The following is a 55636-nucleotide window of genomic DNA, read 5'->3' on the forward strand; positions in this document are numbered from 1 at the left end:
CGCCACCACATACCCCGATCCAGCCAGGGTGTTGCACTAGCTCCCTGAGACCACCCTCGGGGAATGCGTTCGGAACGCTCTTCGCGTTGGGCGGGTGGGTCGACGGGCGGGTGAGTCGATGGTCGGGTGGGGCCGGCGGCGGTCCGGCCCGTGCCTACTCGGCGTTGGCGATCTTCTCCATCTGCGCCACGTAGATCGCGTCGAGCGCGCCGGCGGCGGTCGGCAGCACCGGGTCGGCCGCCGGGTCGTTGCCGCGGGCCGCGTACTCGACGCTCACGGTGGTGTCGCGGGCGAAACCGTGCAACGCGATGGCCCGGCTGATCTGCTGCGTGCCGTCCGGCTGGGTGGTGATGAAGTCGCTGATCACGCGGAAGCCCTCGGTGCCCTCGATGACCGGCGCGTCCTGCACCGTCATGACGAGCTCCACGTTCGGGTTGGCCACGCTCCGCGAGGTGTGGCAGGCCTCGTACAGCGAGCGGTCGAGGAACTCGTCGAGCCGCCAGCCCACCATGCCGATGCCGAAGCGGTGCTCCGTCTCGTCCGCCTCCGACTGCTTGTAGCGCACCATCGTGGTGACACCGTCGCCGGTGGCGTGGTTGGAGACGGTCTCCAGTCGCGAGACCTTGTCGCAGGCCGGATCCTCCATGAGCTGCCGGCCCTGGTCGGCGACCAGCTTGTCGACCGACTCCTGCAGCATGGGCTTGTCGATCACCTGCACGACACCGCCGCCCGGCGCCTCGCCCTCCGTCAGCACGCGCCCCTCGACCGGGGTCTGGGGCGCGGAACCCTGGTCTGTCGACTCCGACGACGGGGTGTCGGCGCCGGCGGCGTCCTCGTTGCTTTCCGAGTCGGACGAACAGGCCGCGAGGCCGGCCGCCGTGACCAAGGCGAGGCCGGCGATCGCAACGCGTCGGGGGGTGCGGGTGCGGAGTCGCATCTCTCTCCTTTAATTCAGGGTTGCTCACATAGTGCCACCGGAGTCCCGGTTGGCGGGTGACCCGCCCCGGGTTACGAGGCGCCCCGCGACCACGGTCCACCCGGCCCGGGCCTCGGCAGGGGGCGGCCGTCGCGCCCGATCAGGGGGGATCGGCGTTGCCGGGTTATCGGTGAAACCGGGTGGGTGTGGCTACCCTTGGTGCGGCACCGGCTGACCGGCGAGCCGAACCTGAACCGCACCCGAATCCGACCCCGATCCCGGAAGCAGGACAGCGAGATGGACCACGACGGTATCGAGGCAGTGCTCCTCGACCTCGACGGCGTGATCACCCCGACCGCCGAAAAGCACATGCAGGCCTGGAATCGCATGTTCACCGGCTACTTCGCCGAGCGCGGCCTCGAGCCCTATTCGGACGAGGACTACTTCCGATACATCGACGGCAAGCCGCGCGCCGAGGGCATCGTGTCGATGCTCGCCGCGCGGGACCTCACCCTGCCGATGGGCGAGGAGAAGAAGGACGACGACGACAACGCCGCCGCCGACCTCGCGCTCACCGACACCGTCACCGGTCTCGGTGAGCGCAAGAACGCGGTCTTCCGCCAGCTGCTGGACGAGGGCATCGAGGCCTACCCGGGGTCCGTGGCCTACCTCGACGCACTGGATGCGGCGGGGATCGCCAAGTGCGTCGTGTCCAGTTCCAAGAACGCGGTGGCCGTCCTGACCGCCGCGGGCCTGCGGGATCGCTTCGAGGTCATCGTCGACGGCGAGGTCGCCGCAGCCGAGGGCATCCCCGGCAAGCCCCGGCCCGACACGTACCTGCGGGGCGCGGAGCTCCTCGGCGTACCGGCCGACCGCTGTGTCGTGGTCGAGGACGCCGTCTCCGGTGTGCAGGCCGGCGCCGCCGGCGGGTTCGCCCGTGTGGTCGGCGTGGACCGCGGGGCCGGGAAACAGGTCCTGCTGGACGCCGGTGCCGACGTCGTCGTCGTCGACCTCGTCGAACTCATCCCCGATCCCACGGAGGCGCGCGCGTGACCCGCTCCCATATCGCCCGCGGACCTGTCCACGACACCGTCGGGCAGTCGGTCCCCGGCAACATCCGCACCACCTACGGCGTGAACCTGCGCAGTCACCTCGAGGTGCCGGAGATCAACCGGACCAGCCACCCCGCGGACCCGTGGCGCTGGGTCGAGACCAACCCCAAGGCGTCCCCGCTGGGGGTCTCCGAGACGCAGTTCGCCGTGGCCAACGGGTACCTGGGCATGCGCGGCAACCCCGACGAGGGGCGCGATTCCGCCCAGCACGGCACCTTCGTCAACGGCTTCCACGAGACGTGGCACATCCAGCACGCCGAGGACGCCTACGGTCTCGCCCGCGAGGGCCAGACCATGGTCCAGGTCCCCGACACCAAGACCATCCGCATCTACGTCGACGACGAACCGCTGCGGGTGGGCGTGTCCGACCTCGAACACTACGAACGCAGCATCGACTTCCGTGACGGCATCATGCGCCGCGAGCTCGTGTGGCGCACGCCCGCCGGCAAGAAGGTGATCATCCGCACCAGCCGCATGGTGTCGATGGTCGAGAAGCACCTCGCCGTGATGACCTATGAGATCGAACTGCCCGACGAGCCCGCTCCCGTCGTGATCTCCTCCCAGGTGATCAACCGGCAGGACGGCGAGGACGAGTACCGCTCGCCCCGGGCCGAACCCGAGGAGGGCTTCGACCCGCGCCGCGCCGACGGTCTCGACCACCGCGTGCTCGAGCCGCAGCTCACGGAGGGGCAGCGCGGCTACCAGGTGCACGGCTACCGCTGCGCCAACTCGGGAATGACGATCGCCGTGGGGGTGGACCACCAGCTCGAGTGTGAGGACGACGTGGCCATGAGCCACGAGATCGGCGACGACTCCTCCAAGATCGTCTACCACGCCCACGTCACCCCGGGTCGCAAGCTCACCCTCACCAAACTCGCGGCCTATCACACCTCCGAGATCGTCCCCGCCCACGAGCTGGCCGACCGCTGCTCGCGCACCCTCGCCCGGGCCCGCGTCCGCGGCGTCGAGGACCTGCACCGCACCCAGCGCGACTGGTACGACCACTTCTGGACCCGCGCTGACGTCGAGGTCGACGGGCCGGTCGAGACCCAGCAGGCCGTCCGGTTCAACCTCTTCCAGCTGGCCCAGGCCTCCGCGCGCGCGGAGTACAACGGCATCGCCGCCAAGGGCGTCACCGGCAGCGGCTACTCCGGCCACTACTTCTGGGACACCGAGACCTACGTCCTGCCGTTCCTCACGTACACGATGCCCCAGTTCGCGCGGAACGCCCTGCGCTTCCGCTACTCGATGCTGGACAAGGCGCGTGCGCGGGCCAAGTTCCTGTCCGTCAAGGGCGCGCTCTACCCGTGGCGCACCATCAACGGCGAGGAGGCCTCCGCCTACTACGAGGCCGGCACCGCGCAGTACCACATCAACGCCGACATCGCGCACGCCATGGTCAAGTACCTGTGGGCCACCGAGGACCAGGACTTCATGATCCGCGAGGGCGTGGACGTGCTGGTCGAGACCGCCCGGATGTGGGTCTCGCTCGGGTTCTTCGATGGCGACGGCATGTTCCACATCCACGGCGTCACCGGGCCCGACGAGTACACCACCGTGGTGGACAACAACCTGTTCACCAACGCCATGGCCCGGTTCAACCTGCTGGCCGCCGCGGTCGCGTGCAAGCGCATCGCCGAACTGCGGGACGGCCGGTGGGGCGCGATCTGTCAGCGCCTGAAGCTCGACGACGACGAGATCAGCGAATGGAAGCGCGCCGCCCGCAACATGGTGATCGCGTACGACGAGGTGCTGGGGGTGCACCCGCAGGACCAGGACTTCCTGGCCAAGGAGGTGTGGGACCAGGATCTCGAGGACCCGCGCCGGCCCCTGCTGCTGCACTTCCACCCGCTGGTCATCTACCGGCACCAGGTGCTCAAGCAGGCCGACGTGGTGCTGGCGATGTTCCTGCGCGGAGACGAGTTCACCGAGGAGCAGAAGCGCGCCAACTTCGAGTACTACGACCCGTTGACCACCGGTGACTCGACCCTGTCGGCGGTCGTGCAGTCGATCATCGCCGCGGAGATCGGCTACTGCGACGAGGCGTTCGAGCATTTCCAGAAGGCGCTCGTGGTGGACTTGGCGGACGTGCACGGCAACGCCGCCGACGGCATCCACGTGGCCTCCACCGGCGGCGTGTGGTCCGCGCTGGTGAGCGGGTTCGGCGGCATGCGCGACTACGGTGGCGACATCTCGTTCGACCCGCGCGTGCCCGCCGAGTGGGGCGCGCTGACGTTCCGGCTGACCGTGCGCGGGACGCTCGTGAAGGTCCGCGTGACGCACACCGAGATCACGATCACCAACCTCGACGGCGTCGACTTCGACTGCACCGTGCAGGGACGCCAGGTGTGGGTGCCGGCGGGGGAGACGATGGTCATGGAGCTGGATGACCGGGCCCGCGTGTGCCTGTCCCACGCAGAGTCGGCGGGCGAGCAGGCGCCGCTGCCCTGACCCTGCCCGGGCCCTGCCCCGGCCCCGGCCCCCGCCGGCTCGCTCGGTCCGGCTCGAACACGGTCCGGCTCGCTCGGTCTGGCTCGCTCGGTCCGGCTCGAACACGGCCCCGGCCTGCCGCTTTCCCGGAGTCGGCGCGGGCGCGGCCCGGCCTGCCGCTTCCCGGAGTCGGCACGGCCGCGGCCCGGCCTGCCGCTTCCCGGAGTCGGCACGGCCGCGGCCCGCGTTGTGGGCGCGCTGCTGTCGCGATCCGACGCTTGTGCGCGTGGCCAGCGCATCTGACCTCGTTTGCGCTGGCTCCGTGACCTGCGCTGACTTGTTGTACGGATTCCGGGGACTTGCGCTGGTGGCTGGGACCAACCAGCCAGCCTAAGGCGAGTAGCCAGCGCCAGTAGGGGCACTTGCGCTGCTGTCGTGCTCATTCGGCGTCCGGAGCGTCTCGATGAGGGCGCTTTTCCTCACGGCCGCGAACACAGAGCCAGCGCACATGCCGGAGCTGGGCACAGAGCCAGCACATGCAGCCTCGCTTGCGCTGGGTGTCCGCTCATTTGTCACCGAGCCAGCGCATCCGGCGGCCGTCGCGCTGCGCGGTTGCGCGGTGCGCGGTTTGGCGAGTGGGCGCCGAACTCACGTCGAACGTCCTATGCCGCCGCTGCTCTCCGTAGAAGGTATGCCGCGCGGACCTGCTCGAGAACGTCGTCTTGCTGATGGCGGAAGATCCTGCGGTCGACCACGATGACGATCCACCCCGCTGCTTGCAGGCGGTTTCGTCGGTGGCGGTCCTTGGACTGTTGGACCGGGTCGTCGTGGTGGGGGCCGTCGTACTCGACGGCGATCTTGTGTTCCGGGTCCGCCAGGTCGAGGCGATAGCGGAGTTCGGGTACCTCGACCTGGGGAACGAAATCAGTGAACCCTGCCTCTTTGAGGAACAGGCGCGTCTCGGTTTCCCGCGGGGACTCACTACGGGGATCCGCATCCTCGAGAACCTTCCGGGCACGGGCGACGCCCCAGGTGCCAGCCATGTACGTCACGGTTTCGGCAAAAGCGGCCCGGGACAAGCCATGACGGTACAGCTCCTCGATCGCCTGTACGCCCTGCACGTGATCGCTGAATCTCGCCAGATCGAAAGCTGTCCAGCGGTGCGCGGTCACGCGGACCCCACGTAGCGTGATCACCGCCTGTTCCGAAACCGAATACCGCCTGATCCGAAGGCCTCGTCGTTCCCGGCCATGAGGCCCGACGGACAGTTCCGGCACCGTGTCATGGCGCAGAGGGGCGACTCCGTGGATGACGGCTGCCGACCAGCCGGTCAACACGGCGCCCGGGTAGAGGCGGGAGTACGCGACCGAGAGGGTTTCGAGATCGCGGGTGACGCCGGATGGGAGCCACAGCCCGTCGACCACCTTGACGAAGGCCCGCTCACGGCGGCGTCGCGGAATGTGTGAGATCTCGTGAGTCAGACGAGCGAGAGACAGTGCGGGATGTTCGTCATGAGTGCTGTTGGTCATGGCCGTGATGATGCCCGGCACTGAGCACGACACCGTCCGAATGGCGACGTGATGATCGGTCTGCTGTGGAGCGGCTGGAGGCTGTGGAAACAGCCCATAACGGAGCGCGGACTGCGGCGCCGGACCCTCTCCGGGCAGCTGGCCAGCGGGCCAGCTGGTCAGCGGGCTCGGCGGGTCAGCGGGGCTCGTCGGGCTGGATGCGCAGGACGTGCAGGGAGGTGGCGAGCCCGTCGTACTGCGCCACCAACTGCACCAGCGCCACCAGCTCCGACGAGTTCAGATGCGAGGACAGACGGGCCCACGTGTCGTCGGCGATGTCCTTGGTCCGCACCAGCTCGTCGACGGCGATCAACACGGTCCGGAGGCGGTCGGTCCACGGGGCGGTGGACGGATCCTCGGTGGTACGGGCGATCTCGTCGTCGTCGAGTCCTACACCCGCCCCGATCCGCTCGTGGTGAGCCCGCTCGTACACGCTGCCCCGCAGATGCGCGATGCGCAGGATCACCAGTTCGGTGGTGCGGCGGTCGAGGATCCCGAACGGCATCATCATCCCCGAGTACGCGAGCCAGGCGGGGAAGAGGCGGCGCGCGTGGCCGAGCGTGGCGAACAGGTGGACGTCGCGCTTGCCCGTGACGAGCGCGCCCAGGCGGTTGACCGCCCAGCCGATCGGGCCGAGTTCGCGGAAGCCCCCGGGGCGGATGCGCGGGGCCGTGCCAGCGCCGCCTGACGCACCGGGGGCGCTGGGTGCCGATACGCTGGGTTCGCCGGGCGCGCCGGATGCGGAGACGCCGGCGGCGCCGGACGCGCCGTTGGGGCGGGGCGTGGCGGCGCTGGTGTCAGGGGTGTCGCTCGGCTGGCTCATGGCCGCAAGGGTAGGGCAGTCGACGGTGCGGGGGAGCCGGGTTCGTCGAGGAGGTACGGCGACAGCGCCGAGCGGTGGGCGTCCACGGACAGCGTGCGGTTGAGCGGCGGGAAGGCGCGCTGGGGGCAGGCCGGGCGCTCGCACATCCGGCAGCCGGCACCGATCTTGGTGGCCGCGTCGGCGTCGTTCAGGTCCAGACCCTGCGCATACACCGTCCGGTGCGCGTGGCGCGCTTCGCAGCCCAGGCCGATCGCGAACGTCTTGCGCGACTGGCCGAAGCGCATCGGCCGGGTGGTGACCGTGCGCGACACCCACAGGTGCATGCGGCCGTCGGTGGTCTCGGCGACCTGCCGCATGATCTTGCCCGGGAACGAGAACGTCTCGTAGATGTTCCACAGCGGGCACGTGCCGCCCGACGTGGTGAAGTGGACGCCGGACGCGGACTGGCGCTTCGACATGTTCCCCGCGCGGTCCACGCGGACGAAACTGAACGGCACGCCCGATGCCCCAGGCCGCTGGAGCGTGGACAGGCGGTGGCAGACCGTCTCGTACCCGGTGGCGTGGAAGGTCATGAGGCGCTCGACGTCGTAGCGGAAGTCCTCGGCCGTATCGAGAAAGCGCTCGTACGGCATGAGGACGGCGGCGGCGAAATAGTTGGCCAGGCCGCGGAGGCCCATGGCGTGCGCGGCCGGGGAGCTGAACGCGCCGTCGGCGACCAGCTGGTCGAGCAGATCCCCGTGCTCCAGGAACGCCAGCTCCGAGGCCACGCGGAACGCCTGCTGGCCGGCGGTCAGATGCGCTGACAGGTCGAGGCGCCGCTCCTCGGCGGAGTACCGATGCCACAGGCCGTCCGGCAGATCGACGCGACGGACCACCCGCACGCCGTGCGTTTCCGACAGGCGGTTCTCGAGTTCGGTACGCACATCGCCGCGGTTCATGCGGATCCGGTTGGTGAGCTCCTCGGCCGCGGTGTCGAGGGAGTCGATGTAGTTCTGCCGCTGGTAGAAGTAGTCGCGCACCTCCTCGTGCGGCATCGCCAGCGCCGAGTTGTCCAGCTCGCCGGCGGGCAGGTTCCGGGCCTCGGTCAGGGCCGCGAGGAGATCCGCCGAGTTGCGGTAGCGCTGGTTGAGGACGGCGAAGGCCCGCGCCAGGGAGGGGTGCGCCTGGACGAGATCGATCACCTCCGAGGTGGGGATGCCCGAGGAGACCTGGGGGTCGGTGAGCGCCTCGGTCAGCTCGGCGATCAGGCGCGTGTCGGCGTCCGAGGCGAAGAAGGTCGAATCGACGCCGTAGACCTCCGAGAGGGTGGTGAGGACGCGGGAGGTGACGGGACGGGTGTCCCTCTCGAGTTGATTGAGGTACGACGACGACAAGCCGAGCGACGTGGCGAAGGCGGCCTGCGTCAGGCCCTTCTCCTCTCGCAGACGCCGCAGTCGCGCGCCCATATGTGAGGCCGTCATCGGCTTTCCCCTTCCAGTTCGTGGTGCACCCCACATTCTTCGCAAAGTTTGCAAAAGAGGCAAGGAAACTCGCGGAATTTGCACAAGTCGCAGGTAGACGGGGTGCGGTGGGTGTGGCACTCTTGTGTCGTACAGGATCTCGCAACTCGCAGATATGCGAACTCGAGTCCGCCCCCGAGACAGAAAAGAGTCGCGATGTCGAACATCGGCAAGGCACGTACCGCTGAAGAGATCCAGAAGGATTGGGACACCAACCCCCGCTGGAAGGGCATCACCCGCAACTACACCGCTCAGCAGGTCGCCGATCTGCAGGGCACCGTCGTCGAGGAGCACACCCTCGCCCGCCGCGGCGCGGAGATCCTCTGGGACAAGGTCAACAACAAGGACTTCGTCAACTCCCTCGGCGCGCTGACCGGCAACCAGGCCGTGCAGCAGATCCGTGCGGGCCTCGAGGCCGTGTACCTCTCGGGCTGGCAGGTCGCCGGCGACGCCAACCTCTCGGGCCACACCTACCCGGACCAGTCGCTGTACCCGGCCAACTCGGTCCCGACCGTCGTCCGCCGCATCAACAACGCGCTGCTGCGTGCCGACGAGATCGCCCGCATCGAGGGTGACACCTCGGTCGAGAACTGGCTCGCCCCGATCGTGGCCGACGCCGAGGCCGGCTTCGGTGGCGCCCTGAACGCCTACGAGCTGCAGAAGGCCATGATCGCCGCCGGCGCCGCCGGTGTGCACTGGGAGGACCAGCTCGCGTCGGAGAAGAAGTGCGGCCACCTCGGTGGCAAGGTGCTCATCCCGACCAACCAGCACATCCGGACCCTGACCTCGGCCCGTCTCGCGGCCGACGTCGCCAACGTCCCGTCGGTCATCATCGCGCGCACCGACGCCGAGGCCGCCACGCTCATCACCTCCGATGTGGACGAGCGTGACCGTCCCTTCATCACCGGTGAGCGCACCGCCGAGGGCTTCTACAACGTCAAGAACGGCATCGAGCCCTGCATCGCGCGTGCCAAGGCCTACGCGCCGTTCGCCGACCTCATCTGGATGGAGACCGGTACCCCGGATCTCGAGTACGCCAAGCAGTTCGCGGAGGCCGTCAAGTCCGAGTACCCGGACCAGCTCCTGGCCTACAACTGCTCGCCCTCCTTCAACTGGAAGGCGAACCTGGACGACGAGACCATCGCCAAGTTCCAGAAGGAGCTCGGCGCGATGGGCTTCAAGTTCCAGTTCATCACCCTGGCCGGCTTCCACTCGCTCAACTACGGCATGTTCGATCTGGCCTACGGCTACGCCCGCAACCAGATGACCTCGTTCGTCGAGCTGCAGCAGCGCGAGTTCAAGGCCGCCGAGGAGCGTGGCTTCACCGCCGTCAAGCACCAGCGCGAGGTCGGCGCCGGCTACTTCGACCGCATCGCCACCACGGTCGACCCCAACACGTCCACCGCGGCGCTGAAGGGCTCCACCGAGGAGGGTCAGTTCCACTGACCCCTGGTCGACCCGCACGGGTCGGCGAGCGCCCGACCGCAGCAGGTCGACGCTCACCATGATGTAGATATCACCGGGGGCCGTGGCCGTCTCGACGAGGCGACCGCGGCCCCCGGTGGCGTCAGCGCACCATCCGTTCTCCGCCGCACGCCCGGAGGCCGGCCACACGCCCTCGAGAAGGACGCAGAACCGATGAGCAGCCCCCGCGACGCGACCACCGACAACGGGCGGATCACCCGCGTCGGGGTGGTGGGCGCCGGGCTCATGGGGGCCGGCATCGCCGAGGTGTGCGCGCGGGCGCACGTCGACGTCCTGGTGTGGGAGTCGACCAGGGAGCTGGCCGCGGAGGGCCGCGCGCGGATCCTGGACTCGCTGGACCGCGGTGTCTCGTCGGGCAAGATCACCGAGCGCGAACGCGACCGCGCCGTGCTGCGGCTGCGCCTCACCACCGACCTCGGTGACTTCGAGGACCGCCAGTTGGTGATCGAGGCCGTCGTCGAGGACGAGGCCGTCAAGGCCACCGTGTTCCGCGAACTCGACCGCGTCGTCACGGACCCGCGGGCCGTCCTGGCCTCCAACACCTCCTCCATCCCCATCATGAAGCTCGGGACGTGCACTTCCCGCCCCGAGCGCGTGATCGGCATGCACTTCTTCAACCCGGTGCCCGTGCTCCCGCTCGTCGAGCTGGTGAGCACCCTCGAGACCGGGGACGCGGTCCGCGCCCGCGCCGAGGTGTTCGCCCAGCAGGTCCTGGGTAAGCAGGTCGTCCACTCCGCCGACCGCTCCGGGGCCGTGGTCAACGCGCTGCTCGTGCCGTACCTGCTCTCCGCCATCCGCATGGCCGAGTCGGGATTCGCGACGCCCGAGGACATCGATCGCGCCATGGTCCTGGGCTGCGCGCACCCGATGGGTCCGCTCTCCCTGGCCGACCACGTGGGTCTGGACACCGTCAAGGCGATCGCCGACTCGATGTACGCCGAGTTCAAGGAGCCCCTGTACTCGCCGCCGTCGCTGCTGCTGCGGATGGTCGAGGCGGGCAGGCTCGGCAAGAAGGCCGGACACGGCTTCTACCGCTACGACTCCTCGCGGGCGACCGCAGCCGTGGCGCGCTGAGCTGGTGTCGTCGTCGTCATCGTTCTCGCGGCACCTCGAGCCGACCCGCGCCTCGAGCGTCCCGGGTTACCCGCGCATCGGTCGTCGCCGGGAGCTCAAGCGCGCTCTCGAGCGGTACTGGCACGGTGACGACACCCGTTCCGAGCTGCTCGCCGTGGGGCGCCGGATCCGCGACACCACCTGGCACGACCTGCACGACGCGGGCCTCACCCAACTGCCCGGCAACACCTTCTCCTTCTACGACCACGTCCTCGACGACGCGCTGCTGTTCGGCGCGGTCCCGGCGCGGTTCCGGGACCTGATCGACGGACTGGCCCCGGTCGACACGGTGTTCGCGCTCGCCCGCGGTCGCGCCGACGTCCCGCCGCTCGAGCTGGTGGCGCTGCAGGGCACCGGCTACCACTACCGCCAGCCCGAGTTCTCCGCTGACATCGCGCTCGGGCTGCGGCCCGACGAGTTGCTCGCGGAGATCGGCCGCGCGCGCGAGCTGGGCTATGAGATCCGTCCCGTGGTGACCGGGCCGGTGTCGTTGTTGCTGCTCAGCAAGGTCGAGCCGGGCGCCGCCCCGGGGTTCGAGCCGCTCGACGTGCTGGACCGGCTGCTGGAGCAGTACGAGACGCTGCTGGCGGTGCTGGCCGGCGCGGGCGTGACGTGCGTGCAGTTCGACGAGCCGTGCATGACGATGGAGCGCACCGACGCCGAGATCGACCGTCTACGCCGCGCCTACGACCGGCTCGCCGCGGTGGCCACGCGCCCGCGGATCCTGGTGACCGGCGCCTACGGCGACCTGGGGGACGCGCTGCCGGCACTGGCCTCCACCGGTGTAGAGGCGATCGGGCTGGACCTGGTCCACGGACGGCGGTCGACCGCCGAGCTCGCGGCGATCCCCGGACTGCGCGACAAGCGCCTCTACGCCGGGGTCGTCGACGGTCAGAACGTGTGGCGCACAGACAAGTTCGCGACGCTCGACTACCTGCGCGAGCTCAAGACCGTGTTCACCGACCTGGTGGTGACGGCCTCGTGCACCCTCCTTCACGTGCCGTACGACGTGGGCGCGGAGTCGGACCTGCCGGCCGAGTTGGCCGATTCGCTGGCCTTCGCCGACCAGAAGGTCGCCGAGGTGGTCTCGCTCGCCGCCGCGCTCGAGGACGGCCCCACGCCTCGCTGGCGCCCGCTTCCGGTGCTGCCCAGCGCGCGCCGCGAGGATGTGCGCGCGAGAACCTCCGGGGTCGACGACGACGACAAGGCCCGCCTCCCGTATGCGGAACGGGCGGCCCGACAGGCGCAGCGGCTGCAGCTGCCGACACTCCCGACAGCAACGTTGGGCTCGTTTCCCCAGACGGTCCAGATCCGGCGGGCGCGGCTCGATCTGGCGGAGGGGCGCATCGATTTCGAGCGCTACCGCGAGTACCTGCGCGAGGAGATCGCCTCGGTCATCCGACTGCAGGAGGACATCGGGCTCGACGTGCTGGTGCACGGTGAGGTCGAGCGCAACGACATGGTGCAGTACTTCGCCGAACTCCTCGACGGGTTCGCGGCGACCCGGAACGGCTGGGTGCAGTCGTACGGGTCGCGCTGCGTGCGCCCGCCCGTGCTGTACGGGGACGTGGCCCGGCCCGCCCCGATGACGGTCGAGTGGACCGGCTACGCACAGTCGCTCACCGAGCGCCCGGTCAAGGGCGTCCTGACGGGCCCGGTGACGATGCTGGCGCGGTCGTTCTGCCGCACCGACCTGGCGCTGCCGGAGGTGGCCACGCAGCTCGCGCTGGTGATCCGTGACGAGGTGGCGGACCTGGAGGCGGCGGGGACGGCGATCATCCAGGTGGACGAGCCGGCGATCCGCGAGTTGCTGCCGCGGCGCGGCGCGGACCGCCGGGCCTATCTCGACTGGGCGGTGGGCACGTTCCGGCTGGCGACCGCCGGGGCGCGGCCGGAGACGCAGATCCACACGCACCTGAGCTACTCGTCGTTGCGCGTGATGACCGAGGCGATCGAGGAGCTGGACGCCGATGTGACCAACATCGTGGCGACCCGGTCGATCGACTGGGTGCTCGACGCCCTGCAGGACCACACCCTGACGCGACAGGTGGCGCCGGGCGTCTACGAGTCGCGCTCGGGCTTCGTGCCGGACATCGACCTGCTGCACGAGCGGCTCCACGAGGGGGTGGCCGCGGTGGGGCTGGAGCGACTGTGGGCGGTGCCCGACGGGGGCCTGAAGAGCCGGTACACCTGGCAGCTGGAGCCGAGTCTGCGGAATCTGGTGGCCGCCGCGAGGCGAATCCGGCGGGCGGTTGCCCGGGATACCCGAGGTTCTAATAGGATCACTGTTACAAGTCCCGCGCCTGACGTGCGTGGGATCGGTAGTTGACGAAAGAGGACGACATCATGGCCGGTCAGACCCTCGAGCACACTGGTGCCGCCATCGTCGAGGAGTACTACCCGGAGTACGCGACGACCGTCGCCCCCACCTTCCCGCTGTACTCCACCGAGATCTACCTCGGATCGACCATCCTCCTGCTGAGCATGTGCATGCTGGGCCTGCCGCTCACCGCGTTCGGGTACTACCAGGACAACATGGGTGTCGGGCTCGGCCTGGTGATCGCCGCGGTCGTGGCCACCACCGTCGTGTTCCTCATCGGGCTCGGTACCTGCATGGTCGGCTTCCGTAAGTACGGGCGCGAGGACGCGCACTGACGCTCGAGAAGTCCGTCGCCGCCGGATCGTCCGCCTTCAAGGCGGGTGACCCGGAGGCTGACGCCGAGCGGAGGTCCGCCCTCCGCCGGATGAAGACGGTCGCGACGGGCTTCCTCGTCGTGGCCGGGATCGTCTATCTGGTCGCCGAGTACGCGCTGCACAACGGCGCCGACCCCTGGGTGGGCTATGTGCGCGCGGCCGCCGAGGCCGGAATGGTCGGCGGGTTGGCCGACTGGTTCGCCGTCACCGCGCTGTTCCGCCACCCGCTGCGCATCCCCATCCCGCACACCGCGCTGATCCGCAGGAAGAAGGATCAGCTCGGCAGCTCGCTGGGAGAGTTCGTCGGCGAGAACTTCCTCGATCCCGAGATGGTGAGCGAGAAGGTCCGCAGCGCCCACATCCCCGAGCGGGCCGGCGAATGGCTACAGGAACCCGAGCACCGCGCCATGGCCTCCGACCAGGCCGCCAAGGCCATCCGTTCGGTGCTGGCGGTGCTGCGTGACGAGGACGCGGTGGCGATCATCGAGCGCACGATCGTCGCGCGTATCGCGGAGCCGGAGTGGGGCCCGCCCGCCGGCAGGATCCTCGCCGAACTCCTCGATGAGGGGCGGCACCTACCGCTCATGGATCTCATGGCGGATCGGGCGCACGGCTGGGTGGAGGCCCACCCCGAGACGATCGACCGCTGGGTGCGCGAGAAGGCACCCACGTGGGCTCCCCAGTTCGTCAACGAGCTGCTCTCGGACCGCGCCTACCGCGAGCTCAGCGAGTGGACCTGGCAGATCAAGGTCGACAAGCAGCACCCCGTGCGGGTGGCGCTGATCGGGTTCGTGGAGGAGTTCGCCCGCGACCTGCAGCACGACCCGGCCACCATGGCCAAGCTCGAGACCTTCAAGCAGGAGGTCATGAACCGCGACGAGGTCCGCCGCGCCGCGGGATCCGCGTGGGCGGCCGCCAAGCGGATGATCATCGAGGCCACCGAGGACGCCGACTCCACCCTGCGCCTCAAGATCGACGACCTACTGGGCCGCCTCGCCGACATGCTGGTCAACGACGTCAAGGTGCGCGACCGTCTCGACGACTACATGACCCGCACCGCCCGCTACGTGGCGGAGAACTACGCCGGCGAGGTCACTTCGATCATCTCCGAGACGGTCGAGCGCTGGGATGCCGACGAGGCCTCCGACAAGATCGAACTGCTCGCCGGTAAGGACCTGCAGTTCATCCGTATCAACGGCACCGTTGTGGGAGCGCTGGCAGGGCTGGCGATCCACACTGCTACCGAACTCCTCTTCTAGAGATACGGCTTTTCACTTTCGGGCCCACCCCCGCCCGGCTCCGCGGTGCTCGAGCTTTTCGCTGTCGCGACCTGTGCGTACCGGTTCGTCGCTGTGTGGCCCCGCCCGTGACGTGGAGTTTCATAGGTCTCGGGGGCCTCGGCACCGGGCCCGCCGGGGGTGGTCTGATGTGAGCAAGCGCACGGTTTCCCCGATCACATAGCGCTTGCTGCAGTTAGCACCCGTTGTTAGCGTTGGCTCTAGTCGATGACAGACGACGCGCATGAAGGGGGTGTATCCGATGGCTGCACAGCGTGGTCGTAAGCACGAGAAGGTGATTGGATCCGCTCCCGGACAGGCGGAGAACGCCCTCACCGGCGCCCTGGCCCGCAGGTCCGCCAAGCCCACGGGGGAGTTGCCGCGTGACGGCGCCGGCCCCAGGGGCGAGGGGGGAAAGCGCACGTCCGATTCGCAGGACATCGGGTCGTTCATCCGTGCACAGCGGGAGGCCGCTCAGGTGTCCATTCGGCAGCTCGCCGAGCGTGCCGGCGTCTCAAACCCGTATCTGAGTCAGATCGAACGTGGGCTGCGCAAGCCGTCCGCCGAGGTGCTGGGACAGATCGCCCGAGGGCTGAGGTTGTCCGCCGAGGTGCTGTACGCACAGGCGGGGATCCTCGAACTCAAGCAGGGGAGCCCGGTGAGGGACGCGATCCTCACCGCCCCGGACCTCACCGAACGCCAGAGGGAGGTGCTCGTGGAGATCTACGAGTCGTTCCGAGCGAACAACGCGACCGCAGCCGACCAGGTCGTCGACCTCCCCTGAGGAACGTCGCACGGCGGCCCGCGGGCCACGAGAACACCGCAGACGAGAACACCCGAACGAGACCACAACCTGTAAGGAGTCGACATGACCGACAAGAAGCCCGCCAAGAAGACCACTGCCGCCAAGAAGACGTCCGGCACCGCCAAGACCGCCCCGGCCAAGTCCGTGGAGAAGGACCCGGCCTTCGACGGCCCGCTCGGCCAGGCCTTCGCCGCCGTGCGTACCCCGGTCTACGCCTACGTCGGCGCCAACGATCTGGCGATCCAGGCCGTGTCCGGTCTGGTCTCCGACCTGCGTCGTCGTGCCGAGGAGGCCGTCGCCGACGCCCAGGCCAAGGTCACCGACGCCCAGTCGCAGATCACCGAGCGTGTCACTGGTGCCCAGACCAGGGCCACCGAGCGCTTCAATGAGGTGCAGAGCCGCGTCAGCGAGGTCCCCGAGCGCGTCCAGACGCTGCCGACCGAGGTCGAGGAGCTCGTCAATCGCTTCCGTCCGGAGGAGCTGCGCAAGGTCGCGGACGCCTACGTGCAGGTCGCGGCGGGCATCTACGGCGGTCTCGCCGCCCGCGGTGAGGACGTCGTCTCCCGCCTCCGCGAGGAGAACCCGCAGCTCGAGGCCGGTCTCGCGCGCGTCAACGAGCAGGTTTCCCGCGCCGCCGGCGCCGTGGAGGACCAGGTCGAGCTCGGCGAGGAGGCCCTCGGCACCGTGGCCCGGCAGACCCGCTCGATCGGCGTGAAGGCCGCCGGCCGCGTCTCCAAGTCGGCCCGCCAGGCCGCCGAGACCGCCGGTGACGCCGCCGACAAGGCCGCGGACAGGGTCGATGCCGCCGCCTACGCCGCCTCGGACGAGATCCAGAGCGGTGCTGGCAAGGTCGAGGCCCGTACCGCCCCGGCCAAGAAGGCGCCCGCAAAGAAGGCCCCGGCCAAGAAGGCGCCCGCAAAGAAGGCCCCGGCCAAGAAGGCTGCCGCGAATTCGACCGCCGCCAAGCCGGCTGCCACCAAGTCGACCCCGGCCGCCGCCAAGCCGGCTGCCACCAAGTCGACCCAGGCCGCCGCCAAGCCGGCCGCCACCAAGTCGACCTCGGCGGCCGACAAGCCCGCCGCCGCGAAGCCGGCCGCGTCGACCGACAAGGCGTCGGACAAGGCGAACGACGACAAGTGATGCGGCGCGGCTGATCCCGCACGCACCACCCGCCGCCCCGGCCCGCTCCACCCGAGCGGGCCGGGGCGGCGTCGTCGTCTCGCGGGCCCGCCCGTGGCCGCTGTCTAGAATGGTCCCGTGATTGACGATCTCTCAGGTACTTGGGGCATGGTCCAGATGGGGATACAGGCGGCGTTGGTCGTCTGGGCCCTGGCGGGACTGCTGCTCGCCGCGCTGCCGCCGGCCTCCGCCTATTCGATCGAGGGCAAGTGGCCGAAGCCTGCCTGGATCGCCATCTGCGCGGTGGCGGCGATCCTGTTTGCGATCCGGCCCCTCGGATTCTTCAGCCTCATCGCGATGGTCGCGGTCGGGGTGTTCTTCGCCGATGTGCGGCCGGCAGTGGGTGGGCGCCGGCGATGACGCCCGCCGGGAGCGGGAGCGAGCTCCGCATCGAGGAGCTCGCCGATCTGGCGGGCACCACGGTCCGTAACATCCGCGTCTACCAGGAACGCGGCCTGCTCCCGCCGCCCGAGAGGCGTGGCCGGGCCGGCTACTACGGTCCCGAGCACCAGCGCCGGCTCGCTCTCATCCTGCGGCTGCTCGACCGCGGATACACCTTTGCGACCATCGAGGAGCTGCTCATCGCGCAGCGGCACGGCTTCACGCTCACCGAACTGCTCGAGGTGGAGAGCGTGCGTGCCGAGCGGCGTACCACCGGCTCTCGTCGTCGTCGCCTCCCGCGCGGCGGAGTAGGGGCGGTGGCCGGCTTCGAACTTCGCGAAGAGCTCGTGGACCAGGGCTCGGCGATCGGACTGGTCAGCGAGACCACGTCTGCGGACCACTTCCTGGCCGACGACTACATGTACAAGCTCTTCCGCGAACTGCTCGTGCTGGGGGTCGACGAGGGAGCCCTCGACGGCATCGGTCGATGCTTCATGGAGGGGCAGAGCACGGCCGCGGAGGCCATCGAGGTGCTGGTCCAGACCCTGCAGAGATCGGGGATGGACCAATCGGTCATCGAGAAGCGGGTCACCGGCATCCTGCCCGGCGCCGGTGCGGCAGCCCGCCTGATCTTCCTGTCGGCAGCGCAGACACTGCTCACCGAGCGCTATGGCTTCCCCAAGGGCTAGCTGTACTCACCACGGACGTTGTGTCGCCCGCCCCGGCCGCGACTAGGTGAACACCACCGTGCGGCCGTCGTGGACCAGCACGCGGTCCTCCAGGTGCCAGCGCAGGCCGCGGGCCAGGACCAGCTTCTCGGCGTCGCGACCCTGGCGGACCATGTCTTTGACCGTCGCCGTGTGATCGACGCGGATGACGTCTTGCTCGATGATCGGGCCCTCGTCGAGGTCCGCGGTGACGTAGTGGCAGGTAGCACCGATCAGCTTCACGCCGCGCGTATGCGCCTGGTGGTACGGGCGGGCCCCCACGAAGCTCGGCAGGAAGCTGTGGTGGATGTTGATCGCGCGGCCGGCCCAGCGGGTGCACAGCTCGTCGGGCAGCACCTGCATGAAGCGGGCGAGCACGATGGCCTGGGGGTCGATGTCGTCGACGAGCCTGGCGACCTCGTCGAACGAGGGGCCCCGCTCGGACGGGTCGGCCGCGAACGGCACGTGGTGGAACGGCGCACCGTGGGCCTCGGCCATGCCGCGCAGGTTGTCGTGGTTGCCGATCACGGCGCGGACGCGGGCCGGGTAATCGCCGCTCTCGACGCGCCCCAACAGGTCGTGGAGGCAGTGGCCGTCCTTGGAGACCAGGATCACGACGTCCTTGGGCTCGTCCGAGTCGGCGATCTTCCAGTCGGTCTCTGGTCCGAGCTCGCTGGCCACCCGCGCGAAACGCCGGCGCAGCTCGTCCAGCTCCATCCCGATCGAGTCGGCGTCCACCGACTGCCGGGTGAAGAACCAGCCCGAGTCCTCGTCCGCGTGGTACGCCGCTTCGACGATCGTGCCGCACAGTTCGGCGAGGAACGTGGCGATCCGGGCGACGATGCCGATGCGGTCAGGACAGCCCAGGGTGAGGACGAAGCGACGTGACATGAGTGGTCATTGTGCCAGCAGGGCGTGTCGGACCACCCGGCTAGGCTGGTCCACATGGACGACGCCCCCCACAGCAGCCCCCCCAGCAGCCCCCCCAGCGGCCCCCACACTCCGCCGCAGGGCGGCCTGACACGCGCTCGGGTCGCCGCGATGATCGATCACACGTTGCTCTCGCCCGACGCCTCTCGCGAGGACGTGCAAGCCTGTGTCGCCGAGGCTCGCGAGCTGGGCGTCAAGGCGGTCTGCGTCAGTCCGGCCATGCTCCCGGTGCGGGCCGGGGAGCTGACCGTGGCGACGGTCGCGGGGTTCCCGTCCGGCAAGCATCACTCGCTGGTCAAGGCCATGGAGGGCCGGCTGGCCGTGGACCAGGGGGCGCGCGAGGTCGACATGGTGATCGACGTGGGCGCGGCGATCGCCGGACTCGTCGACGAGGTGATGGCGGACGTGGTGACCATGCGCGACGCGGTGCCGCCGCCGGTGGTCATCAAGGTGATCCTCGAGACGGCGGCCATTCACAAGGCGCTCGGCGAGGAGGCGGGGGACGAGCGGATCGAGGCGCTGTGCCACGCAGTGGCCAGGGCCGGGGCGGACTTCGTCAAGACCTCGACGGGTTTCCACCCCGCGGGTGGTGCGAGCGTCCGGGCGATCGAGGCCATGCACCGGGCGGTCGGCGGAACGCTCGGTATCAAGGCCTCGGGCGGTATCCGTGACGCGGACTCCGCCCGGGCCATGATCGCCGCGGGTGCCACGAGACTCGGTCTCAGCGGCAGCCGGGCCGTCCTGGCAGGTTTCGAGAGCTGACAGGCGCGGGCGTGGCTCAGGACCCGAGCGCCGCGGGGAGGTAGCTGGAGCCTGCCACGAAGGGCATGGCCAGGAAGCTCAGCGGCACGGCGGACTGCTCGAAGGAGATCCCGACGGATTCCAACATGCCGGCGAACGCACCGAAGGCGGCATTGATCGCATCGTATGCCGGCCCGCTGATGGGGCCGTCGGGGCGGAAGATCATCGGGTGGCTCCTCGGTCTCGGTGGGCCAGAGCCGCCTCGTCGCCGGGGGCCGACCACGGTGCTGTCGCAGTGCTCTGGTTCACAATGCTTCGTACACTGCCGATATCGGCACCCGGCCGGCGGGTGTTACTCGCCGCAGGTCAGGACGATCCCGCCCGGGGATCAAATCCGAGGGAGTCAGTCCATGGTGAGGACGAGCTTGCCCGTGGTGCGATTGGTCTCGCCCCGCCGATGCGCTTCCGCGGCCTGCGCGAGCGGGAAGACCTCGGCGATCGTCGCCCGGATCGCGCCCTGCTCGACCAGTTCGGTAATCGACACCAGGTCGTGGCGGGAGGAGTCGACGAGCATGCGGACCGCGCGCACGCCCAGCTGCTCCGCCTCGCGGAACAGATCGTCCGACCCCACCGGCAGGATGGAGACCACGATCCCGCCCGGCCGCAGCGTGCGCAGCGACGCCAGTGAGGTCTCGCCGCCGATCGTGTCGAGCACCGCGTCCACGTCGGAGAGGGCCTCGGCGATGTTCACCTCGTGGTAGTCGATCGGCTCGTCCACCCCGGTCTCGCGCAGGAAGTCGTGCTTGCCGGCGCTGGCGGTGCCGATCACGTAGGCGCCGCGGGCCTTGGCTATCTGCACCGCCACGTGCCCGACCCCGCCGGCCGCGGCATGGACCAGCACGCGCTGGCCGGGCTGGATCCGCGCGTTCTCGACCAGTGCCTGCCACGCGGTGAGCGACACCAGCGGGAGTGCGGCGGCCTGTACGTGGTCGAGCGACTCCGGCGTGGGGGCGAACCAGGCGGCGGGCGCCGTCACGTACTCGGCGTGGGCGCCGTGCCCGAACGGGTAGGAGAGCATCCCGAACACCCTGTCGCCGGGTGCGAAGCGGGACACCCCGATGCCCACCTCCTCCACGACCCCGGACAAGTCCCAGCCCAGCACGAACGGGGGCTCACCGAGGAAGCCGCCGTTTCGGCGGTGCTTCCAGTCGGTGGGGTTGACGCTCGCGGCGGCGACGCGCACCAGTACCTCGTTGGTGCGGGGAGAGGGCCGGGGGAGGTCGACGACGACGAGCACGTCCGGCTCCCCGAGCGAATCCTGGGACACGGCGCGCATTACTTCGTGAGTGGTCATGGCCTCAAGGGTGGCAGAGCCCGTGGCCGCACGCCCGGCACCGGCGGGCCGGGCGGATTCACAACCGGTGCAGCTCCACCTCGCCGAGCTGCCCGCCGGAGATGATGGCGGTCATGTATGTGCAGTGCGGCTGACGCCGCCGGTCGGTGGGCGAGCCCGGGTTGAGCAAGCGCAGGTCGCTCCCCCCGAACGCCCTCGTCGCGGTGGTGTCCCAGGGGATGTGCGAGTGACCGAACACCAGGACGTCGGTGTCCGGGAAAGCGGCGGCCGTGCGCTTCTCCCGCCCCGCCGACGCGCCGGTCTCGTGCACCACCGCCAGCCGTACGCCGTCGAGGGTCGCGCGCGCCACCTCGGGCAGTCGCTCGCGCAGCTCGGGGCCGTCGTTGTTGCCCCAGCACGCGATGAGCCGCGGTGCCCGTTGCTCCAGGGCGTCGAGCAGTCCCGGGTCCATCCAGTCGCCGGCGTGGATCACCACGTCCGCACGCTCCACCTCGTCCCACAGGCGCACCGGGAGATCGCGGGCCCTGGTGGGCACGTGCGTGTCGGCGGTGATGAGCAGGCGCATGCCCCCAGTGTGCCGGGTCGGGCGGGAGCGCCGAGCCGGGTCAGGGAGTCGACTCGAGCGTCACGTCGGTGCCGGCGAGATCGACGGTCATCCCGCCGTCGACCACGTGGACGCCCGTCAGCTCCACACCCTCGGGGAGATCGGCGAGGGCCGAGTCCATCATCGAGATGGTCCCGCCCAGCAGTTCGGCGGGCAGGGTGAAGCCGAAGATCGACGCCTGCTCGGGCGCCAGCTCGAGGTTGCCGCCGGTCAGGCGAGGGGTCACCACCGCTTCGGCCAGACCGCTGATCGACACGCGGAGGGCGCCGGCAGCCGGGTCGGACGTGACGTCCTGGACCTGGATGAGCCCGCCGAGCAGGGAGTCACCGGTGCCCTGACCGTCGGCGGCGGCCGCGGTCATGGTCTCGTCCGAGACGAACGCGGTGCCGGTCAGGGAGTCGACGTGGGTGACGTCGCCCTCGGAGCTGACCCCTTCGGCCCGGATGTCGATCGCGGGGGCGGGGCCCGTCGCGCCCGCGGCCGGGGATCCGTCGGTGGTGATGCGAACAGAGCCGAGAGTCCCGCTGACATAGGACAGCAACACCGGCCGGGCACCCAGCTCGACCTCGGCCGGAGAGCCGAGGGCGGTGGTGACCTCCTCGGACATCTGCTGCTTGATGGAGTTACGCAGACCCAGTTCGAGGCCGACGAGCCCCACCACGACCAGGACCACTGCGATTCCGGCGATCAGGGCGATGATCGGTCCGCGCCGCCGCCGCCGCCGGCCGCCGTCGCTGGAGGAGGAGGCGGCGGGGAACTGCTGCGTGTCGGCGTGCTGGACGCCGGGCCGGTCATGGGCGGGGAGTCGCTGGGTGTCGTTCGGCGGCTGCATTGGACCGATTGTCTCCGATCTGCCTGGCGAGGCGCATCAGCGCCTCTTCAGCGGGCGTACAGGATCCGGCTCAGCGCGCTGCGAGCCAGCCGTTCAGGTGCGCGTACTCCTCCGCGAAGAGCCTGTCGAGGTGCTGCACGACCAGCTTCTCCAGCTTGCCGCCCAGTAGCGGAACGGTCACCTTGACCTGGCCGGACAGTGATTCGAGCGCGGCTTCCCCCTCGGCCACGGTCTCGCCGCTGCCGGTGATCACGCCGAGCCCGCCGGCGGCCTCGGCGCGCGACGTACCGACCAGGCGTGCACCGTCGAACTCGCTGAACCGCGTCGTGCGCACCAGGCTGAGCTCACCCGGCAGCACCTTGCGGGCCAGGTCCGGGATGTCCGATTCAGGAATGTGCTGCGTGACGGTGACGGTGATCGTGTCGCCGCTCACCGCCAGGTCGTCGAGAGTGTCCCCGGCCGTGCCCACGGCGCGGAGCCGGTCGGCCCAGTAGGCCTCGTCCGCATAGGAGGCATGGACGGCCTCGAGGGGGCCGCCGAGCTGGACGGAATGTGAGAAGCGGGTCGCCATGGGGTCAGACACTACAAGCAGGCGACTACCCTCAGGCGTGTGATCCTGCCGCCCGCCGACTCCTCCGACCCGGTCGTCCGCGCGCTGAGCGACGTCGACGGCGTCGCCGCCGCGCCCCGGACGTCGCTAGCCGAACTGACCACCCTGCGCATCGGGGGCCGCCCCCGGGCGCTGCTCGCGTGCTCCACGGCCGAGGGGGTGGCCGAGTCGGTGCGTGCCCTGGACGCGGCCGACCGGCCGGTGCTCGTGCTGGGCGGCGGCTCGAACCTCGTGGTGGCGGGCGGCGACCTCGACCTGGTCGTGGTGGCCGTGCGCAACCGCGAGGTCGAGTACCTGGACGAGGCCGACGCGCTGATCGTGCGCGCGGGTGCGGGTCTGAGCTGGGACGATCTCGTCGCCGACACGGTCGGGCGTGGGTACGGCGGCCTCGAGTGCCTGTCCGGTATCCCGGGCTCGGTGGGCGCCACGCCGGTGCAGAACGTCGGTGCGTATGGGGTCGAGGTGGCCCAGGTCCTGCACCGGGTCCGCTGGTACGACCGCGCGAGCGGGGTCGACGAGTGGGTCACCCCCGACGCGCTGGGGCTGGCCTACCGGACGTCGGTGCTCAAGAACTCGGATCGCGCGGTGGTGCTGGAGGTGGAGTTCCGCCTCGACCGCGCCGGACGCAGCGAGCCGATCCGCTACGCTGAACTCGCCGGCCGCCTCGGCGTGGCGCCGGGGGAGCGGACCGACCCCGCCCTGGTGCGGCGCACCGTGCTGGAGCTGCGGCGTGGCAAGGGGATGGTGCTCGACGACGACGACGAGGACACCTGGTCCGCCGGCTCCTTCTTCACCAACCCGGTGGTACGGGACGAGGATCTCCCCGCGGTGCGATCCCGGGTGGCGGGCAGGCTCGGGGACGGGCCGGCCGGGCAGATGCCCGCGTTCGCGGCGACAGGGGGGACCAAGCTCTCGGCGGGCTGGCTGATCGAGCGGGCCGGTTTCGGCAAGGGCTATCCCTCGTCGTCGTCCCCGGCTCGGCTCTCCACCAAGCACACCCTCGCGCTGACCAACCGGGGGGCGGCCACGGCCGACGACGTGATCGCGCTGGCGCGCGAGGTGCGCGACGGCGTCCGGGAGGCGTTCGGCGTGGAGTTGCACCCCGAACCCGTCTGGGTGGGCTGCAGCATCTGACCCGGATAGGGGGCGCACTGCGGGAGTGCCGCCGTGACCCCCGCGGCCACCAAGTCGTACGCGCCTGGCACGCTGGACGGTGACCTCTCGGTCTGACCCGCCCCGCGCGCCCGCCTTCGCGGCGCCGCCCGTCTTATGGAGATTCGCCCGTGGACCTGTTCGCGTACCCGGTGTCGCTCGTCATGAAGTTCTGGCACTGGGTGCTGAGTTTCGTCGTGGATCCGAACTCCGGGCTCGCGTGGGTCGGCTCGGTGATCCTGCTGGTGGTGACTGTGCGGCTGCTGCTCATGCGGTCGATGTGGCGGCAGCAGTACTCCATGCGCAAGATGGCGCAGCTCGGCCCCAAGATGAAGGAGATGCAGCTCAAGTACAAGGACCGCAAGTCTCCCGAGGACCGGCAGGAGCAGGCCAAGGAGATGCAGGCCATGTACTCCGATGCCGGGGTCAATCCGGCAGCCGGCTGCCTGCCGCTCTTCGTGCAGATCCCGGTGTTCCTCGGCCTGTACCACGTGCTGCTGAACTTCTCGCCGCGGGACGTCTCCATCGAGGAGGCGCAGACCATGACGAACGGGGCGTTCGGCCCGGACCAGGTGTCGTCGTTCCTCAACGCCGAGATCTTCGGTGTGCCGCTGGCGTCCTACATCCGGATGCCGCAGGAGGTCATGGAGTCGCTGCACCCGGGGCTCGTGCGCGAGGACATCCTCGTGCTGGCCGTGCCGCTGTTCGTGCTCGCCGGCATCGCGACGTTCATCAACATGTGGAACTCCTTCCGCCGGCAGAAGGCGGCCAAGGAAGCCGAGAAGGCGGCGGTCGCGCAGGTCGAGGCAGAGGACCGTGCGGGCGGTCCGTTCGTCGACGGTGAGGTCATCGAGATCGACGGCGAGAAGGTCGAGCGCGCGGACGCCGGCAGCGGGGACCACGTCGACGGGATCGTCGAGGGCAGCGTTGAAGGCGGCGTCGAAGGGGACGCGGGCGAGCGTTCGACCGATCGTGCTGACGGCACCCCGGGCACGCCCGCCAGGGCCGGCGCTGCGGGCGCGGGTGCTGCGAGCGCGGGTGCCGACAAGCCGCAGGATTTCCAGACCATCGCCGAGTCCATGACCGAGTCGATGAATAAATCGATGAAGATCATGATGTACCTGTTTCCGTTCTTCCCGATCGTGGGCGCGTACTTCTTCAACTTCCCCATCGCGATCGGCCTGTACTGGCTCACCAATAACGTTTGGACGGCCGTGCAGTCGCACTTCTTCATGGAGCGGCTCGAGAAGGAACTGCCGATGACCAGCCGCGAAGGGCTGCCGCCCAGCGCGTTCATGTAGGCCCCGCCCCGCCGCAGCCCAGTTGCAAGACATCGACCTTCAGATGCCTGACATCTCGCAGGTTTTCGGCCGGGTTCTCGCACATTCTGTCTTGCAGCTCGGGGGTGATGTCTTGCAACCGCCGGTGGGGCCGGGCGGGTTACCGGGTCTTGTGTGGACGTTGCGGCGGGGGTAATGTGCTGCGAGCACGTCGGCAGCGCACGGCGTCCGGGCAGGGGAGACCCGCCGGGCGAGGGGCGCAGGGCCGAGAAGCGCTAACGAGGAGAACACAGGACAGTGCGTAACCACAGGTGAGATTCGGCCCATCAGCCACCTCCCTGGAGCACACATGTCTTCCCTCGTCCTGTCGGACGTCGCTTTCGCGTTTCCCGACGACACCACACTCTTCTCCGGCCTGAACCTCGCGATCGGTCCGGGGCTCACCGCACTCGTCGGCCGCAACGGCGCCGGCAAGAGCACCCTCCTCGGGCTGATCGCCGGCGTGCTGCCGCCCGCACGGGGATCGATCACAGTCGACGGCGTGGCCTGCGCCGCCATCATTGCCGCGGGCGCCGCAACCGACCCGACCGCAACCGACCCGGCCGCCACCGACCCGGCCGCCACCGCTTCCGCGGGTGCCACCGCTTCCGCGGCCGGCTCCGCCTACCCCGCCGATGTCGCGTACGTGCCGCAACTGTTGGCCGACGCCCCCGCCGAGCGGACCCTCGCCGATGAGCTGGGGGTCGGCGGCCGGCTCGCGGCGCTGGCGCGGATCGAGGCGGGAGAGGGCGACGACGACGACTTCACCCGCCTCGCCGACGACTGGACCATCGCCGAACGCACGGTCGCGCAGCTCGACGAGTTGGGCCTCCCCACGGATCTGGACCGACCCGTGGGCCAGCTGTCCGGCGGGGAGCGCACGCTCGCGGCCGTGGCCGGTCGACTCCTCGGGCATCCGCGGGTGCTGCTGCTGGACGAGCCCACCAACAACCTCGACTCGCGGGCGCGCGGCAGGCTGTTCAGCGCGCTGGAGCGATTCGTGGCGGGCGGCAACCGCATCGCGCTGGTCGTGAGCCACGATCTCGAACTCCTCGACCGCGCCGACACCACGGTGGAACTCCGCGCGGGCCGGACCCGCGTGTTCGGCGGGAACTACGAGCACTACCGCGAGGTGGTGGACGCCGAGCAGTCGGCGGCGCTGCAGGCACTGACCGGCGCGCGCAATGACCTGCGGTCCGAGAAGCGCGACAAGGCCGACGCGCAGGTGGCGCTGGCGCGGCGCGAGCGGTACGGCCGGAAGATGGAAGCCACCAAGCGCGAGCCGAAGATCATCATGGGGGCGCGCAAGCGGGCGGCGCAGGAGTCGGCCGCGAAGTACCGGGCCACCCACGAGCGGGGCGTCGAGCAGGCGCAGGAACGGATGCGCGAGGCCGATGCCGCGGTCCGCCGCGAGGAACTGCTGCGCGTCGAGCTACCCGACCCGCAGCTCCCGTCGGGCCGGGTGGTGGTGGATGTCGAGGACCCAGTCGCCGGCCGCATCCACCTCGCGGGGCCGGCCCGGGTCCGGCTCGCCGGCCCGAACGGCAGCGGCAAGACGACGCTGCTGCGCCGCCTCATCGGAGGCCATCGCGACGATCCCGCCGGTGACCACGCGGCGTCCGGTGCGATGCGTGGGAACGACGACGACAACGCCGTCACCCCGGCGATCGCCACCCCGTGGGCGTTCCTGCCCCAGGACCTGCGTGTCGAGCATCCTGACTGCTCGGTCGTCGACGCGATCCGCGCGGTACGCCCCTCGGCGTCGGCGGAGGAGGCCCACGCCCACGCGGCGCGGATGCTGTTCATCGGCGACGCCGGGTTCCGCCGGCTCGGCGACCTGTCCGGCGGCGAGCGGCTGCGCGCGGCACTGGCATTGGAGCTGTTCGCCCGGCCGGTGCCGCAGCTGCTGATCCTCGACGAGCCGACCAACAACCTCGACCTCGAAGGAGTGGAGGTGCTCGCCGATGCGCTCGCGCAGTGGCGGGGTGCCCTCCTGCTGGTCAGTCACGACGACGGGTTCTGTGACCGCGTGGGGGTGGACGACGTGATCACCCTCGCCTGATCCGCGACCAATCCGAGAACCGACCAGAGGAACCACCATGCGAAAGCTCATCTACTACGTGGCCGTCACCCTCGACGGCTACATCGCCGCCCCCGACGGCGCCTTCGACTTCTTCCCGCTCGAGGGAGACCACGGGCCCTGGATCGTCGAGCACTACCCCGAGTCCGTCCCCGGGCACTTCCGCGAGCAACTCGGCCTGGCCGAGACGCCCCCGCGGGTGTTCGACACCGTCCTGATGGGACGGGCCACCCACCAGGTGGCCGTGGACGAGGGGCTGGCCAGCGGCTATCCGCACCTGCGGCAGTACGTGTTCACCAGCCATCCCGACGACCTGCCGACACAGGAGGGGCTGACCATCACCTCGGAGGACCCGGTCACCGTGGTCCGCCGGCTCAAGGCGGAGCAGTCGGGGCTGGACATCTGGCTGTGCGGCGGCGGCGCACTCGCGGCGACGCTGATCGACGAGATCGACGAACTCCGGCTCAAGGTCAACCCGCTCGTGCTCGGTGACGGCATCCCCCTCATCGGCGCGGCCGCCGCGAAGCCGGGCGCGTCGGCGATGCCGCTCACGCGGCGGATGAGCCGGGAATTCGAGAGCGGGGTGACCTACGCGGAGTACGTCCGCTCGGCGTAATCGCGATGGCAGGGCCCCGCGTCTGGATAGGCTGCCGACAGACGGCCACCCCGGGGAGGAGCACGATGCGCAAGCTCTGGAACGTGCTGAGGTGGCCGTTCGTGTTCCTCCTCGTCGTCGTCCTCGCGGTCGTCGCGGCGCGCGTCGTCAACCACTTCCGCTACCCCGAACCCGCCCTCGCCTACGCCGAGCCGCGGAACCCGGCGTCCTACCCCACGGAGCTGCCGGGCATCGAGGTCACACCGATCGCCGACGGGAGAGTGCGCGGCTTCCATCTGCGGCCCGAGACGATCCGACACGAGGGCGTGGTGCTGACCTGGGGCGGCTCCGAGGGCGGGCCCGATTTCGAGCACGCCGAACTGCTGGCGCGCGCGGGGCACGAGGTGCTGTCGTTGTTCTACTTCGGGCAGCCCGGCCAGTCGGAGACGCTGGACCGGGTCCCCGTGGAGACGGCGTCGCAGGCGATCGACTGGGCCGAGGCCAACGCCGAATCGGCCGATCCCGTCACGATCGTCGGGACGTCCAAGGGGGCCGAGCTCGCCGCGCTGCTGCCGACCTACGAGCCGCGGGTCGACAACCTGGTGCTGTTCGCGCCGATGGACCACGTGATGCAGGGGATGGACCAGCGGAACGTGGTGTCGTCGTGGACGGTCGGCGGGCAGGACGTGCCGTACGTCGCCTACGCCGACGCGCCCGGTCGCGGGCCGGTCCTGAGGTTGGCGCTTGCCTCGCTCCTCGGCGCGCCGATCCACCTGCGGCCGGTGTTCGAGGGGGCGCTCGAGGCGCCGCAGTCCGGCGATGCCCGCATCGATCTCACGCGACTACCGGGGGAGATGCTGGTGTTCGCCGGCGGCGACGACCAGGTGTGGCCTGCCGACGCGGCTGCCCGGCGGATCGCCGAGGACCTGCCGGAGAGTACGGAGGTGCACATATACGACGACGCCGGGCACGTGTTCTCCGTGCCCGGCGCGCATGCCGACGGGATGCTGTCCGGCGGATCGGCCGAGGCCAACGCCGCCGCGCTCGAGGAGAGCAACCGCATCCTCGTCGAGAGGCTGGCCGACTGGTCGCGCTGACCGCCTGCCCTGCCGGCCCGCCGTTGTCAGGCGGTCGTGCTCAGACCGCGCCGCCGGCGACCGCTGGCGGGGTGCCCGTGTTGGTGGAGGCGTCGGTCTCGCGGGCGAGGTACTCCTCGATGCGGAACCAGTCGTCGTCCGCGCGCTCGGCGATGGTCACCAGCGTGTTCATGTTGGCGACCTCCTCGACCTGCTCACGCAGGAACCACAGCATGAACTGCTCGCCCAGCGGATCGGCCTCGGCGCGCGCGGCCTGGAACAGCGCCTCGATCTGGCGGGTGACCTGCTTCTCCTGCTCGAGCGCGAGGCTCAGTGCGCCAACGGGCCCGTCGAACTCGGCCTGGGGCGCCGGCACGGCGGGGATCACGGTGGGGATGTCCCGGTCGAGCATGTACTGGACCATCATCATGGCGTGGTTCCGCTCGCCCAGGCTGTGCTGGTAGAAGCGGGCGGCCAGCTGCGGAAGGTCCTGCGCGTCCGCCCACACGGCGATCGCGATGTACTGCTGGCTGGCGGCGAACTCGTGGCCGACCTGGGCGGAGAGGAGTTCGGCGTAGGTGCTGCTGCTCTGGGTCATGGTGGCGCCTTTCGTGAGGCGGCCTCGACAAGAGTCGAGACGCGCCGGGAGGGGTTCTCCCGAGGGGTCCCACAATAGGACCGCGCGCGGCATCGTGCCAGGTCAGTTAGCCTAACCTGCCGGTGTGAAGCCTAACCTGACGTTGCCTAGCCTCACCTTCTGTAGCGCCGCCGGAGCGTCGTGATCCGGCCCCGGCTCAGTCGCGGTGCGCCCGCATCGCGGAGTGCTGGGCGCGCGGCTTCACCACGATCTGGTCGAGGTTCACGTGCGACGGCCGGCTGGCGACGAATCCCACGATCTCCGCGATGTCCTCGGCGATCATCGGGGTCAGCCCGCGGTAGACGGCGGCGGCCTTGTCCGCGTCGCCGTCGAACCGCACGCTCGAGAACTCGGTGTCGACCATGCCGGGCGCGATCTCGGTGAACCGCACGGGCTGGCCGAGGTGCTCGCCCCGCAGCGTCCGGTGCAGGACGGCCTGCGCGTGCTTGGCGGAGGTGTAGCCGGAGCCGTTGTCGTACGACTCGAGCGCCGCGATGGAGGTGATGGTGATGACCAGCCCGTCGCCGGTGTCCACGAGGGTCGGCATGAGTCCCTTGACCATCCGCAGCGTGCCGAGGACGTTGGTCTCCCACATCCAGCGCCACTGCTCCTCGTCGGCGTCCATGACGCTGGTGGTGCCCTTGGCGCCGCCGGCGTTGTTGACCAGCACGTGCAGGCGGGGGATGGCCGAGCAGAACGCCGCGCACGAGTCCGCGTCGGTCACATCGAGAGGCAGGGCGGTGCCGCCGATCTCGGCGGCGAGTGCCTCCAGCCGGTCGGCGCGCCGCGCGCCAACGATCACGTGGAAGCCCTGGCCTGCCAGTTCGCGGGCGCTCGCCTCGCCAATGCCCGACGATGCGCCGGTCACCACCGCCACGCGGGTGTCGGCGGGCAGGGCGGCGAGGCGCTCACGGGCGGCACTGTGATCGGTCATGCACTCGAGCGTAGGTGACGACGTCGCCGGCCGTACGGCTGCTCAGCGGCCGCGGGCCGACCGCGCGCCTAATGCCGCGTTATCGACCGACGCGACGGCCGGGGATCATCCCGACCAGCCCGCGCACCGCGCCGCGCGCGATGTCGGCGGTGGAGAAGTAGTCCTGCCAGCCGCAGACCAGGCCGTCGCGGACCTCCAGCCGCCCGCACACCCAGAAGTCGCAGCGGAACCGGCCGATCCCGAGCGAGTCGGTGCGCTCGGTGAGAACGATGTGCGGGGAGCGGGGATCGGTGGGGTCCGCGGGCGCCGACACCGCGAGATGGCGGGTCCGGACCCCGAATCGCACGCTGCGGTGCATCGCGGCGATCGCGCCGACGACGGCCCGCTTGCCGCGCACGGTCGGCAGCCCGATGTTCGCCCACCACACGTCGCCGGAGACCAGTTCCGCCGCGGCGGCGGTCGAGCCGGAGGCGAGGGCGTCGAAGAACATCCGGACGACGACGTCGGGGTCTGTCGCGGTGGTGGTGGCTGCCATTGGAACACGGTAACCGCACGGGGCGGCTCCGGGGGAGGGTCCTCCGCGTTCGGGGGACACCTCCGACGAGCCGACGTGCGATAGCGATGGGACTGGCACGATGGCCGACATGACCTCTCCCGCCACGTATTCCCTCGCCTCCACCGTCTCCTCGGACGGCACCACGATCGCCTACCGCGTGCTCGGCGACCCCGCCGCGCGCCCGCTCGTGCTGATCCACGGCTGGGCCCAGTCGAGCGCCTGCTGGGGCCCGGATCTTCTGGCCGACCTGGCGACCCGGTTCCGGGTGGTGGCGCTGGACCTGCGCGGACACGGCCACTCCGACGTCGCCGACGCCGGTTATGACTCGGCTGCGCAGTGGGCTGACGACGTCGAGGCGGTCCTGGACGCCGCCGGTGTCAGCGATGGGGCGGGCGCGATCCTGCTCGGCTGGTCGTACGGTGGGATCGTGGTGTCGGACTACCTCGCCGCCCGCGGCGAGGGCAGGGTCGCGGGCATCGTGCTCTGCGGCGCCGTCACCTCGGTGTCCCGGTCCGCCGGCGGCGCGATCGGCCCGGCCATGGTCGAGGTCACGTCGAACGGCGCGTTCGACGAGAACCCCGGCAGGGCCGTGGCCGCGCTCGCGAGCTTCGGGAGCGCCATGATGCGGTCCGGCGACGGCACGAGCGGCCAGCGGATCTTCGGACTCTCGCTGGCCACCCCGCCGACCGTCCGCCAGAAGCTGCTCACCCGTCGCGTGGACAACGACGAGACACTGCGCGGCCTGGGCATCCCCGCGCTGGTGATCCACGGTGAGCACGACGGCGTGGTGCTGCCGTCCGCCGGTCAGGCCAACGCCGAGATGATCCCCGGCGGCCGCTACGTGGGCTTCGCCGAGTCCGCCCATGCGCCCTTCATCGAGGAGAAGCCGAAGTTCCTCGCCGAGCTCGACGCCTTCGCCGCCGAACTGTAGACACCCCACACCGCCCGTGGGGGGTGGGCGAGCGGCGGGCGTTGTCGTCGTCGTCCCACCCGATCCCCGCCCCCGCGCCGCGTGCACCCCGGCGCGCACGGAGGCACAATCGGACTGGTGACCGTTTCCGACCTCCGCCCCGGACCCGACGCGCCGCTCCCCAAGCGCGTCGCGGTGCTGTCGTTCCACACCTCGCCGCTCGCCCAGCCCGGCACCGGTGACGCGGGCGGGCTCAACGTGTACGTGCTGCAGACCGCGCGGCGTCTGGCCCGCCGCGGCGTCGAGGTGGAGATCTTCACCCGCGCCACCCACTCGTCGCAGCCGCCGGTCGAGGAGGCGGGCGACGGCGTGCTGGTCCGCAACATCGTGGCCGGCCCGTTCGAGGGCCTCCGCAAGGAGGACCTGCCCACGCAGCTGTGTCCGTTCGTCGCCGGCGTCATGCGCGCCGAGGCCGGCCAGGCGCCCGGCCACTACGACCTCATCCACTCCCACTACTGGCTGTCCGGCCAGGCGGGGCTGGTCGCCTCCGAGCACTGGGGCGTGCCGCTCGTGCACACCGCCCACACGCTGGCCGAGGTCAAGAACGCGGTCCTCACCAGCGGTGACACCCCCGAACCGGAGTCGCGACGCATCGGCGAGCAGCAGATCGTGGACGCCGCGCACCGGCTGGTCGTCAACACCACCGGGGAACGCGACGAGCTCGTGGGCTACTACGACGCCGACCCGGCCGACATCGACATCGTCCCCCCCGGCGCCGACCTCGAGCAGTACACGCCCGGCACCCGGCGCGGCACCGAGCAGGCCCGGCGCGCACTCGGCGTGGCGCAGCGCTCCGAGGTGATCGCGTTCGTCGGCCGCATCCAGCCGCTCAAGGCACCCGACGTGGTGGTGCGGGCGCTCGCCGAGATCGTGCGCGCCGAGCCGCACCGCGACGTGCGGCTGCTCGTGGTGGGCGGGCCCAGCGGGTCGGGGCTCGAGCGGCCGCGTTCGCTCATGGAGCTGGCCGAGGAGCTGGGCGTGGCCGACCGCGTGAGCTTCCTGGCGCCGCGCCCGCCGTCGGAGCTGGTCGACGTGTACCGGGCCGCGGACATCGTGGCGGTGCCGTCGTACTCAGAGTCGTTCGGGCTGGTCGCGTTGGAGGCGCAGGCGTGCGGGACGCCGGTGGTGGCCGCCGCCGTGGGCGGGCTGCCGACGGCCGTCGCGAACGGCCGGACCGGGCTCACCGTGGACGGGCACGATCCGCGCGAGTGGGCGCGGGTCCTCGGATCACTGCTCGACGACGACGAGCTGCGGCTGGAGATGTCCCGCCACGCCCCGGTGCACGCCGCCGGGTTCAGCTGGGATTCCACGGCCGACGGGCTGGTGGCGTCGTATGCGGGCACGATGGCCTCGTACCGGGCGCGGCGCGCGGCGGCCACGGCGTCCTGAGTTCGTTCCAACCCGCGCCTGAGTCCATTCTAACCCGCGAAGGAGCCACGATGATCGACCCCACCGAGAGCAAGCGCATGGGCGACGACGGCGAGGATGATGCTGCGGCTGGGGCCGGTGCCCTCGACGGTGCAGGCTCCTCTGCTGGCGCCGCGTCCGGGCCCGCCCGACGTCCGGACGAGGCCGACGCCCCCACCGTCGAGCGGATCCGCGACTTCCTGGTGGAGCGGGACATCGAGTCGACGCTGGCCGACGGCAACACCTTCGTGGTGCAGCTGCCGGGGGAGAAGCGCCTCAAGACGGCCTGCCATCTCACCGTGAACCGCGAGAGCGTGCGCGTCGAGGCGTTCGTGTGCCGCCGGCCGGACGAGGACTTCGAGAAGGTCTACAAGTACCTGCTGCGTCGCAATCGCCGGATGTACCAGGTGGCGTACACGCTGGACAACAACGGCGACATCTATCTGGTCGGCCGGATGCCGCTGGTCGCGGTGACGGAGGAGGAGCTCGACCGCGTGCTCGGGCAGGTGCTGGAGGCCGCCGACCACGACTTCAACATCATCATCGAGACCGGCTTCCACACCGCGATCCGCCGGGAATGGGAGTGGCGGGTCTCGCGTGGCGAGTCGCTGCGCAACCTGGAGGCGTTCCGCCACCTCACCGAGGATCTGCCCCAGCCCGAGTAGCACGGACGGGCAGTTCTGCAGCGTAAGTTGGGGGAGTTGCGCTGGCTTGTGGGCTTGCGCTGGCGGGAGGGTCCCGCGTGCCAGCGTGAGTGGCTGCATTGCGTACACGCCGGCAGCGCAGGTCACCGGCGCAGCGTAAGTCGGGGGAGTTGAGCTGGCTCGTGGGCTTGCGCAGCTCTGTCGTCTCGAGCCGCTGCAGGTCTTTCCAGGGGTCAGGGGTTGATGGCCTCGGCGACCTTCTTGCGCAGCACCTTGCCCATCGGGTTGGCGGGCAGCTCGTCGAGTTCGACGAACTCGCGCGGCACCTTGTACCCGGCGAGCGAGGACTTGCAGTGGGCGCGGATCGCGTCCACATCGAGCGACGCACCCGGCTCGAGCACCACCGCCGCGACGACCTGCTCACCGTGGGCCCCGTGCCGGCCGACGACCGCACAGTCGGCGATGCCGGGAGCCGTCCGCAGTACCGCCTCGACCTCCGACGGGTAGACGTTGAACCCGCCGGTGACGATCACCTCCTTGATCCGGTCCACCACGTGCAGGAAACCGTCGGGGGCCTGCTCCACCACGTCGCCGGTGCGCAGCCAGCCGTCGTGCAGCGTCGCCGCGGTCGCCTCCTCGTTGTTCCAGTACCCCGGGAAGACCTGCGGACCCTTGACCAGGAGCTCACCGGGCTCCCCGGTGGGAACGTCCCGCGACGGGTCCTCCTTGTCGACGACCCGGATATCCGTGTCGGGGAACGGGACGCCGATCGAGCCGGCCCGCCTCGCCGTCGACATGGGATTACCCACCGTGATGGGCGAGGTCTCGGTCATCCCGTACCCCTCCACCAAGAGGCCGTCGGTGGCGGCCTCCCACCGTTCGATGAGGTCGGCGCGCAGGCTCATGGCCCCGGAGAAGGAGTTGCGGATGCCCTTGAGCGAGATGCCGCGCTTGTCGGCCTCCTCGAGGATGCGGGTGTAGATCGGCGGGACGGCCGGGATGAATGTCGGCGGCTCCTTGGCGAAGATCGGCATGATCAGGTCCATGTCGGGCGTCGGCACGAGCTGGAGCCGGGCCCCCTGGGCGATGCCGAACACCACACACATCGTCACCCCGTAGGCGTGGAACATCGGCAGCGAGGCCAGGAACCGCTCCTTGCCGGGCTCGAGCCCGGGCACCCAGGCCTTGCCCTGGGTCGAGTTGGCGACCAGGTTGGCGTGGGTGAGCATCGCGCCCTTGGGCGTCCCGGTGGTGCCGGAGGTGTAGAGGATCAGCGCCACGTCGTCGTTGGTGGGGTAGGGATGGGAGAAATCCAGCTCGGGGCCGGTCTCCAGGGCCGCCCAGCGCGGGGTGTGCGTGTCGGGGCGGGACAGCTTGTCGCGGGAGGCGCGTAGCGCGGGCACCGGGAGATGCCGGAGGGCGAGGCGCTTGGCGGTGGGGAACGCGTCGAGGAGGTCGACGGCGAGGACGTGCTCGATCGCGGTGTCGGGGCGGGTCGCGAGGTCCTGCACGACGTCGGTGACGACGTTCCACGCCACGACGACCTTCGCACCGTGATCGGCGAAGGGCGCCTCGAGCTCGTCGGCCGTGTACAGGGGATTGTGTTCGACGACGATCGCGCCCAGTCGCAGAGCCGCGTAGAACACCACGATGCCCTGGGGGCAGTTGGGCAGGAGGACGGCCACGCGGTCACCCTTGCCCACGCCCAGGAGGCGGAGGCCTTCGGCGGCGCGCCGGACCCGGCTGCCGAGATCGCCGTAGGTGGTCACCCGGCCGAAGAACTCGGTGGCGGGCCGTTCGAAGTGGGCGCTGACGGCCTGGTCGAACTGGTCGCACAGGGTGGTGGTGCCGTAATCCAGGTCGTGTGTGGTCCCCGGGGTGTAGTGGACCGTCCAGGGCCGGTCGGTGGCTTCGGGGGTGTCTCCGGCGTCTGCGGTCATGCTTGCACCGTAGCCGGTGAGCATCGGGTCATAATGGACCTATGACTTACGGAACACTCGTCCTCCTGCGTCACGGCCAGTCCCGGTGGAACGCGTCCAACCAGTTCACGGGGTGGGTCGACGTCGATCTCACCGACCTCGGTCGTGAGGAGGCGGTCCGCGGCGGCAAGCTCCTCGCGGAGGAGGGCATCCTCCCGGACATCGTCTACACCTCGCTGCTGCGCCGCGCGATCACCACGGCGAACATCTCGCTGGACGCATGCGACCGCCACTGGGTGCCGGTGGTGCGGCACTGGAAGCTCAACGAGCGCCACTACGGCAAGCTGCAGGGCCTCAACAAGGCGGAGATCAAGGAAGAGTTCGGCGACGACCAGTTCATGCTGTGGCGCCGCAGCTACGACACGCCGCCGCCGGCCATCGACCCGGGTAACGAGTATTCGCAGACCGGCGACGTCCGCTACGCCGATCTCCCGGAGGTGCCCCTGACGGAGTGCCTCAAGGACGTGGTGGACCGCTTCATCCCGTACTACACCGCCGAGATCGCCCCGCGCATCGCGGCCGGCGAGACGGTCATGGTGGCCGCGCATGGCAACTCGCTGCGCGCGCTGGTCAAGCACCTCGACGAGATCTCCGATGACGACATCGCGGGTCTGAACATCCCGACCGGCATCCCGCTGGTCTACCGCTTCGACGAGGCCGGGAAGGTCGCCAACCCGGGCGGCACCTACCTCGACCCGGAGGCCGCCGCTGCCGGCGCTGCCGCCGTGGCCAGCCAGGGCGGAAAGTAGCCCCACCTCCTCGGGGCCGCCGTCGCGCGGGCGACACGCCGTCCGGGCCACCGCCCACGCGTGAGGTGAAGGCCCGGTGAACGAGCCGTAAACCCCCGTCTATCTGCGAACTTCGCGCAGGTGGACGGGGGGTTCTGCTTTTCCGGGCGGGATACCCGGGTCGTAGTATCTGGGTCGTGCAGGTCAGTCTGGGGATCTTCCTCGCGATCGTCGCCGGGATCATCGGCTTCGTCGTGGGCGGCTTCGTCATCCCCTTGATCAATGCGCGAGCCGACCGGCGACGTGCGGAGCAGGCCGGGCCGACCAGGCTCGATGTGTTGCGGGCGGTCTATCAGCAGGCGCCGTACGCGCTCGCCGTGGTGGACCGTCACCAGGACGTGGTGCTGTTCAACCGCCGTGCCGACGAATTGGGCATCGTCGAGGACCGGTTGCTGATCGAGCCGGTCTGGACGGCGGCGCACGCCACGTTCGTCGACGACCGGACTTCGGTGTTCGACCTGCCCGCGAAGATGGCGGCCGGCCGTCGCCGAATCCCGTCGGTCAGCGGCCGCTGCGAGATCCTGCAGGGCCACGGCGAGCAGTTCGTCGTGGTGTTCGCGGACGACGACTCGGAGCACCGCCGCATGGAGGCCGCCCGGCGCGACTTCGTGGCCAACGTCTCCCACGAGCTCAAGACCCCGGTGGGGGCGATGGCGGTTCTCGCCGAGGCGCTCCTGGAGTCCAAGGACGACCCGGACTCGGTCGAGTACTTCGGTGGTCGCGTGGTGAGCGAGGCGCAGCGGCTGGGCAAGATGGTCACCGAGCTCATCGAGCTCTCCCGCCTGCAGGGTGCAGAGCGGATCCGCGACCCGGAGCCGGTGGACGTCGACGACGTGGTGGACGAGGCACTCCGGCGGGCGGCAAACGCCGCGGAGACGGCCGGGATCGAGCTCATCACCGACTCGCCGTCCGGGTTGGAGATCAAGGGCGACTGGACCCTGCTGGTCACCGCATTGGCGAACCTCATCTTCAACGCCATCAACTACTCGCACGAGCGCACGCCGGTGTCGATCACCCGGGGGATCTCCGGCGACACGGTGATGCTGCGGGTCACCGACCGCGGGATCGGGATCGCCCCCGAGCACCAGACGCGCGTCTTCGAGCGCTTCTTCCGCGTCGACAAGGCCCGTTCCCGCGCGACCGGCGGCACCGGCCTGGGGCTGGCGATCGTCAAACACGTCGCCCAGAACCACAACGGCGCCGTATCCCTGTGGAGTCGACCCGGGACCGGGTCGACCTTCACTCTCGAACTCCCGGCCCATGTGGAGCCGGATTCCGGCGGGGCGTCTCCCGCCACAGAGCACGTCGATCAAGGAGAGGACCAGGTGCCGTGACCAGGGTGCTGATCGTGGAGGACGAGGACTCGCTGGCGGACCCGCTGGCCTTCCTGCTCCGCAAGGAGGGCTTCGACGTCACCATCGCCGGCGACGGCCCGACCGCGTTGGAGAGCTTCGAGTCCGAGGGCGCCGATATCGTGCTGCTCGACCTCATGCTCCCGGGGATGTCGGGAACCGACGTGTGCAAGCGACTCCGCGTGACCTCGAGCGTGCCGGTCATCATGGTGACCGCCCGGGACAGTGAGATCGACAAGGTCGTGGGGCTCGAACTGGGCGCCGACGACTACGTGACCAAGCCCTATTCGGCCCGCGAGCTCATCGCGCGTATCCGGGCGGTCCTACGCCGCGGGGCCGACAAGGAGGCGGACGAACCCGAGGAGATCGGTGTCCTCGAGTCGGGACCGGTCCGGATGGACATCGAGCGGCACACGGTGACGGTCCGCGGGGCGGCGGTGACGCTGCCCCTCAAGGAGTTCGATCTGCTCGAGTACCTGCTGCGCAACTCCGGCCGGGTTCTCACCCGCGGGCAGCTCATCGACCGCGTGTGGGGTTCGGACTACGTGGGCGACACCAAGACCCTCGACGTGCACGTCAAGCGCCTGCGCTCGAAGGTCGAGCAGGATCCGGGCAAGCCGGTGCACCTGGTGACCGTCCGCGGGTTGGGCTACAAGTTCGAGCCCTGATCCGCTGCGCGTGCGGTCCCCGCAGCCGGTCGACGCCCAGCCCGGCTGGCGGCGAGGCGGAGAGTGGGCGGGGGAGGCGGGTCGGCAGCCGGTCTCAGGCCCCGCACGCGCGGGCGGTCGCCGGGTGCACGGCCACGATGCCCAGCTGCCGCCGCCGCGCACAGGCCGCGGCCAGCACCTCGTACGGCTCCTCGCCCAGCAACTCGACCAGCTCGTCGCGCAGCGAGACGTAGACGGGCTCGGCGCCCACGTGCGCCTCGGGCGAGCCTGTGCAGTACCAGTCGAGGTCGAGCCCGCCGGGGCCCCAGCCGCGGCGGTCGTACTCGCCTACACGGGTGTGGAGGATCTCCACCTCGTCGGCGCGGTCCTCCCAGTCGTGGGTCACGCGCAGCGGCAGCTGCCAGCACACGTCCGGCTTGGACTCCGGCAGGCTCCGCCCGGTGCGCCCGGCCATGTGGTGCAGGGCGCAGCCCGACCCGGCCGGCCAGCCGGGGTCGTTGAAGAAGACGCAGCGCCCGCCCAGTTTGCGGGTCCGCAGCGCCGGCTCCATCTCGCCGTCGTCGCCCGTCAGTTCATCCTCCTCGAGCCACACCTCGTTCTCGGAGTTCTCGGCGGCGGCGGCCGCGAACGCGGCGTCGCGATGCTGCCACTCGCCGGGTGCCAGGAGCGAGACGTTCCGGGTGAGGCGCTCACGGTCCTCGTCGTCCGAGAGGAACGCGCCGTGCGTGCAGCACCCGGACTCCGGTTGGGAACTGTCGATGCCGTGGCAGGCGGGCGTGCCGAAGACGCACGTCCAGGACGAGAGCAGCCACGTCATGTCCACTGAGATGAGATGCTCGCCGTTGGTCGGGTCGGGAAAGCTGTACCACTCGCGAGGGAAGTCCAACGGGACCTCGGGGCGAGGGGTACCCGGGGTTGTAGAAGGTTCGGTGGCGGTCACAACCAGCGACCGTAGACCGTTTAGGGTGGGCGTGTGAGATTAGGTGTCCTGGACGTCGGGAGTAACACGGTTCATTTCGTCGTCGTCGATGCGCATCGTGGTGGCCACCCCACGCCCATGAACGACTCCAAGACCCGCCTGCGTCTCATCGAGTACCTGGATCAGGACAACAGCATCACCAAGACCGGCATCGCCCGCCTGATCGACGCGGTGAACGAGGCCGCCGATCTCGCCAAGGCCACCAAGTGCAAGGAGGTCATGGCGCTGGCGACCTCCGCCGTGCGGGATTCCGCGAACTCGGACGAGGTGCTGGCCAAGGTCGCCAAGGAGACGGGCGTCGAACTGCGGGTGCTCTCCGGTGAGGACGAGGCGCGCATGACGTTCCTCGCGGCGCGGCGGTGGTACGGCTGGAGCGCCGGGCGGATCCTCAACCTCGACATCGGGGGTGGTTCGCTCGAACTGACCAGCGGGGAGGACGAGCTGCCGGAGCACGCCTTCAGCCTGCAGCTGGGCGCTGGCCGTCTGACCCACGACTGGTTCAAGACGGACCCGCCGGAGCGCAAGCGCATCAATCAGCTTCGCGACTACATCGATGCGGAGCTGGAGGGGCCGGCCAAGGAGCTGCGTGCCGCCGGCGATCCGGATGTCGCCTGCGCCTCCTCCAAGACCTTCCGGATGCTGGCACGCCTGACGGGCGCGGCGCCGTCGTCCGAGGGGCCGCGGGTCGAGCGGATTCTCACCGCGGCCGGTCTGCGCCAGGTGATCGCGTTCATCTCTCGCATGACCGCTGCGGACAGGGCAGAGTTGGAGGGCGTCAGCGCTGATCGTTCGTATCAAGTGGTGGCCGGCGCGTTGGTCGCGGAGGCGTCCATGCGTGCATTGGGGTTGGAAAGTGTGAAAATCTGTCCGTGGGCTCTGCGTGAGGGGCTCATTCTTCAGCGTCTCGACCGGGACGTGGGCGGCGACGGGAAGGGAAGCTGACGATGGCCGAGGATTCTGACGGTCAGCAGATCACCGTGGCGGAGCTGCTCAAGCGCATGGGCGCGGAGCAGCAGGAGGTCGCGCCCACCGGGCGTCGGCGCCGCCGGGCTGACGAGGGTGGGGTGAGTGTCTCCGAGCTCACCGGTGAGATCCCGCGCATCACCGATGACACGGTCCTCAGTGGCCGTGCGGCGCGGCGTCATGCGCGCGAGGCGGAGGCTGCCGAGGGCGGTTCGTCGCCGTCGGCGGACGGGCCCCGGGCGACGGGCGACCAGACCGGTGCGGGCGCGGGAACCGCGCAGTCGGGGGCGACGGGTAGGGCGACGACGACGCCGCCCACACCGCAGCCGTCCACCCCGAAGTCGGGGCAGGCTCCCGCGTCGGCGTCGCAGGCGCGCCCGTCGGCGACACAGCAGTCGCCGACCGCGCAGCAGCCGCCGGCAGCGCAGCCTTCGGCGGCCCAGACCGCCAGGATCCCGGCCCAGCAGCCGGGCGACCAGCAGCCGGGGGCCCGGCAGCAGGCACCCGCACAGCAGGCACCCGCACAGCAGGCACCCACACAGCAGGCGCCCGCGCAGCAGCCGCCCGCCCCGGGGGCCGGTGCTCCCGCGACCGCGGACGAGACGCCCGAGGGGCAGCCGCAGGAGAAGCGTCGCGGTCTGTTCGGCCGTAAGCGCAAGGAAAAGGACCAGGCCGCGGCGCGCCCGACGGGCGCCTGGACCCCTGACGCGCGCGATGATCGCGGGCCGTCCGGGGCCGGTGTGGCCGGTGCCGCGGCGGCGGGTGGCGCTGCTGCCGGTGCCGCGGGTCTTGCGGGCGCCGCCGCGACCGGCTCGGGTGCCGGTTCCCAGGCCGGTCCCGGGCAGCCGACCGCCGCGCAGACGCAGTCTCAAGCGCAGACGCAGGCACAGGCGCCGACGCGGGCCAAGGACTCCACCGCGGGGGACACCGCCGCGGGGGACACCGCCGGTCGGGCGGACTCCGCCCCGGCCCGGCAGCAGGCGTGGGGCGTGCCGACCGGCAGTGGCTCCACAGCCCACAGTGCTCCCGAGGCTCCGGCCGGCGTGGTCGCCGCAGGCGCGGCCACCACGGACAAGGCCGCAGACAAGGCCTCAGACAGGGCCACAGACAAGAACAGCGATGCGGCTCCCGCCGCGACCGCGCCCGCTCCAGGCGTCAAGGACGCTGGCGCGGTCACCGGTTCAGCCGCCCCCGAGGGCACTGACACGGACGGCCGCGAGGGCTCCTTCGGCCGGGCTGCGGTTGCTGCCGCGGGCGGCGCCGGCGTCGCCGGGATGACTGCGGCCGCGGTCTCCGGTGACCGGGACTCCGCACCGGCCACGACGGACCGGTACCGCGACGCCGACCCGGACACCGCGCGTGCCGATCACCCGGATGCCACGCGTGCCGATCACGCGGACACCGAGCGGTCGCCCGCGTCGCAGTGGATGATCCTCGTCGCCCAGGTACTCGCCTCCGCGGTCGCGGGCGCGGCGCTGTTCATCGGCTTCCAGTTGCTGTGGACCGACCTGCCGTGGGTGGCGTTCGCGCTGGCGATCATCGTGATCGTGGGGCTCGTCGCCATGGTGCGCGTGCTGCGCCGGTCGAATGACACGGTCAGCATCGCCCTGGCGGTGATCGTGGGCATAGGCGTGACCTGCGGGCCGCTCCTGCTCAGGCTCGTCACCTAGCGGCTCCGCACCAGCACGTACCGACTCCGCCCGCATCCGCTTCCGGATGCGGGCGGAGCTCATTTCAGCGCGCACGTCAGCGGGGCGGCACGCCGGGGCCGGCCCGCGGCGGTGTGGCACTGTGATGGGCATGACGAGAATCGCAGTGGTCGGTGGCGGACGCATCGGAGAGGCCCTCATCGCGGGTCTCCGCGAGGCCGGGACCCCGGGGTCGGACATCGTGGTGATCGAAGCCGTCCAGGCCCGCGCCGACGAGTTGGCCAAGAAGTACTCCATCCTGCCCACGACCCTCGACATCGGGTGTGAGGGCGCCGATGTGATCGCGATCGCCGTGAAGCCGCAGGATGTGCCCGCGGTGACCGAGCGGGTCGGCGACGCCATCTCCGACAGCGTCCACGAGTCGATCGTGGTCTCGCTCGCCGCGGGTGTCTCGACCGAATCGCTCGAGACCAGACTCAGCGCCGGCTCGCCGGTCGTGCGGGTCATGCCCAACACCGCGATGCTCGTGGGCCAGGGCGTCTCGGCCATCTGCAAGGGCCGGTTCGCGCGCGACGAGCATCTCGAGCAGGTGCGGTCGATCATGGAAAGCGTCGGCGCCGTCGTCGTCGTCACCGAGGCCCAGATGGACGCGGTGACGGCCGTGTCCGGGTCCGGCCCCGCCTACTTCTTCCTCCTCGCCGAGGCGCTGATCGACGCCGGCGTGGAGCAGGGCCTGCCCCGCGACGTGGCCACGACCCTGGCCACCGGCACCGCGCTCGGCGCCGGCGCGATGCTCGCCGGCGGTGGCGAGGGCCCAGGACAGCTCCGCTACAACGTCAGCTCGCCGGGCGGCACCACCGCGGCGGCGATCCGCCGCCTCGAGTCGGGAGGCCTGCGCGCGGCGGTGGCCGATGCGGTCGAGGCCGCCGCGTCGCGGTCCCGCGAGATGGCGCGGGCCGTGATCGAGGACGACGACGAGATCGACTGACCCGCGGCGCACGCCCACCCGCACGCACCCGCCGGCCTCGACGAGAACGGACCGGGCGGTTGCCGGGAGGGCGAAGCAGCGAGGGAGGCGACCCGCCAGGTGAGAGAAACCCCACCTGGCGGGACGTCGCTTTTAGCACAAGCCCAGTTCAGAACGGGTGAACTCAGGTCTCGGCGGCGTGTCATTGAAGTAATTCGCCCACTCCCGTCGCATTGATCACACCTTTCACGCTAGGCTCATCTCCAGCACGTGCGTGTCCGTACCGCAGGAGGGGAAGCCTGCGGCGCGACGCGTGCCACGAAGGGTTGTGACGATGGCGACTACCGACAAGACCGAAGGCGGCTCGCAGCCGGCGGGGGGCTCCCAGTTCCTCACCGTTGCCGAGGTGGCCGCGCTGATGCGCGTGTCCAAGATGACGGTCTACCGACTCGTGCACTCCGGCGAGTTGCCGGCCGTCCGGGTGGGGCGCTCGTTCCGCGTCCACGCCAAGGCCGTGCACGAGTACCTCGACACCTCGTACTTCTCCGCAGGCTGACCCGACCGGGGCGGAGGTACATTCCGTCCCGGACCCATTTTCGTCGCGGACCCGCCTGCAGGTAGGCTGGACTGGTTCCGTTCCGGCTCGAGAAGCCCGCTTCAGACGCCGGAGCGCAAGCCAAGGTCCACGACCAGTAGTCGACAGGTAGGTGACCCCGATATGGGTTCTGTGATCAAGAAGCGCCGCAAGCGTATGTCCAAGAAGAAGCACCGCAAGATGCTCCGCCGGACTCGCGTGCAGCGTCGCAAACTCGGTAAGTGAGTCCCGCGGCGCGCTGATCGCGCCCGGACTCACGCCTGTAGCGGATGCCCGTCGCCCCAGTGGTGGCGGGCATCGGTGTATTTCCGGCCGGGGCCGGTTCGCACGGCACGTCGCGGCTAGACTCGGTCGGGTGAACACCGAAGCTTCCAGCCGCCCGCCGGCGCGTGCTGTCGCGGTCGTCGGCGGCAGTCGCTACCTCGGCGCGCACCTGGTGGGCATGCTGCTCCGGAACGAGTCCGTCGAGCGCGTGCTGGCCATCGACTCGGTCAAGCCGTCACCCCAGCACCGCAGGCGGATGCGTGACGCGGAGTTCGTCCGGCTCGACCCCCAGTCGCCGCGTCTGCAGGGGATCCTGCGCGAGGCGGGGATCGACACCGTGGTGCACGCCGGGCTGTTCCACACCGACTTCGCGCCGGGCGGCCGGGCGGCCGTCAAGGAGTCCAACATCATGGGCTCGATGCACGTCATCGCGGCGTGTGGCAGGGCCTCGACCGTCAAGCGGTTCGTGCTGATCTCCTCCACCACCGTCTACGGCTCCTCGGGCTCGGACCCGGCCATGTTCACCGAGGACATGGCCGCGCGCCGCCAGCCGAGCGGCGGCATCCCGCTGGACCACCTGTCCGTGGAGGGCTATGTGCGGGGCATGTCCCGCAAGCGCCCGGACATCGACGTGACGATCCTGCGCATCCCCGCCATCCTCGGGCTGCCCGAGCCGACCGTGCTGGGGGAGCTGCTGCTGCCGTCGGTCGCGCCGGTGCTTGCCGGTTACGACCCGCGGGTCCAACTGCTGCACCCGCAGGACGCGTTGGACGCGCTGCTCCACGCCACCCTCGGGGCGGCGCCGGGCACGTACAACATCGCCGCCGAGGGTGTGCTCACGCTGGCCCGGGCGATCCGCCGGGCGGGCCACATCCCGCTGCCGGTGCCGCCGCAGACCTTCAAGTACGCGGCCCGCATGCTGCTCAGTCGGGGGCTCAGGGACATCGGCCCGTCGCAGATGCGGTACCTGCGGTTCGGCAGGGTGGTGGACACCACCCGCATGCGCAAGGAGTTCGGCTTCCAGCCCAGCTACACCACCGACGAGGCCCTGCACGCCTACCTGGTCGACTCCGGGACGGAACCGCTGGTCACCCGTGCCTCGCTGGAGCGTAAGGTCGCCAAGCTCGAGAAGTTGCTACCGGGGCCCGTGGCCGACCGGCTGCGCGCGGGCGTGGACACCACCATCGGTGAGCTCGAGGCGATCGGGGCCCTGCCCGACCGCATGGAGGAGGCGTTGTGAAGGGCCCGGAATTCGATCTGAGCCAGCCACTCGGCGGCCCCCGCTGGGGTGAGGGCCGCCGGGACGCCCGGAGTGACCGGATGGTCGGGGAGGGCTTCCTCGGCGCGACCACCAGCAGCGACGCCGCCGCCACCGAGATCGGGCGGATCGTCGACAGGTTCCTCAGCTCGATGCGGGCCACCCTCGGGCAGATCGTGGAGGCCGTGCCGATCGATGTCGAGATGCTCGCGCCGGTCCGCGATCTCGCGCGCGGCGTGGACGTGATGCTCGCGACCGGCGACGTCAGCGCGCTGTCCGGGATGGCCGAGGCCATCAACACCGCCGGGGAGATCCTGGCGACCCGCATCACCGGCGGCTACGAGGTCGACGAGTTCGGCTTCGACGAACACTTCTACACCAACGTCTGGCTGCCCCTGTGGCGCCCGCTGTTCGAGCACTGGTTCCGGGTCGAGGTGATCGGGGCGGACAACATCCCGGACGAGGGCGCGGGGTTGATCGTGTCCAACCACGCCGGCGTGCTCCCGCTCGACGGGCTGATGACCAGCGTCGCGGTCCACGACCACGGTGGTCGTGCCCTGCGTCTGTTGGCCGCGGATCTGGCCATGACGCTGCCCGTGTCCGCGCCGCTGGCCCGCCGGGCAGGCGCCACCCTGGCCTGCAACGCCGACGCCGAGCGACTGCTCGAGGACGGTCACGTGGTGGCCGTGTGGCCCGAGGGGTTCAAGGGCCTCGGTAAGCCGTTCGCCGACCGCTACCGACTGCAGCGCTTCGGCCGCGGCGGGTTCGTGTCCACCGCGCTGGCCGCCGGCGCGCCGATCATCCCGTGCTCGGTCGTCGGCTCGGAGGAGATCTACCCGAAGATCGGCGAGATCCCGGCGCTCGCGCGGCTGCTCGGACTGCCGTACATGCCCATCACCCCGACGTTCCCGCTCCTCGGCGGGCTCGGCGGTATCCCGTTGCCCACCAAGTGGACGATGGAGTTCGGCGAGCCCATCGAGACCGCGCACCTGGGGCCGGACGCTGCCGACGACCCGATGGTGGTCTTCGAGATCACCGACCAGGTCCGCGAGACCATCCAGAACACGCTGTTCCGGAACCTCGCGCGACGCGGCAGCGTCTTCTTCGGCTGACCTCGCGCTACGCGCCGCCGGGGCGGGAGGAGTACTTCGACCGCATAGCCGCCCCGGCGCCGGCGATCCCGCCGACCGCCAGCACACCCGGCACGGCCTTCTTGGCGGCCTGTCGAACCGTGCGGAAGTCCTTGACGTTCCAGCCGTTCTCCGAGGCGTATTTCCGCAGCTTCGAATCCGGGTTGATGGCCACCGGGTGGCCCACCATGGTCAGCATCGGCATGTCGTTGAAGCTGTCCGAATAGGCGTAGCACTTCGACAGGTCGAAGCCCTCCTTCTCGGCGAGCGTGGCGATCGCATGCGCCTTACCGGGCCCGTGCAGGATGTCGCCCACGAGCCGGCCGGTGTAGACGCCGTCCTTCTCCTCGGTGACCGTCCCCAGCGCGCCCGACAGGCCCAGCCGGGTGGCGATCACGCGGGCCAGCATCACCGGCGTGGCGGTGACCAGCCAGACCTGCTGACCGGCGTCGAGGTGCATCTGCACGAGCGCCCGTGTGCCCGGCCAGACGCGGTCAAGCATCGAGGTGTCCACGACCTCCTCGCTCAGCGCGGTCAGCTCGGCGACGGTGCGGCCCTCGACGAACGCCAGTGCCTTGTCGCGTCCGCTCGCCACGTCGTCGGCGTTCTCCTCGCCGGAGATCCGGAACTTGGCCTGCGACCACGCCAACCCCATGATGTCCTTGGCGGTGAAGAACTTGTGCTTGGCCAGCCCGCGGGCCAGCAGGATGATCGAGGCACCCTGGATCAGCGTGTTGTCCACGTCGAAGAACGCGGCCACCTGCGGGTCGGCGACGAACGGCTCGACCGCGTGCCCGTCCGCCGGGACCGGGGCGTCGGCCAGCGGGGTGCCGGTCTCCACACCCTTCTCGATCTTGACGGCGTTCTCAGCCGACGCCTTACCCGCCATGCGCTGGATGCGATGGCTGCGACGCCGGTAGGCCAGGCGGCCGATGGCACTCGTGACGTCAGCGCGACCGGGCAGCCGCATGCCGAACACGGCCGGCCGGCCGTCCGACCCCACCTGCTCGTCGGTGAAATCCGACGCGTCCGCGCCCGGGGACTCCGGGTCGAGGCCGTCGGCGGGCGTGGTGTCGGCGTCGTCGTCGTTCACCTGTCGTGACCTCCTGGGGGCGATGGGCCCCATCCTAGGGCAGCCCTGGGGCGGTCGGGCACTATCTAGGCATGGTGCACGGTGTGACGTTGTTGACGCGCGAGGGCTGCGGGAGCTGCGTGCGGGTCCACGATCAGCTGGTCCCGTTGTGCGCGCGGGCGGGCGCGCGGCTGGAGGTGACCGACGTCGACCTGGCCGCCGATCGCGAGCTCGCGATCGAGTACGGCGACCGACTGCCGGTGGTGTTGGTGGACGGCTCCGAGCACTCCTGTTGGGAGGTCGACGACGACGAGCTCGTCGCCACGCTCGCCGACACCGAGCCGTTCGCGGGTTGGGACTAGACGTCGTCCGCCTCTTCCGACAGTTCGGGGACCCCCGGCTGCCCGGCGCCCCGGAGCGCCCGGAGGAACGTCGCGTGGCGCAGCAGGAACGCGCCCTCGTCGAGCTTCTTGCGCCGCATCCAGCCGGTCACCTCACTGTTGTGCTTGCTCGCGTTGCAGGACGCGCAGGCCGGGACCACGTTCTCCACGGTGTAGCGGCCACCGCGGGAGATCGGCTGGACGCAGTCGCGCTGCAGCGCCGGCCCGGTCTCCCCGCAGTACGCGCATCCTTCCCAGGCGTCGAGGATCTCGAACCACTGCTGGTCGGTGAGATCGTTGTCCACCCGGGACAGCCGCCGCTGACGGCGCCTGGCGTAGCGGGCGCGGGTCGCCGGCGACGCCGACGAGGAGTATCTGCGGCGGGGAGGCACGGGGGAGGTCCTTTCGTGGGGCGGGCCGGCGGTCGGTGCTGCTCACGGACGGCGCGCGGGGTCCGCCGCGCATAGCATTGACCCCGGTGACGGTTTTGTCCCGGGGTGCCATGCGGGTTACGGTGGATCGCGTTACGGGTCGTACGCAGGCTTCACCGCCGCGACCGTCCCGGCAGGTCGGTCCCGGCGTGGGGGCGGCCTGTACGCAGCCGTGCACATCGACAGGAGACGACCGACTGTGGAGCAGCGTTCCGCGAGTTCGTCCTGCGGTGCCCTGTCCGTTCATTCGGTCTCCGGCCCGCGCGGTGGCGGCCGTCCCGATGCCGCGTCCCGGGCCGTCAGGCCACGAGTTGACGAGCTGGCATCCATTCTGGCATGGGCCCGTCGCGCCCCGGCGGCCGGGGGTCGGTTGTGAGCATCCTCCTGGTGGGTGTCTCCCATCACAGTGCGCCCGTCTCGCTGCTCGAGGCCGTCGCCGTCTCCGAGGTCGACCGGGACGTGCTCACCGAGGAACTGATCGCGGGTGAGCACATCGACGAGGCGATGATCGTCACCACCTGCAACCGGGTCGAGGTGTACTCGGCCGCCAAGGCGTTCCACCCGGCGCTCGACGACGTGGTGGCGCTGCTGTCGAGGCATTCCGGGATGGCGATCGACGAGCTGAGCCGCCACCTGTACATCCGGTACTCCGAGGCCGCAGCCGAGCACCTGTTCTCCGTGGCCTCGGGCCTGGACTCGATGGTGGTGGGCGAGCAGCAGATCATCGGCCAGATCCGCACCGCCTACCAGTCGGCGTCGGAGATCGGCGCGGCCGGGACGACACTGCACCGTCTGGCCCAGCAGGCGCTGCACGTGGGCAAGCGCGTCCACACCGAGACCGGGATCGACTCGGCCGGTGCCTCCGTGGTGTCGGTCGCGCTGGACCGGGCCGCCGAGATCCTCGACGCGACCGGCCTCGACCCGGCCGGCTCGGCCGCCGACGGCCCCGGCGCGGGCCGCCACCTCGACGGGCGTCGGGCCGTGGTGCTCGGTGCGGGCGCGATGGGCGGGCTCGCCGTGGCGCACCTGGGCCGCGGCGGCATCTCCCACATCGACGTCACCAACCGCACCGCCGAGCGGGCCGAGCGCCTGTCGGAGATCGCCCGCGACGCCGGCACCCCGGCCGCGGCGTTCCCGCTCGAGGAACTGGCCCGCGCGGTGTCCAGGGCCGACATCCTCTTCACCTGCACCGGAGCAGTGGGCACGGTCGTGACGCTCGGCGACGTGCACACCGCGCTCGCCGGCCGCGGCGAGCTGGGCCACCTGGTCATCTGCGACCTCGGGATGCCGCGGGACGTCGACCCGGCGGTCGCCGGACTGCCCGGCGTGACGGTCCTGGGCATCGAGGCCCTCAAGGAGGATCCCGCCACCTCGGGCGCCGCCGCCGAGTCCGACGCGGCCCGCACCATCGTCGACGCCGAGCTGACCGCGTACACCCAGGCCGAGCGCATGGCCGAGGTCGGCCCGCTGATCGGCAAGCTGCGGGGACGCGGTGGGCAGGTGGTCGCGGCCGAGATGCGGCGCCTCGAGGCACGCCTGCCGGGAATGGACGACAAGGTGCGCGACGAGGTCGCCAACACCGTCCGCCGGGTGGTCGACAAACTTCTGCACCCGCCGACGGTGAAGGTCAAAGAACTCGCCGCCAGGTCGGACGGCGAGGACTTCGCGGCAGTGGTGAGCACATTGTTCGATCTGGACAGCATCGTGGATGAGGAGGCGTCATGAGCAGGATCCTGAAGGTGGGAACGCGCGGCAGCACGCTGGCCACCACGCAGGCCGGGCACGTCCGTGACGCGCTCATCGCGGCCGGATACCAGGCCGAGCTGGTCATCGTGCAGACCAAGGGCGACGTCGTGATGGCGCCGGTCGAGCGGATCGGCGTCGGCGTGTTCACCCTCGAACTCCGGGCCGCGCTGGAGCGTGGGGACTGCGACATCGCCGTCCACTCCTACAAGGACCTGCCGACCGCACGCGACGAACGGTTCGCGCCGATCGCCGTGCCGCCCCGCGTCGACCCGTCGGACGTGCTCATCGCCCGGGACGGTCTGACCATGGCCACGCTCCCCGAGGGCGCCCGCGTCGGCACCTCCGCCCCGCGCCGGCGCTCCCAGCTCGCGGCCCTGCGGCCCGACCTGGACCTGCACCCGCTGCGCGGCAACATCGACACGCGGATGGGCTACGTCACCAGCGGCGACCTCGACGCGGTGGTCCTGGCCGCCGCCGGACTCGACCGCACCCGGGTGGGCGAGCGCGCCACCCATCGGTTCGGCATCGACGAGATGTTGCCGGCCCCCGCCCAGGGAGCGTTGGCCGTCGAAGCACGTGCTGACGATCCGGACGCGATCGCGGCCCTCGCCGTCGTCGACCATCTCCCCACCCGGGTGCGGATCGCGGCCGAACGGCGCCTGCTCGCCGACCTCGAGGCCGGGTGCACCGCGCCCGTGGGCGCGCGGGCGGAACTGTCCGGGATCGGTCCCGCGGACTCCGCCTTCGCCGGTACGGACCCCGCCGCCGACCGGGTCGCCGCCGACGCCGAGCTCACGCTCCACGCGGTCGTCGCCGCCCACGACGGTTCCACAGTTCTACGCACCCACGGGACCACCGTCCCCGCGGAGCACCCCGACGGCCCCCTCGCGGCCGCCGAGGAGCTCGGACGCACACTCGCGGCCGAACTGCTCGACCGGGGCGCGCGAGACCTCATGTCCGACGAGTCGCCCGAACAACGCGACCCACTCGTACCCAGGGAGTCCACGACGGCGCCACCGACCGTCCGCGACTCCTGACCCGCCCACGAACTCCCCACTCGCGCGCAGCCAGCGCGCGACACCCATCCCACGGAGAGACGAACAATGACTCGAGCACGCAACACCCGCCCCGGAACCGTCCGCTTCGTCGGCGGAGGTCCGGGCAACGCGGGGATGCTCACCTGCCGGGCCCAGGAGGTCCTCGCCGGAAACGCACTGGTCTTCGCCGACGCCGACGTGTCGGCCGAGGTGCTCGCGCTGGTCGCCACACAGGTGCCGGTGCCGCAGGAGATGCTCGACGCGCGGCAGGCCGAGATGGACGCGGCCGTCGCCGCCGAGGACAAGGCCGAGGTCAAGCGTCTCAAGGCCCTGCCCGCCCCGACCGCGGCCGACATCCGGCCCGTGCTGGGCGAGCCCGCGGCCGTCGCCAAGCAGCTCGTCGCCGAGGCCAAGAAGGGGCGCGACGTCGTCCGCCTGGTCGCCGGTGACCCCATGACCACCGACGCCACCGTCACCGAGATCGCGGGCGTCGGCCGCACCGTCGTGCCGTTCGAGGTCGTGCCCGGCGTCGCCGAGGCCACCGCCGTGCCCGCCTTCGCCGGCATCGCGCTCGGCTCCGGCTACGTGTTCGCCGACGGTCGCGGCAAGGTCGACTGGGCGGCCCTCGTCGGCTCTCCCGGACCGATCGTCCTGCGCACCACCGGGCGCCACCTCGCCGAGGCCGCCTCCAACCTGGCCGAGCAGGGCCTGGCCGCCGGTACGCCGGTGACCGTCACCTGCTCCGGTTCGCTCTGCGCCCAGAAGTCCGCCGACGGCACCCTGGCCACCATGGCCGACGTCGGGCGGGACATGGAGGGCGACCTCGTCGTGACCATCGGCAAGTCGGCCGGCGAGCGGCACCGCCACCAGTGGTGGGAGTCGCGTGCCATGTTCGGCTGGAACGTGCTCGTGCCCCGCACCAAGGCCCAGTCCGCCGAGATGAGCGACCGCATCTCCGAGCACGGCGCCGTGCCCGTCGAGGTGCCGACCATCGCGGTGGAGCCGCCGCGCAGCCCCGCCCAGATGGAGCGCGCCGTCAAGGGGCTCGTCGACGGCCGCTACCAGTGGGTCGTGTTCACCTCCGCGAACGCCGTGCGTGCCGTGTGGGAGAAGTTCGTCGAGTTCGGCCTGGATGCCCGCGCCTTCTCCGGCGTGAAGATCGCTTGCGTCGGCGAGGGCACCGCGGCACGCGTCCGTGAGCTGGGCATCCAGCCGGAACTGCTGCCCTCCGGCGAGCAGTCCAGCCTGGGCATGCTCGAGGTGTTCCCGCCGTACGACGACGTCCTCGACCCGGTCAACCGGGTCCTGCTCCCGCGCGCCGACATCGCCACCGAGACCCTCGCCGAGGGCCTGACCGACCGTGGCTGGGAGATCGAGGACGTCACCGCGTACCGGACCGTGCGTGCCGCTCCGCCGGCCGCCGAGATCCGCGAGATGATCAAGACCGGCGGGTTCGACGCCGTCTGCTTCACCAGCTCCTCGACCGTGCGAAACCTCGTGGGGATCGCCGGCAAGCCGCATGCCCGCACGCTCATCGCGTGCATCGGGCCCCGGACCGCCGAGACCGCCGCCGAGTTCGGACTGCGCGTGGACGTGCAGCCCGAGAACGCCTCGGTGCTCGAGCTGGTCGACGCCCTGGCCTCGCACGCCGACCACCTGCGCGCGGCCGGCGAGCTGCCGCCGCCGCGTCGTCGCGCGCGTCGCCGCTGACCGCGACCGCGGCAACGCGCCCCCGAGTTCTCCCGAGCTCCGGGGGCGCGCTCGTCGGTGGGGGAGAGTAGCTGGTGACGCCGTCGCGCGCCGCCGTCGGGTGGTGGACTTTCGTAGAGTGGAGGGCGTGATCGAATTGCCGCAGAATCCTGCCGCCCCCGTAGTCCGACCGCGACGCCTCAGGAACACTCCTGCGATGCGTCGACTCGTGGGGGAGACCACGCTTGAGGCCCGGCAGCTGGTGTTGCCGGTGTTCGTTGCCGACGGAATCGACGAGCCGCGGCCCATCAGCTCCCTGCCCTCCGTCGCCCAGCACACCGTGGATTCACTGCGTCGCGAAGCCGCCTCGGCGGCCGAGGCGGGACTCGGCGGGATCATGCTCTTCGGGGTACCGCGGGACGAGGACAAGGACGCCCGCGGCAGCTGTGGGGTCGCCCCGGACGGCATCCTCAACCGGGCGTTGGCGGCGGTCCGCGAGGAGGTCGGTGACGACCTCGTCGTGATGGCGGACACGTGCCTCGACGAGTTCACCGACCACGGGCATTGCGGAGTACTCGGTACCGGCCCCCGCGGCGAGGTGGTGGTGGACAACGACGCCACGCTGACCGCCTACAACGAGTTGGCGGTCGCCCAGGCGGCGGCCGGAGCCCACGTCGTGGGGCCCAGCGGGATGATGGACGGGCAGATCGCGTCCATCCGCGCGGCTCTCGATGCCCAGGGGCATCAGGACGTCGCGGTGCTCGCCTACAGCGCCAAGTACGCCAGCGCGTTCTACGGCCCGTTCCGCGAGGCGGTCGGCTCGTCCCTGCAGGGTGACCGCAAGACGTACCAGCAGGACCCCGGCAACCTGCGCGAGTCCCTGCGAGAGGTGCGGCTGGATCTGGACGAGGGGGCCGACATGGTGATGGTCAAGCCGGCCATGTCGTATCTCGACGTCCTCCGCCAGACCGCGGAGATCTCCGACGTCCCGGTCGCGGCCTATCAGGTCTCCGGTGAGTACGCGATGATCTCGGCCGCGGCCGAGCGGGGCTGGATCGACCACGATCCGGCGGTCATGGAATCGCTCCTGTCCATCCGCCGTGCCGGTGCCGACATCGTGTTGACGTACTGGGCGCTGCTCGCCGCGAAGCTGCTGGCCGAAGGCCGTGGTCGGCGGTGACCTCCAGCGGACCGTGGCGGCCGCCGGCCCCCGACGACACCGGCGGGGCCGGCCCCGTCGCCGGGTCCGGCGGGGAGGCCGAGCTCGACCGGCCCTCGCCCCCGCCCCCCGAGGAGATCCGCGCGGCCTGGGGCCTGTGGCTGGCCGCGGCGGTGTTCGCGTTGGCGGGCATGTTGCTCAACGCGGCGACCGCGCGGCTCACGGATCTGCCCGTCGCCACCCAGGGCGCCTTCCGCGACGCCGTGGATAACGCGGGCACGACCGACATCTCCATCGATTCGCTGTTCCAGCTCGCGCTGGCCGTCGGTGCGGTGTTCGCGCTGCTGGCCGCCGCGCTGACGGTGTGGCTGGCATTCCGGCTCCGGGCGGGCAGGGGCTGGGCCCGCACCATGCTCAACCTCATCGCGATCTTTCTCGTGATCGATGCGGTGTCCGTCGTCATCGGCGTGTTCGGTGGCGTGGCCGGCGCGGGTGACCGTGACGAGGTCGTGAGCTTCGTCGTCGTCGCCCTCCAGATCCTCGCGGGGCTGTGCGCCGCCACCGCGGTCTGGCGCCAGCACACCGCGGAGGCGCTCGCGTACACCAAGGGCGACAGGGGGACCCGTGTCGGCAAGTGAACCGGCCCGGATCCGGCCGGGCGCCGAGCCCGAGGGGCCCGTCCTGTACGCCGAGGACGGCTGGAGCTGGGCCTGGATCCTGGCGGCCCCGCTGTTCTGCACCGCGGCCGGGTTGTTCGAGTGGCTCACCGATGCGCCGGTGCACTGGCTGATGCTGACCATCTGCGCGATCGCGTCCGCGCTGTGCCACGGGGTCATGATCGCCGCCACGCGCGTGCATGGACGCGTCCGGCTCACCCCCACCGCCTACTACCAGGGCACCGAGGAACTCGACCTGGCCCACGTCGAGCAGGTACTCCCCCCTGCCGGCGCGGGCCCTGACGAGGCGTCCTGGCAGACCGCCCGCACGCTCGGTGAGCTACGCGAGGTCCCGCGGCGACGCGGGGCCGTGGGGCTGCGTCTGGACACCGGCGCCGAGGTCCGCGCATGGTGCCGCCGTCCCGCCGCGTTGCGTGCGGCTCT

At 70.7% G+C, this 55636-nt stretch carries 54 protein-coding genes (1 of these 54 cut by a window edge); 37 read left to right on the top strand and 17 right to left on the bottom strand.

Annotated features, from left to right (window positions below):
- Positions 1–154: 154 nt before the first annotated feature.
- Positions 155–937, bottom strand: a complete 783-nt coding sequence (locus tag ACWGLC_RS02170; RefSeq protein ID WP_452098374.1) for a hypothetical protein — start codon at positions 935–937, stop codon at positions 155–157.
- Positions 938–1213: 276 nt separating this feature from the next.
- Between ACWGLC_RS02170 and ACWGLC_RS02175 the strand changes: the two genes are divergently transcribed.
- Together ACWGLC_RS02175 and ACWGLC_RS02180 are read left to right on the top strand one after the other, a co-directional pair.
- Complete coding sequence (locus tag ACWGLC_RS02175) at positions 1214–1969, top strand: HAD family hydrolase (RefSeq protein WP_452098375.1); 756 nt, start codon at positions 1214–1216, stop codon at positions 1967–1969.
- Positions 1966–4479: a glycoside hydrolase family 65 protein gene (locus ACWGLC_RS02180; protein ID WP_452098376.1), complete on the top strand. Its 2514-nt coding sequence runs from the start codon at positions 1966–1968 to the stop codon at positions 4477–4479. The genes ACWGLC_RS02175 and ACWGLC_RS02180 overlap by 4 nt, the downstream gene beginning before the upstream one ends.
- Before the next feature lie 641 nt (positions 4480–5120).
- On the opposite strand, the gene ACWGLC_RS02185 is transcribed toward ACWGLC_RS02180, so the two are convergent.
- The 3 genes from ACWGLC_RS02185 to ramB form a co-directional block, all read right to left on the bottom strand.
- Positions 5121–5987: an endonuclease domain-containing protein gene (locus ACWGLC_RS02185; protein ID WP_452098377.1), complete on the bottom strand. Its 867-nt coding sequence runs from the start codon at positions 5985–5987 to the stop codon at positions 5121–5123.
- A gap of 175 nt (positions 5988–6162) precedes the next feature.
- Positions 6163–6849, bottom strand: a complete 687-nt coding sequence (locus ACWGLC_RS02190) for a carboxymuconolactone decarboxylase family protein (RefSeq protein WP_452098378.1) — start codon at positions 6847–6849, stop codon at positions 6163–6165.
- Positions 6846–8309, bottom strand: coding sequence for an acetate metabolism transcriptional regulator RamB (gene ramB, locus ACWGLC_RS02195; protein WP_452098379.1), 1464 nt, complete (start codon positions 8307–8309; stop codon positions 6846–6848). Before ramB ends, ACWGLC_RS02190 begins: the two co-directional genes overlap by 4 nt.
- Before the next feature lie 195 nt (positions 8310–8504).
- On the opposite strand from ramB, the gene aceA reads away from it, so the two are divergent.
- The 9 genes from aceA (at position 8505) to ACWGLC_RS02240 (ending at position 17971) form a co-directional block, all read left to right on the top strand.
- A complete protein-coding gene (gene aceA / locus ACWGLC_RS02200) occupies positions 8505–9794 on the top strand; it encodes an isocitrate lyase (RefSeq protein WP_230928490.1) in 1290 nt (429 codons plus the stop codon).
- A 192-nt stretch (positions 9795–9986) separates the two neighbouring features.
- Positions 9987–10907: a 3-hydroxybutyryl-CoA dehydrogenase gene (locus ACWGLC_RS02205; protein WP_452098380.1), complete on the top strand. Its 921-nt coding sequence runs from the start codon at positions 9987–9989 to the stop codon at positions 10905–10907.
- Position 10908: 1 nt separating this feature from the next.
- Entirely contained in the window at positions 10909–13275 is a 2367-nt protein-coding gene (gene metE / locus ACWGLC_RS02210; RefSeq protein ID WP_452098725.1) for a 5-methyltetrahydropteroyltriglutamate--homocysteine S-methyltransferase, read from the top strand.
- A gap of 17 nt (positions 13276–13292) precedes the next feature.
- Positions 13293–13601: a hypothetical protein gene (locus ACWGLC_RS02215; protein WP_344993893.1), complete on the top strand. Its 309-nt coding sequence runs from the start codon at positions 13293–13295 to the stop codon at positions 13599–13601.
- Between the two features lie 89 nt (positions 13602–13690).
- Entirely contained in the window at positions 13691–14899 is a 1209-nt protein-coding gene (locus ACWGLC_RS02220; RefSeq protein ID WP_344993896.1) for a DUF445 domain-containing protein, read from the top strand.
- 280 nt (positions 14900–15179) lie between these two features.
- Positions 15180–15701: a helix-turn-helix domain-containing protein gene (locus tag ACWGLC_RS02225; protein ID WP_452098381.1), complete on the top strand. Its 522-nt coding sequence runs from the start codon at positions 15180–15182 to the stop codon at positions 15699–15701.
- An 84-nt stretch (positions 15702–15785) separates the two neighbouring features.
- The gene (locus tag ACWGLC_RS02230; protein WP_452098382.1) at positions 15786–16862 is read left to right on the top strand and encodes a hypothetical protein; all 1077 of its coding nucleotides are present in this window, start codon (positions 15786–15788) and stop codon (positions 16860–16862) included.
- A 117-nt stretch (positions 16863–16979) separates the two neighbouring features.
- Complete coding sequence (locus ACWGLC_RS02235) at positions 16980–17261, top strand: DUF2516 family protein (protein ID WP_344993905.1); 282 nt, start codon at positions 16980–16982, stop codon at positions 17259–17261.
- Complete coding sequence (locus ACWGLC_RS02240; RefSeq protein WP_452098383.1) at positions 17258–17971, top strand: MerR family transcriptional regulator; 714 nt, start codon at positions 17258–17260, stop codon at positions 17969–17971. The genes ACWGLC_RS02235 and ACWGLC_RS02240 overlap by 4 nt, the downstream gene beginning before the upstream one ends.
- Before the next feature lie 42 nt (positions 17972–18013).
- On the opposite strand, the gene purU is transcribed toward ACWGLC_RS02240, so the two are convergent.
- Positions 18014–18880 (bottom strand): formyltetrahydrofolate deformylase, encoded by an 867-nt coding sequence (gene purU, locus ACWGLC_RS02245; RefSeq protein ID WP_452098384.1) that lies wholly within the window; start codon positions 18878–18880, stop codon positions 18014–18016.
- A gap of 150 nt (positions 18881–19030) precedes the next feature.
- Between purU and deoC the strand changes: the two genes are divergently transcribed.
- A complete protein-coding gene (gene deoC / locus ACWGLC_RS02250; RefSeq protein WP_452098385.1) occupies positions 19031–19681 on the top strand; it encodes a deoxyribose-phosphate aldolase in 651 nt (216 codons plus the stop codon).
- A 16-nt stretch (positions 19682–19697) separates the two neighbouring features.
- Here the strand turns inward: deoC and ACWGLC_RS02255 are convergent, their stop codons facing one another.
- The 5 genes from ACWGLC_RS02255 to ACWGLC_RS02275 all read right to left on the bottom strand — a co-directional run bounded on the left by ACWGLC_RS02255 (position 19698) and on the right by ACWGLC_RS02275 (position 23021).
- Positions 19698–19886 (bottom strand): hypothetical protein, encoded by a 189-nt coding sequence (locus tag ACWGLC_RS02255; protein ID WP_452098386.1) that lies wholly within the window; start codon positions 19884–19886, stop codon positions 19698–19700.
- 177 nt (positions 19887–20063) lie between these two features.
- Positions 20064–21014 (bottom strand): NADP-dependent oxidoreductase, encoded by a 951-nt coding sequence (locus ACWGLC_RS02260; RefSeq protein ID WP_452098387.1) that lies wholly within the window; start codon positions 21012–21014, stop codon positions 20064–20066.
- A 58-nt stretch (positions 21015–21072) separates the two neighbouring features.
- Entirely contained in the window at positions 21073–21579 is a 507-nt protein-coding gene (locus ACWGLC_RS02265; protein WP_452098388.1) for a metallophosphoesterase family protein, read from the bottom strand.
- A gap of 40 nt (positions 21580–21619) precedes the next feature.
- Positions 21620–22450, bottom strand: coding sequence for an LmeA family phospholipid-binding protein (locus ACWGLC_RS02270; protein ID WP_452098389.1), 831 nt, complete (start codon positions 22448–22450; stop codon positions 21620–21622).
- A gap of 70 nt (positions 22451–22520) precedes the next feature.
- A complete protein-coding gene (locus ACWGLC_RS02275; protein ID WP_452098390.1) occupies positions 22521–23021 on the bottom strand; it encodes a DUF2505 domain-containing protein in 501 nt (166 codons plus the stop codon).
- 84 nt (positions 23022–23105) lie between these two features.
- Here ACWGLC_RS02275 and ACWGLC_RS02280 point away from each other — a divergent pair, with 84 nt between their 5' ends.
- The 5 genes from ACWGLC_RS02280 to ACWGLC_RS02300 all read left to right on the top strand — a co-directional run bounded on the left by ACWGLC_RS02280 (position 23106) and on the right by ACWGLC_RS02300 (position 29303).
- Complete coding sequence (locus tag ACWGLC_RS02280; protein WP_452098726.1) at positions 23106–24194, top strand: UDP-N-acetylmuramate dehydrogenase; 1089 nt, start codon at positions 23106–23108, stop codon at positions 24192–24194.
- Between the two features lie 149 nt (positions 24195–24343).
- A complete protein-coding gene (yidC, locus tag ACWGLC_RS02285) occupies positions 24344–25513 on the top strand; it encodes a membrane protein insertase YidC (RefSeq protein ID WP_452098391.1) in 1170 nt (389 codons plus the stop codon).
- Between the two features lie 328 nt (positions 25514–25841).
- Complete coding sequence (locus tag ACWGLC_RS02290; RefSeq protein WP_452098392.1) at positions 25842–27593, top strand: ATP-binding cassette domain-containing protein; 1752 nt, start codon at positions 25842–25844, stop codon at positions 27591–27593.
- A 37-nt stretch (positions 27594–27630) separates the two neighbouring features.
- Positions 27631–28227, top strand: coding sequence for a dihydrofolate reductase family protein (locus ACWGLC_RS02295; RefSeq protein WP_452098393.1), 597 nt, complete (start codon positions 27631–27633; stop codon positions 28225–28227).
- 65 nt (positions 28228–28292) lie between these two features.
- Positions 28293–29303, top strand: coding sequence for an alpha/beta hydrolase (locus ACWGLC_RS02300; RefSeq protein ID WP_452098394.1), 1011 nt, complete (start codon positions 28293–28295; stop codon positions 29301–29303).
- Positions 29304–29343: 40 nt separating this feature from the next.
- Here ACWGLC_RS02300 and ACWGLC_RS02305 read toward each other — a convergent pair whose 3' ends face one another.
- From ACWGLC_RS02305 to ACWGLC_RS02315, 3 genes are all read right to left on the bottom strand, one after another.
- Positions 29344–29880: a ferritin gene (locus ACWGLC_RS02305; protein WP_230928470.1), complete on the bottom strand. Its 537-nt coding sequence runs from the start codon at positions 29878–29880 to the stop codon at positions 29344–29346.
- 196 nt (positions 29881–30076) lie between these two features.
- The gene (locus ACWGLC_RS02310; RefSeq protein WP_452098395.1) at positions 30077–30853 is read right to left on the bottom strand and encodes an SDR family oxidoreductase; all 777 of its coding nucleotides are present in this window, start codon (positions 30851–30853) and stop codon (positions 30077–30079) included.
- A 79-nt stretch (positions 30854–30932) separates the two neighbouring features.
- Complete coding sequence (locus tag ACWGLC_RS02315) at positions 30933–31388, bottom strand: limonene-1,2-epoxide hydrolase family protein (RefSeq protein WP_452098396.1); 456 nt, start codon at positions 31386–31388, stop codon at positions 30933–30935.
- Positions 31389–31488: 100 nt separating this feature from the next.
- Between ACWGLC_RS02315 and ACWGLC_RS02320 the strand changes: the two genes are divergently transcribed.
- The 3 genes from ACWGLC_RS02320 to ACWGLC_RS02330 all read left to right on the top strand — a co-directional run bounded on the left by ACWGLC_RS02320 (position 31489) and on the right by ACWGLC_RS02330 (position 34451).
- Complete coding sequence (locus ACWGLC_RS02320; protein ID WP_452098397.1) at positions 31489–32340, top strand: alpha/beta fold hydrolase; 852 nt, start codon at positions 31489–31491, stop codon at positions 32338–32340.
- Positions 32341–32457: 117 nt separating this feature from the next.
- Entirely contained in the window at positions 32458–33768 is a 1311-nt protein-coding gene (gene mshA, locus ACWGLC_RS02325) for a D-inositol-3-phosphate glycosyltransferase (RefSeq protein ID WP_452098398.1), read from the top strand.
- Between the two features lie 50 nt (positions 33769–33818).
- Complete coding sequence (locus ACWGLC_RS02330) at positions 33819–34451, top strand: YbjN domain-containing protein (protein WP_452098399.1); 633 nt, start codon at positions 33819–33821, stop codon at positions 34449–34451.
- 212 nt (positions 34452–34663) lie between these two features.
- Here ACWGLC_RS02330 and ACWGLC_RS02335 read toward each other — a convergent pair whose 3' ends face one another.
- A complete protein-coding gene (locus ACWGLC_RS02335; RefSeq protein WP_452098400.1) occupies positions 34664–36370 on the bottom strand; it encodes a long-chain-fatty-acid--CoA ligase in 1707 nt (568 codons plus the stop codon).
- 41 nt (positions 36371–36411) lie between these two features.
- Here ACWGLC_RS02335 and ACWGLC_RS02340 point away from each other — a divergent pair, with 41 nt between their 5' ends.
- From ACWGLC_RS02340 to ACWGLC_RS02350, 3 genes are all read left to right on the top strand, one after another.
- On the top strand, positions 36412–37158 hold the full coding sequence (locus tag ACWGLC_RS02340) for a phosphoglyceromutase (RefSeq protein WP_295651200.1): 747 nt from the start codon (positions 36412–36414) through the stop codon (positions 37156–37158).
- A 176-nt stretch (positions 37159–37334) separates the two neighbouring features.
- The gene (locus ACWGLC_RS02345) at positions 37335–38531 is read left to right on the top strand and encodes a sensor histidine kinase (protein ID WP_452098401.1); all 1197 of its coding nucleotides are present in this window, start codon (positions 37335–37337) and stop codon (positions 38529–38531) included.
- The gene (locus ACWGLC_RS02350; RefSeq protein WP_452098402.1) at positions 38528–39217 is read left to right on the top strand and encodes a response regulator; all 690 of its coding nucleotides are present in this window, start codon (positions 38528–38530) and stop codon (positions 39215–39217) included. Before ACWGLC_RS02345 ends, ACWGLC_RS02350 begins: the two co-directional genes overlap by 4 nt.
- 94 nt (positions 39218–39311) lie before the next feature.
- On the opposite strand, the gene ACWGLC_RS02355 is transcribed toward ACWGLC_RS02350, so the two are convergent.
- Positions 39312–40157 (bottom strand): hypothetical protein, encoded by an 846-nt coding sequence (locus ACWGLC_RS02355; RefSeq protein WP_452098403.1) that lies wholly within the window; start codon positions 40155–40157, stop codon positions 39312–39314.
- Between the two features lie 33 nt (positions 40158–40190).
- On the opposite strand from ACWGLC_RS02355, the gene ACWGLC_RS02360 reads away from it, so the two are divergent.
- The 7 genes from ACWGLC_RS02360 to ACWGLC_RS02390 all read left to right on the top strand — a co-directional run bounded on the left by ACWGLC_RS02360 (position 40191) and on the right by ACWGLC_RS02390 (position 47004).
- A complete protein-coding gene (locus tag ACWGLC_RS02360; protein ID WP_452098404.1) occupies positions 40191–41138 on the top strand; it encodes a Ppx/GppA phosphatase family protein in 948 nt (315 codons plus the stop codon).
- A gap of 2 nt (positions 41139–41140) precedes the next feature.
- A complete protein-coding gene (locus tag ACWGLC_RS02365; RefSeq protein WP_452098405.1) occupies positions 41141–42829 on the top strand; it encodes a hypothetical protein in 1689 nt (562 codons plus the stop codon).
- A 130-nt stretch (positions 42830–42959) separates the two neighbouring features.
- Entirely contained in the window at positions 42960–43796 is an 837-nt protein-coding gene (gene proC / locus ACWGLC_RS02370; RefSeq protein ID WP_344993977.1) for a pyrroline-5-carboxylate reductase, read from the top strand.
- A gap of 313 nt (positions 43797–44109) precedes the next feature.
- Positions 44110–44331, top strand: coding sequence for a helix-turn-helix domain-containing protein (locus tag ACWGLC_RS02375; protein ID WP_452098406.1), 222 nt, complete (start codon positions 44110–44112; stop codon positions 44329–44331).
- 162 nt (positions 44332–44493) lie between these two features.
- Positions 44494–44595 (top strand): 30S ribosomal protein bS22, encoded by a 102-nt coding sequence (locus tag ACWGLC_RS02380; protein ID WP_003855542.1) that lies wholly within the window; start codon positions 44494–44496, stop codon positions 44593–44595.
- A 130-nt stretch (positions 44596–44725) separates the two neighbouring features.
- Complete coding sequence (locus tag ACWGLC_RS02385) at positions 44726–45874, top strand: NAD-dependent epimerase/dehydratase family protein (protein WP_452098407.1); 1149 nt, start codon at positions 44726–44728, stop codon at positions 45872–45874.
- Positions 45871–47004, top strand: a complete 1134-nt coding sequence (locus tag ACWGLC_RS02390) for a lysophospholipid acyltransferase family protein (protein ID WP_452098408.1) — start codon at positions 45871–45873, stop codon at positions 47002–47004. Before ACWGLC_RS02385 ends, ACWGLC_RS02390 begins: the two co-directional genes overlap by 4 nt.
- Before the next feature lie 7 nt (positions 47005–47011).
- Here ACWGLC_RS02390 and ACWGLC_RS02395 read toward each other — a convergent pair whose 3' ends face one another.
- Positions 47012–47992 carry an HAD family hydrolase gene (locus tag ACWGLC_RS02395; RefSeq protein ID WP_452098727.1) on the bottom strand — a complete coding sequence of 327 codons (981 nt, stop codon included), beginning with the start codon at positions 47990–47992 and terminating at the stop codon, positions 47012–47014.
- 194 nt (positions 47993–48186) lie between these two features.
- Here ACWGLC_RS02395 and ACWGLC_RS02400 point away from each other — a divergent pair, with 194 nt between their 5' ends.
- A complete protein-coding gene (locus ACWGLC_RS02400; RefSeq protein ID WP_452098409.1) occupies positions 48187–48456 on the top strand; it encodes a glutaredoxin family protein in 270 nt (89 codons plus the stop codon).
- On the opposite strand, the gene ACWGLC_RS02405 is transcribed toward ACWGLC_RS02400, so the two are convergent.
- Complete coding sequence (locus tag ACWGLC_RS02405; RefSeq protein ID WP_452098410.1) at positions 48453–48866, bottom strand: HNH endonuclease; 414 nt, start codon at positions 48864–48866, stop codon at positions 48453–48455. The genes ACWGLC_RS02400 and ACWGLC_RS02405 overlap by 4 nt on opposite strands.
- 411 nt (positions 48867–49277) lie before the next feature.
- On the opposite strand from ACWGLC_RS02405, the gene ACWGLC_RS02410 reads away from it, so the two are divergent.
- From ACWGLC_RS02410 to ACWGLC_RS02435, 6 genes are all read left to right on the top strand, one after another.
- The gene (locus ACWGLC_RS02410; RefSeq protein ID WP_452098411.1) at positions 49278–50630 is read left to right on the top strand and encodes a glutamyl-tRNA reductase; all 1353 of its coding nucleotides are present in this window, start codon (positions 49278–49280) and stop codon (positions 50628–50630) included.
- Positions 50627–51688 carry a hydroxymethylbilane synthase gene (gene hemC / locus ACWGLC_RS02415; RefSeq protein WP_452098412.1) on the top strand — a complete coding sequence of 354 codons (1062 nt, stop codon included), beginning with the start codon at positions 50627–50629 and terminating at the stop codon, positions 51686–51688. The genes ACWGLC_RS02410 and hemC overlap by 4 nt, the downstream gene beginning before the upstream one ends.
- 66 nt (positions 51689–51754) lie before the next feature.
- Entirely contained in the window at positions 51755–53398 is a 1644-nt protein-coding gene (locus ACWGLC_RS02420; protein WP_230928450.1) for a bifunctional uroporphyrinogen-III C-methyltransferase/uroporphyrinogen-III synthase, read from the top strand.
- A gap of 118 nt (positions 53399–53516) precedes the next feature.
- Positions 53517–54557, top strand: coding sequence for a porphobilinogen synthase (hemB, locus tag ACWGLC_RS02425; protein ID WP_452098413.1), 1041 nt, complete (start codon positions 53517–53519; stop codon positions 54555–54557).
- Entirely contained in the window at positions 54554–55174 is a 621-nt protein-coding gene (locus tag ACWGLC_RS02430) for a hypothetical protein (protein ID WP_452098414.1), read from the top strand. The genes hemB and ACWGLC_RS02430 overlap by 4 nt, the downstream gene beginning before the upstream one ends.
- Positions 55161–55636, top strand: the 5' portion of a protein-coding gene (locus ACWGLC_RS02435) for a hypothetical protein (RefSeq protein WP_452098415.1). Its footprint extends 46 nt past the window's final position; the window shows 476 of its 522 coding nt (coding positions 1–476); it begins with the start codon at positions 55161–55163; its stop codon lies off the right edge, out of view. Before ACWGLC_RS02430 ends, ACWGLC_RS02435 begins: the two co-directional genes overlap by 14 nt.

Source organism: Dietzia sp. NPDC055877 (assembly GCF_053615975.1).

What these genes read in the sequence shown, in the direction of transcription:
- ACWGLC_RS02220 (WP_344993896.1), top strand. Translation starts at nt 13,691, where the DNA reads ATGAAGACGGTCGCGACGGGCTTCCTCGTCGTGGCCGGGATCGTCTAT.
- ACWGLC_RS02240 (WP_452098383.1), top strand. Translation starts at nt 17,258, where the DNA reads ATGACGCCCGCCGGGAGCGGGAGCGAGCTCCGCATCGAGGAGCTCGCC.
- deoC (WP_452098385.1), top strand. Translation starts at nt 19,031, where the DNA reads ATGATCGATCACACGTTGCTCTCGCCCGACGCCTCTCGCGAGGACGTG.
- ACWGLC_RS02380 (WP_003855542.1), top strand. Translation starts at nt 44,494, where the DNA reads ATGGGTTCTGTGATCAAGAAGCGCCGCAAGCGTATGTCCAAGAAGAAG.
- ACWGLC_RS02230 (WP_452098382.1), top strand. Translation starts at nt 15,786, where the DNA reads ATGACCGACAAGAAGCCCGCCAAGAAGACCACTGCCGCCAAGAAGACG.
- ACWGLC_RS02395 (WP_452098727.1), bottom strand. Translation starts at nt 47,992, where the DNA reads ATGCGGCTGCCCGGTCGCGCTGACGTCACGAGTGCCATCGGCCGCCTG.
- proC (WP_344993977.1), top strand. Translation starts at nt 42,960, where the DNA reads ATGACGAGAATCGCAGTGGTCGGTGGCGGACGCATCGGAGAGGCCCTC.
- hemC (WP_452098412.1), top strand. Translation starts at nt 50,627, where the DNA reads ATGAGCAGGATCCTGAAGGTGGGAACGCGCGGCAGCACGCTGGCCACC.
- ACWGLC_RS02265 (WP_452098388.1), bottom strand. Translation starts at nt 21,579, where the DNA reads ATGCGCCTGCTCATCACCGCCGACACGCACGTGCCCACCAGGGCCCGC.
- ACWGLC_RS02330 (WP_452098399.1), top strand. Translation starts at nt 33,819, where the DNA reads ATGATCGACCCCACCGAGAGCAAGCGCATGGGCGACGACGGCGAGGAT.
- ACWGLC_RS02290 (WP_452098392.1), top strand. Translation starts at nt 25,842, where the DNA reads ATGTCTTCCCTCGTCCTGTCGGACGTCGCTTTCGCGTTTCCCGACGAC.
- ACWGLC_RS02260 (WP_452098387.1), bottom strand. Translation starts at nt 21,014, where the DNA reads ATGACCACTCACGAAGTAATGCGCGCCGTGTCCCAGGATTCGCTCGGG.
- ACWGLC_RS02190 (WP_452098378.1), bottom strand. Translation starts at nt 6,849, where the DNA reads ATGAGCCAGCCGAGCGACACCCCTGACACCAGCGCCGCCACGCCCCGC.
- ramB (WP_452098379.1), bottom strand. Translation starts at nt 8,309, where the DNA reads ATGACGGCCTCACATATGGGCGCGCGACTGCGGCGTCTGCGAGAGGAG.
- ACWGLC_RS02170 (WP_452098374.1), bottom strand. Translation starts at nt 937, where the DNA reads ATGCGACTCCGCACCCGCACCCCCCGACGCGTTGCGATCGCCGGCCTC.
- ACWGLC_RS02375 (WP_452098406.1), top strand. Translation starts at nt 44,110, where the DNA reads ATGGCGACTACCGACAAGACCGAAGGCGGCTCGCAGCCGGCGGGGGGC.
- ACWGLC_RS02305 (WP_230928470.1), bottom strand. Translation starts at nt 29,880, where the DNA reads ATGACCCAGAGCAGCAGCACCTACGCCGAACTCCTCTCCGCCCAGGTC.
- ACWGLC_RS02205 (WP_452098380.1), top strand. Translation starts at nt 9,987, where the DNA reads ATGAGCAGCCCCCGCGACGCGACCACCGACAACGGGCGGATCACCCGC.
- ACWGLC_RS02320 (WP_452098397.1), top strand. Translation starts at nt 31,489, where the DNA reads ATGGCCGACATGACCTCTCCCGCCACGTATTCCCTCGCCTCCACCGTC.
- ACWGLC_RS02295 (WP_452098393.1), top strand. Translation starts at nt 27,631, where the DNA reads ATGCGAAAGCTCATCTACTACGTGGCCGTCACCCTCGACGGCTACATC.
- ACWGLC_RS02175 (WP_452098375.1), top strand. Translation starts at nt 1,214, where the DNA reads ATGGACCACGACGGTATCGAGGCAGTGCTCCTCGACCTCGACGGCGTG.
- ACWGLC_RS02215 (WP_344993893.1), top strand. Translation starts at nt 13,293, where the DNA reads ATGGCCGGTCAGACCCTCGAGCACACTGGTGCCGCCATCGTCGAGGAG.
- ACWGLC_RS02255 (WP_452098386.1), bottom strand. Translation starts at nt 19,886, where the DNA reads ATGATCTTCCGCCCCGACGGCCCCATCAGCGGGCCGGCATACGATGCG.
- ACWGLC_RS02275 (WP_452098390.1), bottom strand. Translation starts at nt 23,021, where the DNA reads ATGGCGACCCGCTTCTCACATTCCGTCCAGCTCGGCGGCCCCCTCGAG.
- ACWGLC_RS02315 (WP_452098396.1), bottom strand. Translation starts at nt 31,388, where the DNA reads ATGGCAGCCACCACCACCGCGACAGACCCCGACGTCGTCGTCCGGATG.
- ACWGLC_RS02420 (WP_230928450.1), top strand. Translation starts at nt 51,755, where the DNA reads ATGACTCGAGCACGCAACACCCGCCCCGGAACCGTCCGCTTCGTCGGC.
- ACWGLC_RS02225 (WP_452098381.1), top strand. Translation starts at nt 15,180, where the DNA reads ATGGCTGCACAGCGTGGTCGTAAGCACGAGAAGGTGATTGGATCCGCT.
- ACWGLC_RS02400 (WP_452098409.1), top strand. Translation starts at nt 48,187, where the DNA reads ATGGTGCACGGTGTGACGTTGTTGACGCGCGAGGGCTGCGGGAGCTGC.
- ACWGLC_RS02270 (WP_452098389.1), bottom strand. Translation starts at nt 22,450, where the DNA reads ATGCAGCCGCCGAACGACACCCAGCGACTCCCCGCCCATGACCGGCCC.
- ACWGLC_RS02335 (WP_452098400.1), bottom strand. Translation starts at nt 36,370, where the DNA reads ATGACCGCAGACGCCGGAGACACCCCCGAAGCCACCGACCGGCCCTGG.
- ACWGLC_RS02310 (WP_452098395.1), bottom strand. Translation starts at nt 30,853, where the DNA reads ATGACCGATCACAGTGCCGCCCGTGAGCGCCTCGCCGCCCTGCCCGCC.
- aceA (WP_230928490.1), top strand. Translation starts at nt 8,505, where the DNA reads ATGTCGAACATCGGCAAGGCACGTACCGCTGAAGAGATCCAGAAGGAT.
- ACWGLC_RS02300 (WP_452098394.1), top strand. Translation starts at nt 28,293, where the DNA reads ATGCGCAAGCTCTGGAACGTGCTGAGGTGGCCGTTCGTGTTCCTCCTC.
- ACWGLC_RS02340 (WP_295651200.1), top strand. Translation starts at nt 36,412, where the DNA reads ATGACTTACGGAACACTCGTCCTCCTGCGTCACGGCCAGTCCCGGTGG.
- purU (WP_452098384.1), bottom strand. Translation starts at nt 18,880, where the DNA reads ATGTCACGTCGCTTCGTCCTCACCCTGGGCTGTCCTGACCGCATCGGC.
- ACWGLC_RS02185 (WP_452098377.1), bottom strand. Translation starts at nt 5,987, where the DNA reads ATGACCAACAGCACTCATGACGAACATCCCGCACTGTCTCTCGCTCGT.
- ACWGLC_RS02365 (WP_452098405.1), top strand. Translation starts at nt 41,141, where the DNA reads ATGGCCGAGGATTCTGACGGTCAGCAGATCACCGTGGCGGAGCTGCTC.